Source organism: Amycolatopsis sp. NPDC031561, from assembly GCF_055580625.1.
On sequence record NZ_JBVILA010000041.1, the window covers coordinates 1 to 55,868 of the forward strand.

The following is a 55,868-nucleotide window of genomic DNA, read 5'->3' on the forward strand; positions in this document are numbered from 1 at the left end:
GACAACCCCGCCAAGAGCGTCAGTGGCTTTCCGGGCCAGACCCTGCCAGGCCCCCGTCCGTACACATCATCATCACTGTGGCTTTCGCGACACGGTCCAGGGCGAGAGGCCTGAGAACAGAAGCGCCTTGCCCACCGCGATCCGGTCGGTTGGACGAGCTCGACGCTCGTCCGGCCGACCGGGAACATCCACTCCGCATGCCCCGGCTGGTCGAGGCGAAAGGATCTGCCGTGTTCGAAGAGCTCAACGTCGTCCGGGGCTTGGAAATCCACCGGAGGGACCGATTCGATCCGGGCGCGGAACTCCTCGCCCTGATGGACCAGGGCCCCATTTCCGCCTTGGGCACCGAGGATTCCGGGGAACGCCGGACCGCGTGGCTCGCCACCGGGTACGACGAGGTCCGGCAGGTCCTCAGCTCGGACAAGTTCAGCGCACGGCTGATCTACGGCGGGACCGCGGCCGGGATCGCCTGGCCCGGTTTCCTCACCCACTACGACCCGCCGGACCACACCCGGCTGCGACGGCTGGTGACGCCTCCGTTCGCCATCCGCCGGATGCAGGGGTTCCGGCCGGAGGTCGAGCAGATCGTCGAAGACGTTCTCGACACCATCGAGGACATGGGCGGTCCCGCGGACTTCGTCCCGCAGTTCGGGTGGGCCGTGGCCACGACGGCGACCTGCGACTTCCTGGGCATCCCGCGTGACGACCAGGCGGATCTGTCGCGCACCTTGCACGCCAGCCGGACCGAGCGGACGGACAAACGGCGCAACGCGGCGGGCAACAAGTACATGACGTACATGAACAAGGCGGTGGCCCGCGTCCGCCGCAATCCTGGCGACGACCTGTTCGGTGTCGTGGTGCGCGAGCACGGCGACGAGATCACCGACGCGGAGCTGGCGGGGGTGGCCGCGTTCATCATGGGCGCGGGCGGCGACCAGGTGGCGCGTTTCCTCGCCGCGGGCGCGTTGCTGATGGCCGATTTCCCGGAGCAGTTCGACCTGCTCCGCGAAAAGCCGGACACCGTCCCGGATTGGCTCGAAGAGCTGACCCGGTACCTCACCACCGACGAGAAGCTCCACCCGCGCATCGCGAAGGAGGACGTGCTGATCGGTGACCGCCTCGTCAAGGCGGGCGACACCGTCACCTGTTCTTTGCTGGGAGCGAATCGCGGGAAGTTCCCGGCCGCGGAGGACGAGTTCGACATCACCCGGGAGAAGGCCCCGCACGTCGCGTTCGGGCACGGCATCCACCACTGCCTCGGCAGGCCGCTGGCGGAGATGGTGTTCCGGGTCGCGATTCCGGCGCTGGCCCTGCGTTTTCCCAAGCTGAGGCTCGCCGAGCCCGACCGCAAGCTCAAATTCGGGCCGCCACCGTTCGACGTGGAAGCCCTGCTGCTCGACTGGTAACGCCAGAAGCCTGAGGAGAATCATGGTAGTTCCCTTGCCGCATCAGCGGATCCGGCTTGATCCGGTGCCGGAGCTCTGCGCGTTGCAGAAGGAGGGGCCGCTCCACGAGTACGACACGGAGACGGGGCTGAACGGCCGCAAGCAATGGTTGGTCACCGGCTACGACGAGGTGCGGGAGATCCTCGCCGACGCCACCCGCTTCAGTTCGATGCGCCCGGTCGACGACGAGGCGGACCGGGCCCATCTGCCGGGGATCCTGCAGGCCTACGATCCGCCCGATCACACCCGCCTGCGCGGGACCGTGGCGGGGGCGTTCAGCGTCCGGCGGATCGAGCGGCTGCGGCCCCGCGTCGAAGAGATCCTCGAAGAGGGCTTGGACGATCTCGAAAGCATGGGTTCGCCGATCGACTTCGTCCGGTACGCGGGCTGGCCCATCCCGGCGCTCATCGCCTGCGAGTTCCTCGGCGTCCCGCGCGACGACCAGGCCGACCTGTCACGGATGATCCGTGACAGCCGGGAGAGCCGGATTCCCAAGCAGCGGGCCCAATCGAGCCTCGGCGTCGTCCACTACTGCGAAAAGCTCGCGGCCCGCGAACGCCGCGATCCCGGCGACGAACTGATCGGTTTCATCGTGCGCGAGCACGGGGACAAGGTCAGCGACGAAGAACTGTCGGGGCTCGCCGAGGCGATCCTGATCGTGGCGGTCGAGCAAATGGCCGCCCAGCTGGCGATGGCGGTGCTCCTGTTCGCGATCAACCCCGCCCAGCTGGCGCTGCTCCAGGAGCGCCCGGAGCTGGTGAACAGCGCGACCGAGGAAGTCCTTCGCTACCCGACGATCGTCGAGGCCCCCTCTCCCCGGACAGCGCTCGTCGACCTGAACATCGCCGGATACGACATCCGCGCCGGTGACGTGCTGACCTGTTCGATGCTGGCGGTCAACCGCACGCTCGGGGACAAGTTCGACATCACCCGCGAGAACTCGCCCGGGCATCTGGCCTTCGGGCACGGCATCCACCACTGTGTCGGGGCTCCGCTGGCCAGGCTCGAACTGCGGGTGGCGCTGCCGGTGCTGGCCCGCCGGTTCCCGTCGCTGCGGCTGGCGGTCCCAGAGGAGGAACTGCGGTTCGTGGCGGGCAAACCGGCCCCGTTCAACATCGAGGAGCTTCCCATTGAGTGGTGAGGACACGCGCCCGCTCCACATCCGCAGGCAGGACCTCGATCCGGCGGACGAACTGCGCGCCGCCGGACCACTGTCGAAGGTCACCGTCGGATCCGGAGCGGACGCCGAAACCATCTGGATGGCCGCGGGACATTCCGTCGTGCGGCAGGTCCTCGGCGATCACAAGCGGTTCAGCACGCGGCGCCGTTGGCACGAGCAGGACGAAATCGGCGGGGAAGGCATCTTCCGGCCGAACGAGCTGGTCGGCAACCTGATGGACTACGACCCGCCCGAGCACACCCGGATGCGGCAGAAGCTGACCCCCGGGTTCACGCTGCGCAAGATGCGGCGGATGGAGCCCTACATCGAGCAGATCGTCACCGAACGGCTCGACGCCATGGAGGACGCGGGATCTCCCGCCGACGTGATCGAGCTCGTCGCCGACGAGGTGCCGGGGGCCGTGCTGTGCGAGCTGATCGGGGTTCCCCGTGACGACCGCGCCATGTTTTTGAAGCTGTGTCACGGACATCTCGACGCCTCGCTGAGCCAGCGGAGACGGGCGGCCGCCGGCGAGGCGTTCTCCCGCTATCTGCTGGCGATGATCGCCAGGAACCGGAAGGACCCCGGCGAAGGGCTGATCGGGGCGGTCGTCGCCGCACACGGCGACGAGGCCACCGACGAGGAGCTGAGGGGCTTCTGCGTTCAGGTGATGCTGGCCGGTGACGACAACATCTCCGGCATGATCGGGCTCGGCGTGCTGGCGTTGCTGCGGCATCCCGAGCAGCTCGCCGCGCTGCGGGGCGAAGGCCAGGCGGCGGACCGCGCGGTCGACGAGCTGATCCGGTACCTGACGGTGCCGTACGCCCCGACACCCCGGACGGCCATGGAGGACGTCACCATCGGGGAGGAGGTCATCAAGGAGGGGGAGACCGTCCTCTGCTCGCTCCCGATGGCCAACCGTGATTCCGCGCTGCTGCCGGAACCGGACCGCCTCGACCTCGCGCGCGAGCCCGTCCCGCACGTGGCGTTCGGGCACGGAATCCACCATTGCCTCGGCGCTTCCCTTGCCCGTCTCGAATTGCGGACCGTGTTCACCCTTCTGTGGCAACGTTTCCCCGAGCTGAGGCTCGCGGATCCCGCGAAGGACACCATGTTCCGCCTGACCACCCCGGCCTACGGCCTCACCAGCCTGATGGTCGCTTGGTGAGGCGCCGGTCCAGTGGGTCGTGAGTGGCGTTTCGGGTTATTGAGGGGTAAGGCAAACGTGCCTTGGTCGTGGACGCGTTGCGAAAGCCACTTTCGGGACATCAGACGTCCCGAAAGTGGCTTTCGCGACACCCGGACCAACACACGGCCAAGCGATCACCCGCGAAACGTTTTGTCTTACCTCTCAAAATAAGGCCGTACGTGGGCGAGCGCGAGGTGTCGCCGAGGGTGAGGGGTGTGTGGAAATAGAGACGTTCAGCGTCCCTATTTCCACACACCCCTGGGGTCGGCTGGGTCACCGGGCTGTCGTGACCGGGCGGGTAGCGGCAGACTGTGTGGATTTCTGGTCATCCAACGCAACCCGAATCGCCACTCACGACCACGTCCATGGCGGCGCGCTGGACCTCCCGCCCGATCGCGGATGAAGATGGCGATGCGGCGCGCAGCCGGACCGCAATTCCTGGTCTATGAAGGAGCTTCCACTCGGTATGGAGCACGCAATCGACGAGGTCGCGCCGGCCGTGGAGCCGACGGCGAACTACATGATGAGAACGCACTGCGATCCGCATGCGGACATGTTCGCCCTCCGCGAGAAGGGCCCGCTGGTCCGGATTCTCGGGGACGCGTCCACGCAGCTGGGCACGGGCTACGTCTGGCAGGCCCTCGGCTACGACGTCGTCCGGAAGATCCTCGGTGATCACGAGAACTTCACGACGCGCCCCCGGCTGACCGAGGCGGAAGCGGCGAGGACGACCAACGGCGAAGACGTGCCCATGGCGCCGCAGTTCGTCGGGCAGATCTCGACCTACGACCCGCCGGAACACACCCGGCTGCGGAAGATGCTGACCCCGGAGTTCACCGTCCGGCGGATCCGGCGGCTGGAACCCGCTATCCAGGAACTCATCGACGATCGTCTCGACGAGCTGGAGGCGGAGGGGCCGGGCGCGGACGTCCAGGGATTGTTCGCCGATCCCGTCGGCGGCGGGGTTCTCTGTGAGCTGCTGGGCATTCCGCGGGACGACCGCAACGAGTTCATCCGCCGGATCAGGCGGAACGTCGACCTCAGCCGCGGATTCAAGGCGAGGGCGGCCGACAGCGCGGCGTTCAACCGGTATCTGCTCAGCCTCATCACCCGGCAGCGGCAGGATCCCGACGAAGGGTTCCTCGGCATGCTCGTGCGAGAGCACGGGGACAACGTCACGGACGAGGAGCTGAAGGGCCTCTGCACGGCGCTGCTCCTCGGCGGTGTCGAGACCGTCGCGGGGATGCTCGGTTTCGGGGTCCTCGCGCTGCTGGATCACCCCGAGCAGAAACAAATGCTGTTCGAAGGCCGCGAGGAAGCCGATCGCGTGGTCAACGAACTGCTGCGGTACCTGTCGCCCGTGCAGCAGCCGAATCCGCGGATGGCGCTGAGGGACGTCGTCGTCGGCGGACAGCTGATCAAGGCGGGGGACTACGTCCTGTGCTCCATCCTGATGGCCAACCGGGACGAGGCGCTGACCCCGAATCCCAATGTCCTCGACGCGCGGCGCCCGTCGGTTTCGGACGTCGGATTCGGGCACGGAATCCATTACTGCATCGGCGCGGCGGTGGCGAGGACGGTGCTGCGGATGGCTTATCAGTCGCTGTGGCGACGATTCCCCGACATGAGCCTGGCGGTCTCCGCCGACGACGTGAAACTCCGGAACGCCTTCATCGACTGCCCGGATCAGTTGCCGGTCACCTGGTGATGAAGAGGGGAAGCGAAATGCGTGTGTTGTTGTGGGCGTGTGGATCACGCGGGGACGTCGAGCCGCTGGTGGCGCTGGCGGCGCGGCTGCGGGAATCCGGCGCCGAGGTGCGGATGTGCGCGCCGCCGGACAGCGCGGAGCGGCTGGCCGAGATCGGGGTTCCGCTGGTGCCGGTCGCGCGCCCGGACCGGGGGATGGACGACGGCGAGGGACGCGACCCCGCGCTGGCGGCGGCCGGGATCGCCGAGCAGTTCGACCAGATGCCGTCGGTCGCCGAAGGCTGCGACGTCGTGGTGGCCACCGGCCTGCTGTCCGGTGCGGTCGCCGTGCGCTCGGTCGCGGAGAAGCTCGGGATTCCTTACCACTACGTCGCTTTGTGCCCGATCCACCTGCCGAGTCACCTCGAAGCGCCGCAGCGGGCGATGTACAACCAGGGCGCCGACGGGCTGTTCGGTGACGCGCTCAACGCCAAGCGGGCCGAGATCGGGCTGCCGCCGGCGAAGAACCTCTTCGACTACTGCTCCACCGACAAGCCTTTGCTGGCGGCGGATCCGATCCTCGCCCCGCTCGAACCACGGCACGAGGCCGTGCAGACCGGCGCGTGGATCCTGCCCGACGAACGCCCGCTTTCCGCCGAGCTGGAGGCGTTTCTCGCCGCCGGCCCGCCGCCGGTGTATGTCGGATTCGGCAGTTCGTCCGGCACCGCCGACGCGGCGAAGGTCGCCATCGAAGCGAGCCGCGCCCAGGGCCATCGGGTGATCCTTTCCCGCGGCTGGGCCGATCTCGACCTGCCCGACGCGGGCGCCGACTGTTTCGCCGTCGACGAGGTGAACCTCCAGGAGTTGTTCCGCCGGGTCGCCCTCACCATCCACCACGACGGCACGGGGACGACGCACGTGGCCACCCGCGGCGGCGCTCCCCAGATCGTGGTGCGCTCGATCGTCGGCCAGCAGTACTACTCGGACCGGATCGCCGAACTGGGGATCGGTGTCGCACTCGAGGGTCCGGCCCCGTCCTTCGAGGCCATGTCGGCCGCGCTCACCACGGCGCTGGCACCGGAAGCCCGGGAACGGGCGATCGCCGTCGCCGAAACGATCCGCGCGGACGGGACGACGGCCGCCGTCGAACTGCTGCGTGAAGCGGTCAGCCGGGAAAAGCCGTCTGTTCCCGCCTGAACCATCTCGGAACCTAACGAACGGGGAATCACGGAATGCGCGTGTTGCTGGCGACGTCCGGAAGCCGTGGGGATGTCGAACCGCTGGTGGCCCTGGCGGTGCGGCTGCGGGAATCCGGCGCCGAGGTGCGGATGTGCGCGCCGCCGGACTCCTCGGAACGGCTGGCCGAGGTCGGCGTGCCACTGGTGCCGGTCGGCCAGTCGACCCGGACCGCGATCAAGGGGGCGAAGCCGCCGTCGCCCGAGGACGGGCCGCGGCTCTCGGCCGAGGCGATCGCCGTCCAGTTCGAGCAGGTCCCGGCGGCCGCCGAGGGTTGTGATGTGGTTCTGGCGACGGGAATGCTGGCCACCGCGGTCGCCGTGCGGTCGGTCGCCGAGAAACTCGGCATCCCCTACTTCTACGGCTTCTACTGCCCGCGCTTCATTCCCTCGCCGCACTACGCGCCGCCGCCGCCGCTCGGCGAGCCGCCCGCGCCCGAGGGGACCGACAACCGGGCACTGTGGAACAGGAACAGTCAGAGCGCCCTCAAGCGATTCGGTGAGCCGCTCAACGCCCAGCGGGCCGCGATCGGCCTGCCGCCGGTCGAGGACATCTTCCGGTACGGCTTCACCGATCACCCGGTGCTGGCGGCCGACCCGGCGCTGGCCCCGTTGCAGCCGACGGATCTCGACGCCGTGCAGACCGGTGCGTGGACCCTGCCCGACCGACGCCCCCTCGCGGCCGACCTGGAGGCGTTCCTCGCCGCGGGTCCGCCGCCGGTGTACGTCGGTTTCGGCAGCATGCGCGCGCCCGAAGAGGCCGCCAAGATCGCCATCGAAGCGGTCCGCGCCCAGGGCCGCCGGGTGATTCTTTCCCGCGGCTGGGCCGATCTGGCCCTGGTCGACGACCGGGGCGACTGCTTCGCCGCGAGTGAGGGCAACCACCAGCTGTTGTTCGGCCGGGTGGCGGCCGCCGTCCACCACGGCGGTGCGGGCACGACGACCACGGCCACCCGGGCGGGCGTTCCGCAGGTCGTGGTCCCGCAGATCGCGGACCAGCCGTACTTCGCCGGCCGGGTGGCCGAACTGGGCATCGGGGCGGCGCACGACGGCCCGACCCCGACCTTCGATTCCTTGTCCGCCGCGCTCGCCACGGCGCTCGCCCCGGAGACCCGGGAGCGGGCGGCCGCCGTGGCGGGCGAGGTCCGCACCGACGGGGCCGCCGTGGCCGCGAAACTCCTGATCGACGTGGTCAACCGGGAGAAGCCGTCCGTTTCAGTGTGACCACACGGTCCGAAAACAAGGGATACGAAATGCGTGTGTTGTTGTCGACGACCGGACTCCGCGGAGACGTCGAACCGGTGGTCGCACTGGCGGTGCGGTTGCGCGAGCTCGGCGCCGAGGTGCGGGTGTGCGCGCCGCCGGACACCGAGGAGCGGCTGGCCGAGTTCGCCGTTCCGGTGGTGCCGGTCGGCCAGTCCTTGCGCGCGATGATGCGGGGGATGTCGGAGTCGCCGGAGGGACCGGAACCCCGGCGCCCGGCCGAAGAGCTCGGCGAGCAGTTCGACCAGGTCCCGGCGGCCGCCGAAGGCTGTGACGTGGTGCTGGCGACCGGCGTGCTGTCCGCCGCCATCGGGGTGCGTTCGGTGGCCGAGAAGCTGGGCATCCCGTACTTCTACGCCGCGTACTGCCCGATCTACCTGCCGTCGCCGTACTACCCGCCGCCGTTGTCGCGTGGCGACGGCCGTCCGCCCGAGGAGGCGATGGACGACAACCGGGCGCTGTGGGACTTCTACAACGAGGTCTTCGCCAAGCGGTACGCCGCCCCGCTCAACGACAGGCGGGCGGCGATCGGCCTGCCACCGGTGGGGGATCTCGTCGAGTACGGCTTCACCGAGCAGCCCTGGATGGCTGCCGACCCGACCCTGGCCCCGCCGCGGCCGGAGCTCGGCGCCGTGCAGACCGGTGCGTGGATCCTGCCCGACAAACGCCCGCTTTCCGCCGAGCTGGAAGCTTTCATCGCCGCCGGTCCGCCGCCGGTGTACGTCGGTTTCGGCAGCACGTCCGAGACCGCCGGCACCGTGAAGCTGGCCATCGAGGTGATCCGTGCCCAGGGCCACCGGGTGGTCCTTTCCCGCGGCTGGGCCGATTTGGCGCTCCCCGACGACGGGGCCGACTGCTTCGCCGTCGGCGAGGCCAACCTGCAGGCGTTGTTCGGCCGGGTGGCCGCCGTCGTCCACCACGCGGGCGGGGGCACGACGACCGTGGCCGCGCGGGCGGGCGTCCCCCAGGTCGTACTGCCCCAGATCACCGACCAGCCGTACTTCGCCGAGCAGGTGGCCGCACTGGGCATCGGGGTGGCGTTCGAGGAGTATGGACCGGCGCCGACCTTCGATTCCCTGTCGGCCGCGCTCGCCAAGGCACTGTCCCCGGAAGTCCGGGAGCGGGCGGCGGCCGTGGCGGGCTCGATCCGCACCGACGGCACGACGGTGGCCGCGGAACTCCTGCGTGACGCGGTCAGCCGGAAGAAGCCGGCTGTTTCCGTTTGACCATCGCGAATCCGACCAGGGTGAGGAAAATGTCCGATCTGGCTGCTGCACCGCACGAGAACCGGGAAATGGCGCAATGGTTCGGCCTCGACGCCGAACGGTACGACCGCGCCCGGCCCAGCTATCCCGAAGCACTGGTCGACCGGGTCGTCGGTTTGAGCCCCGGCAAGAACTTCGTGGACGTCGGCTGCGGAACCGGCCTTTCGTCGCGTCCGTTCCAGGCGGCGGGCTGCACGGTGCTCGGCGTCGAACCGGACGCGCGGATGGCGGAGGTCGCCCGCAGGCGTGGCCTCGACGTCGAGGTCGCCAAGTTCGAGGACTGGGACCCGGCGGGCCGCACCTTCGACGCGGTCACCTCGGGAACCGCCTGGCACTGGGTGGATCCGTTCGCGGGCGCGGCCAAGGTGGCGGACGTGCTGGCCCCCCACGGTCTGCTGGCGTTGTTCGACAACGGTTTCGAACTCCCGCAGGCCGTCATGACGGCGCAGGGGGAGGCGTACCGCCACGCCATGCCCGACGTGAAGTTCGAGCCACCGTCCGAAGAGGACGGTGAAGAGGAAGACGTCGAAGGATACGTCAAGCAGGTCTACGCCAAGCAGTACGTGAAGGCCGCCGAGGGCATCCTCAAGACCGGGGCGTTCAGCGAGCCGGAGGAACTGCGCTTCGCGTGGTCGCGGGTCTGCACCCGTGACGAATGGCTGGACCAGATCCCGACCCAGGGCGGTCTCAACCATCTCGCGGAGGACGCGCGCGCCCGGTTCCTGGCGTACCTCGGCTCGGCGATCGATGAGCTGGGCGGCTCCTTCACCATCAACTACGCCACCGTCGGCATCGCCGCGATCCGGCGCTGAAGTACTCCAGGGGATACGAAATGCGCGTGTTGTTTTGGTCGTACGGAGCCCGCGGCGAGGTCGAACCGCTGGTGGCACTGGCGGTGCGGTTGCGGGAAGACGGTGTCGAGGTGCGGATGTGCGCGCCGCCGGACTCCGCCGCACGCCTGGCCGAGGTCGGCGTGCCGCACGTCGCGGTCGGCAAGCCGGTGCTCGAAGGCGCGGGCGCGCTGGGCGGGCCGCCCGAGTCACCCGAGGCCGCTGTCGCGGGGATAGCCGAGCAGTTCGAGAAGATCCCCGCCGCCGCCGAGGGGTGTGACGCGGTGGTGGCGAGCGGTCTGCTGTCCGGCGCGATCGGGGTGCGGTCCGTCGCCGAGAAGCTCGGCATCCCTTACTTCTACGCCGTTCCTTCGCCGGTTCTGCTGCCGTCGCCCGAGCACCGGGCCATGTACAACCAGGGCGCCGACGGGATGTTCGGTGAAGCGCTCAACGGTCTGCGGGCCGGGATCGGCCTGCCGCCGGTGAAGAGCCTTTACGACTTCAGCTGTACCGAGCAGCCCTGGCTGATCGCGGATCCGCTCCTGGCCCCGCGGCCGCCGGGCCTCGACGCGGTCCAAACGGGCGCGTGGATCCTGTCCGACGAACGGCCTCTTTCCCGTGAGCTGGAGGCGTTCCTGGCCGCCGGCCCGCCACCGGTGTACGTGGGCTTCGGCAGCTCGCCCGCGCCCGCGGACATCGCCAAGGTGGCGGTGGAGGCGATCCGTGCCCAGGGGCGCCGGGTGGTCCTTTCCCATGGCTGGGCGGGCTTGGACCTGCCGGACGACGGGGCCGACTGCCTCGCCGTCGACGAGGTGAACCTCCAGGTGCTGTTCGGCCGGGTGGCCGCCGCCGTCCACCACGGCGGCGTGGGCACGACGCACGTGGCCGCTCGCGCGGGCGTTCCCCAGGTCGTGGTCCCGCAGATCGCGGATCATCCGCAGTTCGCCGCCAAGGTGGCCGAACTGGGCATCGGGGTGGCGCACGACGGCCCGGAACCGACCGTCGAGTCCCTGTCCGCCGCGCTCGCCACGGCACTGGCCCCGGAGACCCGGGAGCGCGCGACGGCCGTCGCCGCGACGATCGGCGCCGACGGGACGACGGTGGCCGCGGGACTCCTGCGTGACGCGGTGGGCCCCGCCTGACCAACTGTCCGTAATGGACGCTTGGTCTCCTGTCCAGTCCGCACTGTTGTAGCGTCGTGACGAGGTCATCAAAATCATGTCCATGCTTCAGAATCCCGGGGAGACCCGGCTGCTGGCGATCTCCCCCCATTTGGACGACGCGGTCCTTTCGCTCGGGGCCGGTCTCGCCCAAGCCGCGCGGGACGGCGCGAAAGTGCTCGTCCATACGGTCTTCGCCGGGACCGCGCCTCCTCCTTACTCCGCGGCGGCGGAGCGAATGCACGCCGTCTGGGGCCTTTCGCCCGAAGACGACGCGCCGCTCCATCGGCGGAACGAGGACATCGCCGCCCTCGACGGCCTGGGGGTGGCCCACCGGCACGGCCGGTTCCTCGACTCCATCTACCGGCGGCTGCCGGACGGCCGCTGGCTGACGGATCACGTGGCAGGCGGGCAAAAGCTGGCGATGAACGAGGATTCGGCCGACGGCGACGACGGTCTCGTCGCCGAGATCAAGGCCGACCTCGAGGCGGTCATCGCGGAGTTCGCTCCCACCGTGATCGTCACGTGCGCTGCCATCGTCGACCATCCTGACAACGAGGCCGCGCGAGACGCCGCTTTGTCCGCCGCGCGCGAGAAGAACATTCCGATACGGCTGTGGGAAGACCTTCCTTACTCGATGTTCAAACCGGGCGAGATCGAACTCCCGCCGGGATTCCGCCTCGGTTCTTCCGAATTCCACTCCGCGACCGAGGAGATCTGGAAACGGAAAGTCGAGGCCGCGGAGTGCTATTCTTCCCAACTGGCGATGCTCAACGGCCGCAACAAGAATCTGTTCGCCCGGCTCGACGAGCACGCCCGGAAGAACTCACCCCATGGCGGATATGGCGAAACCACCTGGCCTGTTCTCCTTGACGAAGACATCAGCTGAACCTCCCCACAATCGACGCCGTATCACGCCCGGAGGTACCGGAGTGTCCGCAACACTCACTCATCTGCCGTCGCCGCCCTCCCAGGACTCCGCGCCCGAAAGCGCGCGCAACCGCTGGGCGTTCTGGCGTTCTCCCGCCGATCAGCCGCGGTGGGCCCGTCCGGCGCTGCTGGGCATCGCGTTCGTGGCACTGGTGCTCTACGCCTGGAACCTGCCGCGCGTCGACTTCGCGCCGCTCTATTCGGACGCCGCCAAGAGCATGTCCGAGAGCTGGAAAGCGTTCTTCTACGGCGCCGTGGACCCGGGAGCGACGTATACGCTCGACAAGCTCGCCGGATCTTTCGTGCCGCAGGCCCTCTCGATCAAGATCTTCGGTTACCACGAATGGGCCGTGGCGTTGCCGCAGGTGATCGAGGGCGTGATCTCGGTACTGGTGCTGTACCGGGTCGTGCGGCGCTGGGCGGGCGTGGTGCCCGGGCTGCTCGCCGCGGGCATCTTCACCCTCACCCCGGTCCTCGCGTCCATGTTCGGGCACAGCATGCAGGACGGCCTGCTGACGATGTGCCTGGTGCTCGCCGTCGACGCCTATCAGCGCGCCGTCCTCGAAGGGCGGCTTCGGTCGCTGGTCTGGGCCGGTGTCTGGGTCGGGATCGGCTTCCAGGCCAAAATGGTGCAGGCGTGGATGATCCTGCCCGCGCTCGCGATCGGCTACCTGCTGACCGCTCCGGTCGAACTGCGCCGCCGGATGAAGCACGTGGGGATCGCCGGGGTGGTGACGCTCGCGGTGTCGCTGTCGTGGATCGCGCTCTACACCTTCACCCCGGCCAGTGCCCGGCCGACGATCAGCGGCACCACGAACAACAGCGCGTTCGCCATGGTGTTCGGCTACAACGGTCTCGGCCGCGTCGGCATCCAGATCCCCGGCGCCGAGGACCCCAACGGCCGCGGCGGCCTGCCGTCGCTCGGCCCGGGAGGTGGCCAGGAGGGTGGTCCGCAGGGTGGTCCCGGCGGCGGCCCGGAAGGCGGTCCCGGTGACGGTCCGCAGGGCCAGGAGGGCGGCCCGGAAGGCGGCCCCGGTGATCCGCAGGGCGGTCCCGAGGGCGGTCAGCCGGGCCCGGACGCCCAAGGGAACTTCGGCACGAAGCACCAGGACGAACAGAACGGGGACTTCGGTTCCAAGCACCAGGACGAACAAGACGGGAACTTCGGCCCGAAGGCCGAGGGCGGCCAGCCGCTCGGACCGGGCGGACCCGAAATGGACCAGTCCAAGATCGAAACCCGGGCGGACCCGTTGGGGGCGACCAAACTGCTCGACGGTCACCTCGGTGTCGCGATCGCCTGGCTGTTCCCGCTCGCGTTGCTGTCCCTGCTGTGCGGGCTCTGGTGGTGGCGCCGGGCCGAACGGACCGATCCGGTCCGCGGCGGGCTGGTGATGTGGGGCGTGTGGCTGGTGACGTTCGGCTTCGTGTTCAGTGCGAGCGCCGTCGCGCACACCGCGTACGTGGCCTCGCTCGCCCCCGCGATCGCCGCCCTCTCCGCGCTCGGCATCGTGACCTTCTGGCGGGCGTACCGAAGCGGTGGCAAACAGGCCTGGATCCTGCCGGTCGCGATCGCGGCGAACCTCGCCTGGGGCGCCTGGCTCTGGTCCCACTACCCCAACTTCCTGCCGTGGGCGAAATGGGGGACGCTCGCGCTCGGCGTCGCCGCCCTCGTCGTGCTGATCCTGGCGCGGCTGATCAAGTCCGCCTCCTCGGGCCTGGTCACGGCCGGACTCGTCATCGGCGTCGTGGCCATGCTGGCCGCGCCCGCCACCTACGCCGTCTCAGTCCTTGATCCCGATTACTCCGGCAGCTCCTTCGACGCCAACGCCGGACCGGCGTCCGGCTCCTTCTGAGGTGAGCCGGTTGTCGTTCTCATCGTCTGCGGAAGACTCCGCCGGCCGGAAAGGAAATCTGCAGATGCAGGAATCGCTCGACTCCACCGAGGTGCACCGTCGTTTCCAGCTGATCGCCAACGGACCCGCGCTGTTCAACGCGGTGGTGTCCGGGATCGAGTTGGACATCTTCGACTTCCTCGCCGAGAAGGACGGTGCCGACGCGGCGGAACTCGGTGCCTTCACCGGCCTGGAGCCGCACAAGCTCCGGGTGCTGATGCTCGCGCTGGCCACCACCGGCCTGATCGAGAAGCGCGGCGTCGACTTCGTGAACCACCCCGTCGCGACCGAACTGCTCGCCGCGAGCGGCCCGGAAAGCTGGCGGCACATCCTGCTCAGCTGGAAGACCATCTACTACCCCGCGTTCGCCCGGATGACCTCCGCGCTGCGCGCCGGCACCAACGAGGCCCTCGACGCCCTCGACGGCCCCGGCGACACGCTGTACGCCCGGCTCGGCAACGACCCGGAGAAGGCCAGGATCTTCTACACGGCGATGTCGGCGTTCTCGCTGCAGACGATGCCGGGGCTGCTGGAGCACATCGACGTCAAGTCGTCGCGGCACCTGCTCGACGTCGGCGGCGGTGACGGCACCACGGCGGCGGCGCTGCTCAAGGCCAACCCCGGCCTCAAGGCCACCCTGCTCGACCTGCCGAGCAGCGTGGCACTGGCCGAACAGCGCGTGCCCGCCGAGATCGTCGACAGGCTCACCCTGCACCCGGCCGATCTGCTGACCGACCCGTTCCCCACCGATACCGACCACGCCCTGTTCAGCCACGTCCTCGACACCTTCACGGCCGAGCAGTCGGTCATGCTGCTGGCCAAGGCGTACGAGGTGCTGCCGTCCGGCGCGAAGATCTCGATCTACGGCTTCGCGGCCGCGGACGACGAGATGGGCGGCCCGCTCTCCGCGCGGCTTTCCTTGTACCTCAACATTCTGGCCACCGGCCGCGGAATGGCCTGGCCGCAGGCCGAGGCCGCGTCCTGGCTGAAGTCGGTCGGCTGCGTCGACGTCCGCTCGGTCGAGCTGCCGTTCGAACACGCCTTGGTGACCGGCACCAAGCCCTGACCTCAAGTCCGTGAAGGCCTCCTTGAGGGACCCTAGGTCCCTCAAGGAGGCCTTCACGGACTTCCGCCCCCTTACGAAAAGAGCCCCTCGCCGCGAAACGGCAAGGGGCTCTCGTCATGTAAAAGCTCAGGGAAGCCGCGGAACAATCAGCGCGGCCAGCCGCGCGACGCCCTCTTCGATCAATTCCGGCGTGAGCAGGCTGATCGAAAGCCGGAGCTGGTGGAATCCGCCCTTTCCGCCGTAGAAGTGATGCATCGGGGTGAACAGAACACCGTGATCACGAGCCGCGCGTTCCAGCAATTCGTCATCGACGACGAACGGAACGGTGACGGTGACGAAGAATCCGCCCGTCGGGGTGTTCCAGCTGACTCCGGCGCATCCCCCGAGCCTGCGCTTCAATTCGCCCAGCGTGAGGTGCAGATTGCGCTGGTAAATGGAGATTTCCCGGGTGTTGGCCTTGGTCAGGCTGAAATCGTTGAGCAGGAGCTTTCCGGCGATCACGGCCTGGGCGATGGGGGAGGTGTTCACCGTGAGCATGCCCTTGAGCTTCGAAAGCTGGTCGGCGAACAGGCCGCCGCCCGTCATCCGCTGATCCGCCACCGCGTAGCCGACCCGGGCGCCGGGCATGCCGGTCTTGGCGAAGGAACCGAGGTAGACCACCGACCCCGACCGGTCGAGGGACTTCAGCGAGGGCAGCCGCTCGGATCCGAACAATCCGTACGCGTTGTCCTCCAGGAGCAGGATGCCGTGCGCTTCGGCGACGTCGAGAAGACGGTGCCGCGAGGGCAGATCCATGCTGGTGCCGGTGGGATTCGCGAAGTTGGGGGTCACGTAGCAGGCCCGGACCCGCTTGCCCTGTTCGTCGGCCCGCTTCAGCTGGAGCACGAGGTCTTCGGGGTCGATGCCGTTCTCGGTGGACCGGACCGGCCAGACGGGGGTGTCGGTGAGCAGCGCCGCGCCGGTCAGGCCGACGTAGGTGGGCGCGGGGGCGAGCAGCACGTCGCGTTCGCCCGCGCGCAGGGTGCGGAGGACGAGGAACATGGCTTCCTGGGCGCCGACGGTGACGACCACCGATTCGGGGGCGGCGTCGATGTTCTCGTCTTCGGCGAGATTCCGGGCGATGAGATCGGCGATGACGCCTTTGGTGGTGCCGTATTGGAAGAGGGTGCGGGTGACCCCGGCCTCGTCCAGTTTCCGGTCGCGCCGGAGATGGTCGCAATAAGCGTCGATGTACTGGTGGATGAGGCTGATGTCGAAGAACTCTTCGTACGGCCGGCCTGCCGCCATGGAAATGGCCACAGGGTATTCGTCGATCAGCTCGTTGAGCAGATTCATCGACGAGATGGCCGGATCGGTGAGCGATCCGTGCAGCGTTTCCACGTTCAAGTGGGTGGACAGACCGTTTGAATCCATGAATACTAGGATTTCCATCCGCCGTTGAGGTGTCAAGAACAGTCCGTGGACGCCGGATTTATTCCCGGTTTCGCCCGACTGTCCATCGCCGAATCCTCCAGACACACGATCCCTGAAGGTACGGTCGACTCCGTGCCACCGCACCTGGGGAGGACGGAACCGTTGAGGGGAAACACTTCCGGCGGCCTCACCACCGAATCGCGGCGTAGCAGCCACACTCCCGGAGGAGCATCATGCTGATGACAACCGAGAACGGGATCCGGTTGTCCTACAACGATTGTGGTGACGGTCCGCCGGTACTGCTGCTGACCGGCACCGGGGCGCCGAGTTCGGTGTGGGACCTGCATCAGGTGCCCGTGCTCCGCGCCGCCGGTTTCCGGGTGATCACCATGGACAACCGCGGGATCTCGCCGAGCGATGAAGGCCTTGACGGATTCACCATCGAAGACCTCGTCGAGGACGTCGCAGCCCTGATCGACTATCTCGACGCCATGCCGTGCCGCGTGATCGGCACGTCGATGGGTTCGTACATCGCGCAAGAACTGGCGCTCGCCCATCCGGAGCTGCTGGACTCGGTCCTGCTGATGGCCGCCTGCGGCAAGAGCAGTCTCGTGCAGAAAGTGCTCGCGGAAGGTGAAGCGAAGCTGATCGAACTGGGCGTCGAATTGCCGCCGGATTTCCTCGCCGCCACTCGCGCCCTGCACAACCTGGGCCCCGCGACGCTCGCCGACGACGACCTCGCCGGAGACTGGCTCGACCTGTTCGCCGCGTCGGGAACCTGGGGGCCTGGCGTCCGGTCGCAATTATTGCTGAGCGCGCTGCCCGATCGCCTCGACGCCTACGGCTCGATCAAGGTGCCCTGCCACGTCGTCTCGTTCGAGCGCGATCTCGTGGCGCCGCCGGAAGCCGGGCGGGAGCTGGCCGCGGCGATCCCCGGGGCGACGCAGCGCACGGTTCCCGGCTGCGGGCATTTCGGCTACCTGGAGAACCCGGAAGCGGTGAACCGCGAGCTGCTCCGGTTCCTCCGCACCGAGTCCCGCGAGACACTGGGAGAGACCGCATGACCGCCCTTTCGGCAGCCACGACGCCGGCCCTGTTCGAGGCGACCGCAGCCGTCCTGCCGGACAGGCCCGCGGTGGCGATGGACACCACCACGCTCACCTACGCCGAGCTGAACGGCGAAGCCAACCGGCTCGCCCGCCGTCTCGTCGCGCACGGGGTCGGCCCGGAGCGGCTGGTCGCGCTGGCGATGCCGAGGTCGATCGAGTTCGTCATCGCGATCCTGGCCGTGCACAAGGCAGGCGCCGCGTATGTACCGGTGGACCCGGACTATCCGGAGGAACGCAAGCGTCAGATGCTGGACGACACGGCGGCGCACTGCCTGCTGTGCCTGCCGGGCCAGGACGTGACCGGTGCGCCCGTCGTCCTGAGCGTGGCGCGGGAGCCGGGTCTGTCCGAGCCGAACCTGGACGATCAGGACCGGCTCAGCCCGCTGCGTTCCGGCCACCCCGCGTACGTCATCTACACCTCGGGTTCCACGGGACGGCCGAAGGGCGTGCTGGTCACGCACCGCGGGATCCCGAACCTGGCCGACGACTACGTGCGCCGCCAGAAGCTGGTGCCGGAGAGCAGGTTGCTGGCCTTCGCGTCGCCCAGTTTCGACGCCGCGGTCGCCGAGTTCTGGCCGATCTGGCAGGCCGGTGGCTGTCTGGTGCTGGCTTCCGCGCCGGACCTGGTTCCCGGCGAGCCGCTCGCCCGGCTGGTCCGCGACCAGGGCATCACCCATGTCACGTTGCCGCCGTCCGCGCTGGCACCGCTGGAGGAGGCGGGCGGCCTGCCCGCCGGATTGACCCTCCTGGTCGCCGGTGAGGCGTGCCCGGCCCCGGTCGCGAAACGCTGGGCCGTGGACCGCGTGATGATCAACGCCTACGGCCCGACCGAGGTCACCGTCGCGGTGACCGCGAGCGAGCCGCTGACCGGGGAGGACACCCCGCCGATCGGCAGGCCGATCACCGGTGTCCGCACCTACGTCCTGGACGAACTGCTGCGCCCCGTCCCGGACGGGGACGTGGGCGAGCTGTACACGGTGGGCCCCGGTCTCGCCCGCGGCTACCTCCGAAGACCAGCCGCGACCGCGGAGCGGTTCCTGCCGGATCCGTTCGGCGGCCCGGGCGAGCGCATGTACCGCACCGGTGACAGGGTCCGGACGCGTTCGGACGGCCAGTTCGTCTTCGTGGGCCGTGTCGACGACCAGCTGAAGGTCCGTGGCCACCGCATCGAACCCGGTGAGGTCGAGTCCGCGTTGCTCGCGGTGGACGGGGTGGCCCAGGCGGTGGTGACCGAGCACGAGAACAGGCTCGTCGCCTATGTGGTCGGCCCCGCCGGCGCCCGTGTCCCGGCCGAACATCTCTTGCCGCCGTTGCGCAAGCAGCTGCCCGGATACCTGGTGCCCGACGTGGTCGTCAGCTTGCCGAGCCTGCCGGTCTCGCCGAACGGCAAGATCGACCGCGTCGCCCTGCCCACTCCCGAAGAGGAGCACGCCGGGCGCGCGGCGGGACGGGAACCGCTCACCCCCACGGAGATCATCCTCGCCGAATTGTTCGCCGAGGTGCTCGGCGTCAGCAGCGTCGGTGTCGAGGACAGCTTCTTCGAGATCGGCGGCCACTCCCTGCTCGCGACCCGGCTGGTGAGCCGGATCCGCGAACGGCTGAAGATCCGGCTGAGGGTGCAGGCGTTCTTCGACGCGCCGACGGTGGCGCGGCTCGCCAAGGTGCTCGACGGCGCACTCACCTGACCTGGAGATCATTCATGCAGACGACGGCAGCCGTCGATCTCGGCAATCCCGATCTGTACACGACCTTGGACCGCCATGCCCGCTGGCGCGAACTCGCGCTGGAAGACGCGATGGTGTGGAGCGAGCCGGGCAGTTCGCCCACCGGTTTCTGGTCCGTGTTCTCGCATCGGGCGTGCGCCGCGGTCCTCGGGCCTTCCGCCCCGTTCACCTCCGAATACGGGATGATGATCGGGTTCGACCGCGACCATCCCGACAACTCGGGTGGCCAGATGATGGTCGTCTCCGAACAGGACCAGCACCGCAAGCTGCGCAAGCTGGTCGGGCCACTGCTCTCGAGGGCGTCCGCGCGGAAACTCGCGGAGCGGGTGCGGACCGAAGTCCGCGGCGTGCTCGACGAGGTGCTCGACGGCGAAGTGTGCGACGTGGCCGCGGCGATCGGCCCGCGTATTCCCGCCGCGGTCGTCTGCGAAATCCTCGGAGTTCCCTCGCAGGACGAGGACATGCTCATCGAACTCACCAATCACGCGTTCGGCGGTGAGGACGAATTGTTCGACGGGATGACGCCGAGGCAGGCGCATACCGAGATCCTCGTCTATTTCGACGAACTGATCACCGCACGGCGTGCGAGCCCCGGCGAAGACCTCGTCAGCACGCTCCTGACCGATGACGAACTCACGGTCGACGACGTGGTGCTCAACTGCGACAACGTGTTGATCGGCGGCAACGAGACCACCCGGCACGCGATCACCGGTGCGGTGCACGCTTTCGCCACGGTGCCGGGACTTCTGGACCAGGTGCGCGACGGGAGCGCGGACGTCGACACCGTCGTGGACGAGGTGCTGCGCTGGACCTCGCCCGCGATGCACGTGCTCCGGGTGTCGACGGCCGAGGTCACCGTCAACGGCCGCGACCTGCCCGCCGGTGCGCCGGTGGTCGCGTGGCTGCCCGCCGCGAACCGGGATCCCGCCGTGTTCGAAGACCCCGACACGTTCTTGCCCGGCCGGAAACCCAATCGGCACATCGCTTTCGGTCACGGCATGCATCACTGCCTCGGGTCCGCGCTCGCGCGGATCGAGCTGGCGGTCGTGCTGCGCGAGGTGGCCGAACGGGTGTCGCGGGTGGAGCTGGTGAAGGAACCCGCCTGGTTGCGCGCGGTCGTCGTGCAGGGATACCGGGAGCTCCCGGTGCGATTCACCGGGCGGTGAGTGTCAGTCCTATGTGGACTCCTGGCCGGGAAGTGTCAAGCGGACACCATTGATGCCGAATTGCCATGGAGCCATCCTGTAAATGAGCAGCGAATCTATTTCACGGAGGAATATCGTGACTGCCAGCATGCAGAAGTTCGAGATCGACTACGTGGAAATGTATGTGCCGAATCTCGAGGTGGCCGCGTCCGGCTGGATGGACAAGTACGGTTTCGCCGTCGCCGGCACGGACCGCTCGGAGGACCACCGGAGCGTCACGCTGCGGCAGGGCCCGATCAGACTGATCCTCACCGAGCCGACCTCGGATCGTCACCCGGCGGCGACGTACCTGCAGACCCACGGTGAAGGCGTGGCCGACATCGCGCTGCGCACTCCGGACGTGGCCGCCGCCTTCGAGGCCGCGGTGAAGGCGGGCGCGGAGGCCATCCGCGAGCCGGGCGAGCGTGCGGACGCGGTCGTCACGGCCACCGTCGGCGGGTTCGGCGACGTCGTGCACACCCTGATCCAGCGCGAAGAGGTCCCCGGCTCCCAGGAAGCCCCCCGCGGACGGGGCGGCGTGGACCTGCTCGCGATCGATCACTTCGCGGTCTGCCTGAACGCGGGCGACCTCGGCCCCACGGTGGCGTACTACGAGCGCGCCCTCGGGTTCAAGCAGATCTTCGAAGAGCACATCGTGGTCGGTGCCCAGGCGATGAACTCCACCGTCGTGCAGAGCGCGTCGGGCGAGGTCACCCTCACGCTGATCGAGCCGGACAAGACCGCCGACCCCGGCCAGATCGACGACTTCATCAAGGAGCACCACGGTTCGGGCGTCCAGCACATCGCCTTCACCAGTGCGGACGCCGTCGGCGCGGTCAAGGAGCTTTCCTCGCGGGGGGTGGAGTTCTTGAAGACCCCGGACGCCTATTACGACATGCTCGGCGAGCGGATCGAACTGGAGACGCACTCGCTGGACGATCTGCGGGAGACGAAGCTGCTCGCCGACGAGGACCACGGCGGCCAGCTGTTCCAGATCTTCACCGCCTCCACGCATCCGCGGAAGACCATCTTCTTCGAGATCATCGAGCGGCAGGGTGCCGGCACCTTCGGCAGCTCCAACATCAAGGCCCTGTACGAGGCCGTGGAACTGGAACGGACCGGGCAGAGCAAGCTCGGCCCCGCCCGGCGATGACCCACCACCTCTGCCTGGACGACCTCGAACGTGCCGCCCGCGAAGTCCTCCCCGGCGAGATCTGGGACTTCCTCGCCGGGGGCAGCGGTACCGAGGCGTCGCTGGAGGCCAACCGCGCCGCACTCGAGCGGATCTTCGTGATCCCCCGGGTGCTGCGCGAAGTGGCCGAAAGCACCACCGAGGCCGAGGTGCTCGGCCGGCGTGCCGCGCTGCCGATGGCGGTCGCGCCGGTCGCGTACCAGCGGTTGTTCCACCCCGAGGGGGAACTCGCGGCGGCACGCGCGGCGCGGGACGCCGGTGTTCCCTACACCATCTGCACCCTGAGCAGTGTTCCGCTGGAGGAGATCGCGGCCGTCGGTGGGCGGCCGTGGTTCCAGCTGTACTGGCTGCGTGACGAGAAGCGGTCGCTGGAACTCGTCCGCCGCGCGGAGGACGCCGGCTGCGAGGCGATCGTGTTCACCGTCGACGTGCCGTGGATGGGACGACGGCTGCGGGACATGCGCAACGGTTTCGCGTTACCGGATTCGGTGACAGCGGCCAACTTCGACGCAGGGGAGGCCGCGCACAGCCGCACCGGCGGGCAGTCGGCGGTGGCCGAGCACACCGCGCGCGAGTTCGCCCCGGCCACTTGGGAATCCGTGGAGGCCGTCCGTGCGCGGACGGACCTTCCCGTGCTGCTCAAAGGGATTCTCGCGGTCGAGGACGCCACTCGCGCCGTCGACGCGGGAGTCGCCGGGATCGTGGTGTCCAACCACGGAGGCCGTCAGTTGGACGGTGCCGTACCAGGACTCGAAATGCTGGGCGAGATCGCCGCGGCGGTCTCCGGGGGCTGCGAAGTGTTGCTGGACGGGGGAATCCGGAGTGGCGGGGACATCCTCAAGGCCGCGGCCCTCGGGGCGTCGTCCGTCCTGATCGGACGCCCGGTGATGTGGGGGCTGGCCGCGGCGGGGGAGAAGGGCGCGCGGCAGGTGCTCGACCTGCTCGCCGAAGAACTCCGGAACGCGCTGGGCCTGGCGGGCTGCGACTCGATGGGCGCGGCCCGCCGTCTGGGCACCAGGGCCCCCGGCTACCACCCGAGAACGGCGCGACGGTCATGACAAGGAGTCCTCTGATGCTGCCTTGCCTCATCCCGCGGAACGCGGTGCGTCCCCGTGACGACCGCGACCACGCGGACCGCGTCGCGCTGTCGGCCGCGACCACCGACGGGGTGCACATGCGGACCGAGGACGTCCGCGCCTGGATCGCCGAACGCCGTGAGGCCAACGTCTTCCACGTCGAACGCATCCCGTTCGCGGATCTGGACCAGTGGTGGTTCGAGGGCGTGACCGGCAATCTCGTGCACAGCAGCGGACGGTTCTTCACCATTGAGGGCCTGCACGTCGTCGAGCACGACGGCCCGCACGGCGACGGTCCTTACCGCGAGTGGCAGCAGCCGGTCATCAAACAGCCCGAAGTGGGCATCCTCGGCATTCTGGCCAAGGAGTTCGACGGTGTCCTGCATTTCCTGATGCAGGCCAAAATGGAGCCGGGGAACCCCAACCTTGTGCAGCTCTCGCCGACCGTGCAGGCCACTCGCAGCAACTACACCAAGGCGCACGGCGGGACGAACGTCAAACTGATCGAGTACTTCGCGCCGCCCGACCCCGAGCGGGTCATCGTCGACGTCCTCCAGGCGGAGCAAGGCTCGTGGTTCTTCCAGAAGTCCAATCGCAACATGATCGTCGAGACCGTCGACGACGTGCCGATGTGGGACGACTTCTGCTGGCTCACCCTCGGCCAGATCGCGGAGCTGATGCACGAGGACGAGACGATCAACATGAACGCCAGGAGCGTGCTGTCGTGTCTTCCTTACCACGACACGGCTTCCGGCGCGTTGTTCTCCGACGTCCAGCTCCTGTCGTGGTTCACGAACGAGCGCTCGCGCCACGACGTGCGTGCCCGCCGCATCCCGCTCACTGACGTCTGCGACTGGAAGCAGGGCGTGGAAGCGATCGAGCACGAGGACGGCCGCTACTTCAAGGTTCTCGCTGTCGCTGTGAAGGGCAGCAACCGCGAGAAGATCAGCTGGACCCAGCCGTTGCTCGAATCCGTCGGGATGGGTGTCGTCGCGTTCCTGGTGCGCGAGATCGACGGCGTGCCGCACGTGCTGGTACACGCTCGCGCCGACGGTGGTTTCCTGGACACCGTCGAGCTGGCCCCGACCGTCCAGTGCACGCCCCACAACTACGCGCATCTGCCCGCGGAGAGCAGGCCGCCGTTCCTCGACTTCGTCCTGGACGCCCCGCGGTCGCGGATCCGTTACGAGGCGATACATTCCGAAGAAGGCGGCCGGTTCCTCAACGCGAGGGCACGCTATCTCGCGATCGAGGCGGACGAAGCGGCCGAGACCCCGCCCGGCTTCGCCTGGGTCACCCCGGCCCAGCTCACCGCGCTCACCCGGCACGGGCACTACGTCAACGTCGAGGCCCGCACGCTTCTCGCCTGCCTCAACGCCGCGACAGCCCAGCCTCAAGCCCAGTCTCAAGCACCTGTCGGCGGAGCTGAGACGTACTTCGAGAAAGGGCCCTAACGCGTGAACCCGCCCCGGCCGAAGGCCCCGCTATCGCGGTGGCAGGGCGCCTTGGCCGTCAACATGAGAGGCATGACCAAGTCTCGCCCTGCCGACGTCGATCGCGGACGCGGGTTCACCGACAGACATTCAAGGAGTCGCCTGACATGAAGCTGATCACCGTCCTCGGCGCGTCGGGCTTCGTGGGCTCGGCCGTCACGCGCGCGTTGGCGCGCCAGCCGATCCGGCTGCGCGCGGTGGCGCGCAGGCGGTTCACCCCCGAGCCCGGCGAAGCCGAAACGACCGTCGTCACCGCCGATCTCACCGACCGGGCCGCGCTCGCCGACGCGGTCGCGGGATCGGACGCGGTCGTGTACCTGCTCCTGGCGGACGGTGGCTGGCGCGCGGCCGAGACCGAAGAAGCCGAACGCGTGAACCTCGGCGTGATGCGAGACCTCGTCGACGTCCTCGGCGACGCGGGTGGACCGCCCCCGCTGGTGGTGTACGGCGGTGCCGCTTCACAGGTCGGCGTGCCCCCTCGGGAGCCGCTCGACGGCAGCGAGCCCGACGAGCCGGCGACTCCGTACGACAAGCAGAAGCTCGCGGCGGAACAGGTCCTCAAGAAGGCCACGGCCGACGGAGTGGTGCGCGGGTTGAGCCTGCGCCTGCCCACCGTGTTCGGTGAGACCGCGACAGCGGGGGCGAACCTCGACCGCGGGGTCGTGTCCGCCATGGCCCGGCGAGCGCTCGAAGGCCAGGACCTCACCATCTGGGGTGACGGCACCGTGCGCCGCGACCTGGTCCACGTCGAGGACATCGCGGCGGCCTTCACCGCGGCCCTGGCGAACCCGGATTCCCTCGTGGGCGGCCACTGGCTGCTCGGCGCGGGCCGGGGCGACCAGCTGGGCGAGGTCTTCCGGCTCGTGGCGAAGGAAATGGCCGGGCAGACCGGACGGAACCCGGTGGAGGTGACGTGCGTGGAACCCCCGTCGCACGCGCCCGCGACGGATCTTCGCAGCGTCACCATCGATTCCACCCCGTTCCGGGCGATCACCGGCTGGCGCCCGGAGATCTCACTGCCCGAAGGAGTGCGTCGCACCGTCGCCGCATTGACGACATCAGTTCACGGAAAGGCTCGCTCATGACCACGCGTGTTTGGGACTACCTGGCCGAATACGAGACCGAGCGGCTCGACCTGCTGGACGCGGTCGAGACGGTCTTCAACTCGGGGCAGCTCGTGCTCGGCGCGAGCCTGCGCGGGTTCGAGTCGGAATTCGCCGCGTACCACGGGGTCGACCACTGCGCCGGTCTCGACAACGGGACGAACGCGATCAAGATCGGCCTGCAGGCGCTGGGCATCGGTCCGGGCGACGAGGTGATCACGGTGTCGAACACCGCCGCCCCGACCGTGGTCGCCATCGACGGCACGGGCGCCACCCCGGTCTTCGTCGACGTCCGCGAGGACGACTTCCTGATGGACACCGGCCAGGTCGAAGCCGCGATCACCGAGCGCACCAAGTGCCTGCTGCCCGTGCACCTGTACGGGCAGTGCGTGGACATGGCCCCGCTGAAGGAACTCGCCGCGAAGTACGGACTGTCCATTCTGGAGGATTGCGCCCAGGCGCACGGAGCCCGGCAGCACGGCAAGATCGCGGGTTCGACCGGTGACGCGGCCGCCTTCTCCTTCTACCCCACCAAGGTGCTCGGCGCGTACGGCGACGGCGGCGCGACCATCACGTCCGACGAAGCCGTGGCGCACAAACTGCGCCGGTTGCGGTACTACGGCATGGACGAGCAGTACTACACGCTGGAGACGCCTGCCCACAACAGCCGTCTGGACGAGGTGCAGGCCGAGATCCTGCGGCGCAAGCTCAGGCGCCTCGACGAGTACACGGCCGCCCGCCGGGCCGTCGCCCAGCGCTACGTCGAGGCTCTCGGTGACACCGAACTGAAGCTTCCCCAGACGGTCCCCGGCAACGAGCACGTGTACTACGTGTACGTGGTGCGGCACCCGCGGCGTGACGACATCCTCGAACGTCTCAAGGCGTACGACATCCACTTGAACATCAGCTACCCGTGGCCGGTGCACACCATGACCGGATTCGCCCACCTCGGCTACGAGAAGGGTTCGCTCCCGGTCACCGAGAAACTGGCGGGCGAGATCTTCTCGCTGCCGATGTACCCCGCGCTTTCCGCCGACCTGCAGGACAAGGTCATCCACGCGGTCCGCGAAGTGCTGTCCACCCTCTGACCACACCGAGCACAGGAGCAAGCCGTGCAAGCACGCAAACTCGCCGTCGAAGGCGCGATCGAGTTCACCCCGCGCGTCTTCCCCGACGACCGGGGCCGGTTCCTCTCGCCGTTCCAGGAAGAGGCCTTCACCGAGGCCCACGGCAGCCCGCTCTTCCGGGTGGCGCAGACGAATCACAGCGTGTCCAAACGCGGCGTGGTGCGGGGCGTCCACTACACCGTGACACCCCCGGGCGTCGCGAAGTACGTCTACTGCGCACGGGGCAAGGCGCTGGACATCGTCATCGACATCCGGGTCGGCTCGCCCACGTTCGGCAAGGTCGACTCGGTCCTGATGGACCAGGAGCACCACCGGACGATGTACTTCCCCGTCGGGGTCGGCCACGCGTTCGTGGCGCTCGAGGACGACACCGTCATGTCGTACATGCTCTCCGGAAGCTATGTGGCGGAACAGGAACTCGCGCTCTCGGCGCTGGATCCGGCGCTGAACCTGCCCATCGACGACGGCATCGACCCGATCGTGTCCGACCGGGACCGGGTCGCCCTCACCCTCGCCGAGGCGGAACAGCAAGGGCTGCTTCCGGACTACGCCACCAGCGTCGAACTCGAGCGGCAGCTGTCCGGAGTCCCGCTCACCGCCTGAGTCTCCGTTCGCCGACATCCTGCGCCGACGATCGCCATCACGGAACCCGACACCGTGATGGCGATCGCCGGCGTTTTGTCGTACCCGTGAAGGAAAGCGTAACTCGCGTGATCGGAGACGGATCTCGCGTGATTGGGCGGCGTTCACGGAGTTCGGCTTCTGATCACGTGAGATCCGGCTTCAATCACGCGAGTCACGCCCTCGATCACCCCTGGGTGCGGACACCACGCCTCCTTCGCCTTACCCCTCAAGAGAACCCGAATCGCCACTCAGGACCCACCGGCCCGCGATCGCAGGTTCGGTCCGTGAAAGCGGGCGGCCGTGTCGCGAAAGCCACTTTCGCGACGTCTGATGTCCCGAAAGTGGCTTTCGCGACATCCGGAATGGCTGACGTGGCCTTCAAAGCGGCCCGCGGAGTCATCTGGGACGACGGTGTTGCGAAAGCCTCGTTCGCAACGTTGAAGGTTGCGAAAGTGGCCCTCGCAACCCCCAGACCAAGTTCCGCCCGTGGACCGGATCAAGGGCGAAGATCATAATGATCAAGCTCTCTGAGTAACTGTCCCGTTACTGATCCGACAGGCGAACGCCGGTTCGCCGGGGGAAGGACGCCTCTTGACGACCAAGGGCCTTGACGCGCCACTGGAGCTTCCAAGTCCGCGGGAACCGGACCGGTTCGGATGGGTGAGACGACACCGGCGATGGCTGTTCGGGTTCGCCGTGTTCGCGCTGCTCGCCCAGATGGCGATCGCGATGATCACGACGGCCGTGGAGCAGTCCCCGACCATCGACGAACCGGTCTACGTCGGCACCGCCGTGGTCTACCTGGACCAGCACAGCCTGCGGTACAACCCCGAGCATCCGCCGCTGGGCAAGCTGATCATCGCCGCCGGAGTGGCTTTCACCGACCCGAAGATCGACCCGGCCTTCAACGGCCACGAGTGGGAACTCGGCAAGCACGTCGTTTACGAAGCGGGCAACGATCCGGAACAGCTGATGCTGGCCGCCCGCTTGCCGGTGATCGTGCTGACACTGTTGTTCGGGCTGGTCGTGTTCGCGTTCGCTTCCGACCTGGCCGGTCGCGCCGGCGGGTTGGTGGCGCTCACCCTGTTCACCTTCTCGCCCGACGTCATCGCGCACGGATCACTGGCCACGCTCGACGTCCCGGTGGCCGGTTTCCTGCTGACGTCGGCCTGGCTGGTGTGGCGTGCCCGGAGCCGCCCCGGCCTCTACCTCCCGCTCGCCGGACTCGCCCTCGGCGCGGCCACGGCCACGAAAGTCCTTTCCCTGGTGGCGGTTCCGGTCCTGGTGCCGCTGGCCGTGCTGTCCGTCTGGCACGCCCGCCGCGCCCGCGGCCTCGACCTGAAGAGCCCGGCCCTGCTGATCGGCCGCGGCCTGCTGGCGTCCGCCGGGATGGCGCTGATCGCGATCGCCGTCGTGTGGGTCTCCTACCTGGTCGTGGATCCGAGCCTGCACTGGGAGACACCGGAGGGAATGCAACCCCTGCACGGGATGCGGACCCTCGTCGAGTGGTTGCCTTTCCCGCAGCCGTTGAAGGACGGCATGCGGTTCCAGTTCGAACTGGAAGACCATGTGTGGCACAACTTCCTGTTCGGCAGGCATTACACGGGTTCGCTCTGGTACTACGGGCCCGCCGCGCTCCTGGTGAAGACGCCGCTGGGCGCGCTGGCGATCTGGCTGGCGGGCGCCGCCGTGATGCTGTCGGTTCGCCGGTTGCGCCCGGCGGCACCGTATGTGCTCATCCCGACGGCCGTGCTGATGGCCACGGCCATGGTCATCGTCCGCGACAACGGCGTCCGGTACCTGGCCTTCGCGCCGATGTTCCTGGCCGTCGCGGCGGCCGCGGTCGTCGCTCTCCGCAGGCGGTGGGTGAAGGTGGCCGCGACGGTACTGGTGGCCCTCGCCGCGGTCAGCTCGCTGCTGACGTTCCCTTACTACCTCCCGTATTCCAACATGGCGTTCGGCGGCCCGGCGAACACGCACCGGTACCTGCTCGACTCGAACGTCGACTGGGGCCAGGACCTGGGCCGCCTGGCGGACCGCTTGAAGGAGCGCTACCCGGGCGAGCGGACCTGGCTCGTCTACCAGGGCAGCGCACTCCCGTCCTACTACGGCATCGACGCCGCGGACCCGTTCAAGGTGCCCGTGGACCAGGTGCACGGGCTGCTCGCGGTGTCGGACTCCGCGATTCTCGGGGACTATGACGACAGTTCGGGAGGAGGCGGCAGCGGCGGTGGTCTCGGCGGAGGCGGTGAGGTCTCCGAGGTTTCCGGTGCCACCGGCCGACTTGCCACCCTGCTCGACAGCAGCACGCCGATCGACACGGTGGGCCACTCCATCACGATCTACCGGCGGCCGTAGGGCACGTCGTCAGTCCACTTGAGACGTTCCATCGGCGGTCATTCGTCCGAAATCGTTCGTCCGTAACCGGAATCCGGCTGGGAACGGGCCTTGGACGATTGACCGCCGAGTTCGGCGAAGCCTAATTTCAGGAATGTTCACTCGAGATCCGCGAAAGGTGAGATCGATGCCCGCTGCGCAGTTCAAGCAGCTGTTCCGTAGCAAGCTGAGAACATGGGGGTGGATGTACCGATGACTGCCATTGCCGAACCGGCCGAGGACCTTTCCGTTTTCACCGGGCTGACCGAGATCACCAGGTTCGCCGGGGTGGGGACCGCGGTGTCCGCGTCGTCCTACTCGCAATCCGAGCTCCTCGAAATCCTCGACGTCGAGGATCCGAAGATCCGGTCGATCTTCCTCAACAGCGCGATCGACCGGCGCTTCCTCACACTTCCGCCGGAGGGTCCCGGCGGGCAGCGAGTCTCGGAACCGCAGGGCGATCTGCTGGACAAGCACAAGAAACTCGCGGTCGACATGGGATGCCGGGCGCTCGAGGCCTGCCTGAAGTCGGCGGGAGCGACGCTTTCGGACCTGCGTCACCTGTGCTGCGTCACCTCGACCGGTTTCCTGACCCCCGGCCTCAGCGCGTTGATCATCCGTGAACTGGGGATCGACCCGCACTGCAGCCGTTCGGACATCGTGGGCATGGGCTGCAACGCGGGCCTGAACGCGCTCAACGTGGTCTCGGGCTGGTCCGCGGCACATCCCGGTGAGCTCGGCGTCGTCCTGTGCAGCGAAGCGTGTTCCGCCGCTTACGCCCTCGACGGCACCATGCGGACCGCGGTGGTCAACAGCCTCTTCGGCGACGGATCGGCGGCCCTCGCGGTCATCTCCGGCGACGGCCGGGTGCCCGGCCCGCGGGTCCTGAAGTTCGCGAGCTACATCATCACCGACGCGGTCGCGGCGATGCGCTACGACTGGGATCGCGAGCAGGACCGGTTCAGCTTCTTCCTCGACCCGCAGATTCCCTACGTGGTCGGCGCACACGCCGAGATCGTGATCGACAGGCTGCTGTCCGGTACGGGGCTGCGCCGCAGTGACATCGGCCATTGGCTGGTGCACTCCGGCGGCAAGAAGGTGGTCGACGCGGTCGTCGTCAACCTCGGCCTGAGCCGGCACGACGTCCGCCACACCACCGGAGTGCTCCGCGACTACGGAAACCTCTCCAGCGGCTCCTTCCTCTTCTCCTACGAACGGCTCGCCGACGAGGACGTCACCCGTCCCGGGGACTACGGCGTGCTCATGACCATGGGGCCTGGCTCCACGATTGAAATGGCGCTTATTCAATGGTGACGCGTAACGAAGTGAACGGCGAACTGGTGCTGCGTTTCGACGGGGCCCGGCCGCTGTCGGCCGCGGCGGTCGAGGAGATCGACGCGCTCTGCGATCGCGCCGAGGACCACCGGGGAACGGGACCGGTCACCATCCACGTCACAGGCGCCCCGCCCGCGGGCTGGGCGAACGGGCTCGCCGTCGGCCTGGTCAACAAGTGGGAACGGGTCGTGCGCCGGTTCGAACGGCTCGGCAGGCTCACGGTCGCGGTGGCGTCGGGGGAGTGCGCCGGAATGGCGCTGGACCTCCTCCTCGCCGCCGACGTCCGGATCGCCGCGCCGGGCACGCGGCTGCTGCTCACGTGGGTCGGCGGCGGTGCCTGGCCGGGGATGACCGTCTACCGGCTCACCAAGCAGGCCGGTGCGGCGGGGATCCGGCGGGCCGTGCTCCTCGGAACGCCGATCGAGACCGACCGCGCGCTCGCCCTCAACCTCGTCGACGAGGTGGCCGTGGACCCGTCGGAGACGCTGGCCGGGCTGGCCGGTGCCACGGACGGCGCGGAGACGGCGATCCGCCGTCAGCTGATCTTCGAAGCGGGTTCGACCACCTTCGAAGAGGCGCTCGGCGCCCACCTGGCCGCGGCCGACCGGGCGCTGCGACGGGAAGCCAAGTCGTGACAACGGATTCCGTGACTCTCCCGCCAGGGCTCGATCTTCGGGCCCTGGCGGGGGAGGCCCACCGGGTCGACGACGGCGTCCGGGCGCTGCGCGCGGACTTCATGGAGGCGCACGCCGAGGAGATCTACGCCGAGCTCACCGACGGCCGGACCCGGTACCTGCGCATCGACGAACTCGTCAGCGCCGCCGCCCTCGCCTATCCCGGCCTGGTGCCGACGGAAGCGCAGATGGCGGCCGAGCGCTCGCGGCCGCAGGCGGAGAAGGAAGGGCGCGAGATCGACCAGGGCATCTTCCTGCGCGGGATCCTGCGCGCGCCGAAGGCCGGCCCGCATCTGCTCGACGCCATGCTCCGGCCCACTTCCCGGGCGTTGCGGCTGCTGCCCGAATTCGCCGAAACCGGTGTCCTGCAAATGGAAGCCGTCCGGCTGGAACGCCGCGACGGCGTCGCACACCTGACCCTGTGCCGGGACGACTGTCTGAACGCCGAGGACGCGCAGCAGGTCGACGACATGGAGACCGCTGTCGACCTGGTGCTGCTCGATCCGTCCGTCCGGGTGGCACTGCTGCGGGGCGGGGTGATGAGCCACCCCCGGTACCGGGGACGCCGGGTGTTCTGCGCGGGGATCAACCTCAAGAAGCTGAGCTCAGGCGAAATCCCGCTCGTCGATTTCTTGCTGCGGCGGGAAATGGGCTACATCCAGAAGATCTTCCGCGGCCTGTACACGGACGGCTCGTGGCACTCGCGGTTGACCGACAAGCCGTGGATGGCGGCCGTCGATTCCTTCGCGATCGGCGGCGGGACCCAGCTCCTCCTGGTCTTCGACCACGTGCTGGCGGCGTCCGACGCGTACCTCAGCCTGCCCGCGGCGAAGGAGGGGATCATCCCCGGCGTCTCGAACTTCCGGCTTTCCCGGATCGCCGGGCCGCGGGTGGCCCGGCAGGTGATCCTCGGCGGCCGCCGGATCCAGGCGGCCGAGCCGGACGCCCGGTCGATCGTCGACGAGGTCGTCCCGCCGGAGCAGATGGACGCGGCGATCGAGGGCGCGCTGGCCCGTCTCGACGGAGAAGCGGTGGTGGCCAACCGGCGCATGCTGAACCTCGCCGAGGAACCGCCGGAGGACTTCCGCCGGTACATCGCCGAATTCGCGTTGCAGCAGGCATTGCGCATCTACGGCGCGGACGTGATCGGCAAGGTCGACGGCTTCGCGGTGGGCTCGCGATGAGCGAAACCCGGGTGCGGTACGAGAAAAAGGACCACGTCGCCTACGTGACGATGGACCGGCCCGACGTGCTGAACGCGATGGACCGGCGGATGCACACGGAACTCGCCGGGATCTGGGACGATGTCGAGGCCGACGACGACATCAGGGCGGTGGTCCTGACCGGCGCGGGGGACCGCGCGTTCTCCGTTGGCCAGGACCTCAAGGAACGCGCGCGGCTGACCGAGGCGGGTGTGGAGGCCTCGACGTTCGGCAGTGGCGGTCAGCCGGGTCATCCCCGGCTCACCGACCGGTTCACGTTGTCCAAACCGGTGGTCGCCAGGGTGCACGGATACGCGCTGGGCGGCGGTTTCGAGCTGATGCTCGCCTGCGACATAGTCATCGCCTCCGAGGACGCGGTGTTCGCCCTGCCGGAGGTCCGGCTCGGGCTGATCGCCGGCGCGGGCGGCGTTTTCCGGTTGCCGCGGCAGCTGCCGCAGAAGGTGGCGATGGGGTATCTGCTGACCGGTCGCCGGATGGACGCGGCGACGGCGCTTCGCCACGGACTGGTGAACGAGGTCGTCCCGGTGGCCGAACTGGATCGGTGCGTCGCCGAATGGACGGACGATCTCGTCCGTGCCGCCCCGCTTTCGGTCCGCGCCATCAAGGAAGCCGCGCTGCGGTCGCTCGACCTCCCGCTCGAGGAAGCGTTCACCGCTTCGTATCCGTGGGAAGAACGCCGCCGATGGAGTGCGGACGCGAGCGAGGGCGCCCGTGCCTTCGCCGAGAAAAGGGATCCGATCTGGACGGGCCGCTAAAGTGCGGACGGCGCGCGGAAACAGGGTTGGACAGGGCTTTTTCCATTGTTTTGAGTGACGGATGGTGGGAGATTTCGGCGTAAGAGAAATCTCCGAAAAGATTTCTTGTCACTTGTACTGCCGGGCTTTCCCAGCCTGTTTCTTCGTTCACCCGAGACCGCCGGCCGGGCCGGGAAATCCCGGCTTTCCCTGACGCCCGGTGCCGGCAGAAACCCTGGATATCTGTGATGACAACCATCGCCGCCGTCGATCTCGACAACCAGCGCATCGACCGCATGGTCCCTCTGGTCACCCCGGCCTTGCTGCACCACGAACTGCCGCTCAGCGCCACCGCTGCGGACACCGTGCGGCAAGGCCGCGAAAGCGTCGTCCGCGTCCTCGACGGGACGGACGACCGGCTGCTCGTGATCGCCGGACCCTGTTCCATCCACGATCCCGCCGCGGCACTCGAATACGCCGACCGTCTTGCCTCGGTCGCGGGCCGATTCGTCAACGATCTCCTGATCGTCATGCGCGTGTACTTCGAAAAGCCCCGTACGGTCGGCGGCTGGAAAGGACTCATCAACGACCCGCACCTCGACGGCACCGGCGATGTCAACCGCGGCCTGCGTATCGCACGGGACCTCCTTCTCGAACTCGCCGAAGGCGGCCTGCCCGCCGCGTGTGAATGGCTGGACACCACCATTCCGGCCTATCTCGCCGACACCGTCTCGTGGGGCGCGATCGGCGCCAGGACCGTGGAAAGCCAAAACCACCGGATGCTGGCCAGCGGCCTTTCCATGCCCGTCGGTTTCAAGAATCGCCGCGACGGTGATGTCACCGTCGCTGTCGACGCGATCCGCGCCGCCGAAGCACGCCACGTCGTCCCCGGCGTCGACCCCAGCGGACTGCCCGCCATCCTGCACACCGTCGGCAACCCCGACTGCCATCTCGTCCTGCGCGGCGGGAACTCCGCGCCCAACCACAATCCCGCGTCCGTCCGCGCGGCGCTCACCACCCTGCAGACCGCCGGTCTGCCGCGCCGGGTCGTGATCGACGCGAGCCATGACAACAGCCGCAAAGACCATCTGCGGCAGGCCATCGTCGCCGACCAGATCGCCGACCAGATCAGGACCGGCCAGCGCGGCATCGTCGGCGTCATGCTCGAATCCAACCTCCAGGCGGGACGGCAGGACCTCCATCCCGACCGGCCGCTCACCTACGGACAGTCCATTACGGACGCTTGCATCGACATGGCCGCCACCCAGGAAGTCCTGCAGAATCTCGCCACGGCGACCGCCGCCCGGCGACGGCAGGCCAAGACGGGCGCGAAGTGACTACCTGATCGCGCCGGCGCACCCCATCGCCGGATTCGGCGCGGCCTCGCCGCCGGTGTGCTCGAGGTGCGCCTCGCCCCAGACCCTGACCGCTTCGACCACAGGAAGAACCGTGGTCCCGTAGGGCGTGAGCCGGTAGAGGACGCGCGCCGGGACAGGCCCGGTCTCCACGCGTTCGACGAGTCCGTCGGCCTCGAGTTCGCGTAACTGCTCGGCCAGCACCTTGGGGGTGATGGGGGTGCCCCGGCGGCGGAGGCCCGCGAAATGGGACTCGCCGTGGGCGAGCCAGTACAGCAGGGTCAGCTTCCATTTGCCGCCGAACGCGGCGAACGCCGCCGCCATCGGGCAGCCGGGCAGCGGATTGGGGCGAGAGGGGTTACCCGCAGGTGCCTTCTTGTCCATGGCCGGACTCCACTCGGATAGTCGGACCATGACCGTGCCATACAGACGAATCCTGACGGTGGGCCTCGCGGCCTTCATGCTGATCGCGACGGCGGTGTCGGGCGATGCCTCGACGCCGCCCGCGTCCTCGACGAGCGCGGACGGCCAACGAGCCTTCGACTGGGAGATCGGCGTCTGGCGCTCCACGGTGCGGGTCCTCGCCGAGCCGCTGTCGGACTCCGCCGACGAGTGGCTGCACTTCGCGGGCACGAGCACCGTCCGCCCCCTGCTGGACCGGCGGGCCAACGTCCTCGAATTCGAGGTCTCGGGGGCGAACGGCCGCATCGAAGCCCTCAACCTGCGGCTGTACGAGCCGCAGGCGAAGCGGTGGAGCCTGACCTTCGTCAACATCCGCGACGGCCTGCCCACCCCGGCGGTGTACGGCGGGTTCCGTGACGGTGTGGGCGAATTCCTCGGCGAAGACCAGTACGGCGGCCGTCCGATCAAGGTCCGCTTCCGCGTCGTCCGGCCGGGTCCGGACGAGGCGAGGTTCGAGCAGGCGTTTTCGGCGGACGGCGGGACGACCTGGGAGACGAACTGGGTCGCCGTGGATCACCGCGTCCGGCGGTGAAGTGCGCTCACCTGCCGGAATCCGCCGGGTCGTCGGCCTTCTCGCGGGTTTCGATCACCTCTGTCGCGCCTCGTTTGCTGAACGCCGCCCAGAGGTTGAACCCGATGATGCCGACCCCGGCGGCGAGCCACAGCCAGAGAAAACCGTTCTCCCGCCCGATTCCGCTGAAGAGTCCGAAGAGAAGAAGCGCCGCTCCGAACACCGCGCCGAAAATCGCTGTCGGTTTCGACGGTTTCACGCTGAAAGAGGCCACTCGTTGACACTCCGATCGCATCGTTTCCCCATGCGATCGGAATGCCCACGGACCCGCGCCGTCAAACTCCGCCCGCGACGCCCTCGAGCAGGGCCAGCGCATCGCTGCGAACTCGGCTTGGTCTAGCCGTCGGCGGCGCCCGCCCAGTCCGGGAGGGGCTCGCAAGCGGCCCGCCAGGAGGACGGCAGCCCGTCGGCACCGACGTGGGCGGCGACGATGCCGCCGACGATGGCGCAGGTGGTGTCGACATCGCCACCCGCGCCCGCCGTGATCCAGATGGCCTGCTCGTAGTCGTCGAGGTTCCGTGCCGCGGCCCACAGCGCGAACGGCACCGTGTCGTGGGCGCCGGTGTAGCGGCCGTTGCCGAGTTCGTGGACGGCGATCGCGGGCGATGGCACGTGGGCCAGGCCCCGGGCCGCCCAGACACCGTGGTGCACCCGGCCCGGTGGTACCCGTCGCAGGACCTGGTCGAGGAAGTCCCTCGGCGACGGCGGCTCAGGGGCGGCGGCCAGCGCGGCGGCGACCGCGACGGCGATCGCGCCCGCCACTCCGTCCGGATGCGTGTGGGTCACCTCGGCCGACAGCGCCGCCTGGCGCGCGGCCTCGTCCGGATCGTCGGCGAACCAAGCGCCGAGCGGCGCGACGCGCATGGCGGCGCCGTTGCCCCAGGAACCCTGTCCGTCGAACAGGTCCGCGACCAGTTCGCGCCACGAGCCGCCCTCGCGGACCAGCCGCAGCATCCGGTTCATGGACGGTCCGTAGCCTCGGTCGAAGTCGTGGTGCTCCGCGAAGCTCGCGGCCAACAGGTCTTGGTCGACGTGGCCGGTCCGGGTCAGCACGGCGAAAACGGAACACGCCATTTCGGCGTCATCGGTCCATTGCCAGGGGCTTGGAGGCGGTTGCCGCCGTTCCCAAGCGTCACGATTGTCGGGGACGAAGAACTGGGAACCCAGAGCGTCGCCGAGGGCGAGTCCGTACAGGGAGTTCAGGGCGAGTGCTCGCCGGTCGATGGTCATCACGACCATCTTCGCCTTATGGGGCGCCCGATGTCGCCTCGTTTCTCAGGCGGAGTTTCTCAGGCCGACAACCGCGCCGTGATCCGGTCGAACAGCTCCGTCAGCGGTTCGCCGACATCCTTGCCGAACTCGGTCAGCCCGTAGGTGACCTGGGGCGGCGTCGTCGGTTCGACCTTCCTCCAGACAAGGTCGTCCTCGACCAGCGCGCGCAGGGTTTGGGCGAGCATCTTCTCGCTGATGCCCTTGATGCTTTCGCGCAGTTCGTAGAACCGGAGGTCGGTGTTCCGCAGGGAGATCAGCACCCAGACACCCCACCGGCTGGTCACGTGGTCGACCACGTCGCGAGCGGGGCAGTCGGTGTGAAACACCTCATACGGCCGCCCTGACCCGGTCTCCTTGAGCTGTGCGCCTTCCGCCATGTCATGAGCTTACCTGGAGGTATGTCCTTACCAAAAGTTAGCTCGGCTCCTAGCGTTCCGGCCACAGAAGACATCGGACGAGGAGCTGTTCATGATCGTGGTGACCGGGGCTACCGGAAACATCGGCAAGCCGTTGACAAAGGCGTTGGCCGAGAAGGGTCAGGAGGTGACGGCGGTGTCGCGGCACGCCGCCGCGGTGCCGGACGGCGTCCGCCACGTGGTGGCCGACCTGGCCGACCCCGCCGGGCTCGAGCCCGTGTTGTCCGGGGCGAAGGCGTTGTTCCTGCTGCTGTCCGGAGACCTGCACGCCGCCGGGGCCAGCCCGGCCGACGTCATCGGCCAAGCCGCGGCGAGCGGGGTCCGCCGGGTCGTCCTGCTTTCGTCGCTGGGCGTGGCGACCAGGCCCTTCGGCTCGACGCGGATCGCGCTGCGAGCGGTGGAGGACACGCTGCGCGAGTCCGGGATGGACTGGGCCATCCTGCGTCCGGGCGGTTTCGCCTCCAACGCCCTGTGGTGGGCCGAGTCCGTCCGTGAGCGGCAGGTGGTCGCCGCGCCGTTCGGTGACATCGGGGTGCCGGTCATCGACCCGGCCGACATCGCCGACGTCGCGGCGGCCTGCCTGCTGGACGACCGGCACACCGGCGGCGTCTACGAGCTGACCGGCCCGGAGGTGATCACACCGCGTCAGCAGGCGGAGGCCATCGCCACCGCCCTGGGCTCGCCGGTGCGGTTCCACGAGCTCACCCGCGCCGAAGCCAAGGCCGGCATGGCCGAGACCATGCCGGCGGAACTCGCCGACGACACCTTGGACATCCTCGGCTCCCCGAGCCCGGAGGAGGTGCGCGTCAGCCCCGACGTCGAGCGGGTCCTCGGCCGGGCCCCTCGCCCCTTCTCCGACTGGGCGGCTCGCGCCATCGCCGCTTTCCGCTGATCCCGATCCCGTCACCAGGCGCCCCGGAACCGATTCCCGGTTCCGGGGCGCCTGGCGTTTCGGCCAGGGCGAATGCGGATACCGACGCGGTAAGATCCTCCCGCCGACGTGGGGAACCAAAGCGCGGCCGGATGCGTCGGTGTACACGAATGTGGTCATCCGCGTTTCGGGAAACGGTGCGCACAGGTGACTGTGAGCTCATAGGCTGCGCGGTAGAGCAGCGTGGGACAGCAAGTGAGGGAGCACTCATGACTCGCCGATTCGATCCAGAGCAGATCGCCGCGCTGGCCAAGAAGGTCGGCGGGCTCAAGGACGGCTTCAGCAAAACGGGCAAGGACCTGGGCGACGGCGACCCCGGTGGCGCGTTCGGTGACCTGAGCAACGCGGCCAGCACGGGTAAGACGGTGAAGGGTTTCCACACCGGGGTGAACGCCCATCTGGCCGCCGCCGAGAAGCTCGTCGACGCCGCTTCCCAGGCATTGGCCAACGCCGCCCAGCGCATGCGTAACGACGAGGCCGCGGGTGTCCACACCCTCGGCGGCAACCGCGAGCGGTCTTGATCGGACTGAAGACGGGAACCAGGGGGATTTACCGATGACCACCGCGGAACGTGACCAGCGCGCGCTCGACGACCCGGCGCACGACCGGCCGAAGTCGCTGGACGCCATCGACAAGCACGCCCAGCAGGCGCAGAAGCTCAACGCCGGTGCCGTCAACGATCAGGCAGCGAAGGTAGGCGGAGCCGCCACCCGCGCCAACGATCTCGGAGACGATCTCAAACTCTTCCGCGACGACGTGCTGCGCGAATGGGAAGGCAAGGACGCCGACGCCGTCGCCGACCACCTCGAAAAGCTCGGCAAGGCCAGTTACAAGGTCAGTGACAAGGCCGAAGCCGCCAAGAACATTCTTCAGCGCGTGTCCGAGATCCTCGACGACACCAAGAAGAAGGTCGCCCAGCTCGCCCAGGAAGCCAACGACAAGGACGCGGACAATCGCGCCCTGATCGGCGCGGCCCGGAAGCGGAAGAACAGCTCCGAAGACGAGAACGAGATCGCCGCCGCCGCGTCGGACATCGAGCGGCTCCGGCAGCTCAACGAAAAAGACTCCAACGGCAAGAAAGACGAGATCGAGCGGGTACTGGACGCCGCCGAGAAACAGATCGACGACCTCCTCAAGCCGCTCGGCCTGGAAATCGAGAACGGTTTCCTGGAATTGGTGCCCGCCGACACCGGTCAGACCACGGCGTCGAGCGTCAAGGCCAGCCCCGTCGATTCCCGCATCAGCCCGACTCCCAGCTATGGCGGCGGGGACGGCGGCGGTGGTGGCGGAGGCGGCGGCGGTGGTGGCGTCGCCGGGGTGCAGGGTGACGGGCGGCCCGCCAAGCCGATCGACGCGCAGGGCGACAACCCGGCCAAGATCGCCGAGCAGTTCCTCGGGCGCAACGCCGGTGACCTCAAGGGCAGCGGTGAGCTTCCCGCGATGCAGTCCTGGGTGCCCAACAACGTCAACTGCGCGAACTTCGTCTCCGGCTGCCTGGAGGCTTCCGGCCTGATCGACAAGGGCCAGGCCAGTGCCTCCGTCGCGGGCCTGACGGCCAACCTCGAAGCGGACGGCTGGAAGTCGGTCCCGCTCTCCGAGGCGAAACCCGGCGACGTGGTCATCTCGAACAACGGCGGGCACGTCGTGCTGTACGCGGGCGATGGTCAGTTCATCGGCTCGAACAACGTCAACCCCGACGGTTCCCAGAAGATCAGCATGGGTGGCGGCGGCGGTCTCGTCAAAATCCTGACCCCGCCGACCTGATCCGCGCGGTGAGCTCTGCGGCCTCGTGAGTGGTAAGGACGGTTCTAACCGTCCTTACCACTCACGAGGCTTGAGCGTGCTCCAGACGTCAGGAAAGGGGCTTTCAGGACGAAAAACGTCCTGAAAGCCCCTTTCCTGACATCCGTGTGCCGAAGTCAGAACCCGAACAACGTCCGCGGCGCTTCGTGGTCGTCGGCCCAGGTCAGCCAGGCGACGTCGGTCGGGCCGATGGCGTAGTCGGACAAGCGCCAGGACCGCGCGTCGTTGTCGGCGGCCGCCTCGTCCCGCTTCTTGAGCAGGGCGACATAGACGTCGGACATGACGCCGTCGGCCCGGCGTGCCTCGTAGACGGTGCCGTCGTAATACGGACGGCCGGCTTCGGTGCCGCGCATCGTCCCTTGCAGGAACACCCAGGGCCCGACGCGGTCGAGCTGCCCCACCTCCACCCGGACACGATCGCCGAAATACTCGTCGAGTCGTGCGGTGGCGGCCTGGAGTACCGCTTCCCGGACCGGGTCACCGGGGGTCAGCGACACCGGAAAGGACCGGGCGGACGGGCTGTACATCGAGCTACCTCCCAAGAGCGGAACAGCGATCCGGCCGACTGCGGCGACCGTATCTGCTGGCTCCGGTGATGTTACAGCTTCGTCCCTGCCCAGTCCTGGCTTCGGCGACACGCGGTCACCAGCAAAGTGCCAAGGCCTGTCTCCGTTCCCGGACGGCCACCGCGACCGAGGCCGCGGCAAGCCCGCTCACGACCACCACCGCGGCCGCCAGCCGTCGGAGCCGCCACGCGGATCGGTGCGCCCGGGCCGTCTCTTCTTCGCGGGCCCGGATGCTCGCGTTGAGGAACTGGTGCTCCCGCAGGGTCAATCTCGTCCACCCGGCCAACGCGATCGCTTCATCGAGCTGGCTGCCCCGGTAGAGCGGCGCCGGGTCGCGGTCCGCGCGTTCCCACACCCCGGCGGCCTCGGTCAGCCGCCGATGCCGGTACAGGGCGCCACGGCCGGTGGACAGCCAGCTCCGCAGCCGCGGCCACTCCCGGATGAGCGCGTCGTGAGTGAGCTCCAGCCCGTCGGCACCCGCGGTCACGAGCCTGGCGTCGATCAGCCGGGCGACCACCGGCGCGGCGGCCGGGTCGAGTTCGTGCGCGGGGACGCGCCGCCGGGTGTCGTGGCCGTCGGTGCCCAGCGTGGTCAGCCGGACGAACACGTCCCGTGCCTGCTGCCGCCCGAGTTCGTCGAACTCGCCGAAAACCTCCTCGGCCGTGTCGGCCAGGGCGCGTGTTATCCCGCCGGCCGCCTGGTACGCGGCGAGAGTGAGCGTGGCGCCGTGCGGGCGTTGCCAGGTCCGGCGCATCGCCTGGGAGACCAGCGGGAGAACGCCGTGCCTGCCCGCCGTCTCGGCCATGACCGTGGCGACCAGCGCGCCTTCCAGCTGGTGCCCGGCGGCGATCGCCGGGCGCATGATCGCCGAGCGCAGCTGCTCCGCGGTCATCGGCCCGGTGTCGACCCGGTTCTCGGGCCGCAGCGCCGCGGCGAGCGCCGGATACCTGTCGCAGCGCCCGATGAAGTCCGAACGCACACCCACCACGAGCCGGGTCCGGCTGTCCGGTTCCTGGACGGCGTGCAGGAGCACCGCGACGAAGGCGTCACGCTCCTCCACGGTCCGGCAGTGGGTGAAGAGCTCTTCGAACTGATCGACCACGAGCAGGAGTTCCGCGTCCTCGTGCCGCCTCGCCAGGAGCTGACGGACACGCAGATGCAACCCCGCCGGATCCGCCGTCAGCTCCCCGTGCAGCCGGACCGCCGATCCGCCGCTCACCGCGGCCAGCTGGATCGCGCATTCCCGGAGCGGATGCGGCCCGGGAGTGAACCACAGGATCGTCCGATCCCGGCCGGATCGCCGGACCGTCGCGATCAGCCCGGCCGCCAGTAAGGACGACTTGCCGGATCCCGAAGCGCCGGAAACCGCGAGGAGTCGTCGTCCGGTGACTTGGCGCGACAATTCTTCGACAAGGCGCTCGCGGCCGAAGAAATATTTGGCCTGGTGCTCCCCGAATGCGTTGAGACCCGGATAGGGGATCGCTTCGTCGATTTCTTCGGGCTCCGCGACACGGTTCGTCGCGGCGGTCCCGTACCAGCGCTCCTCCCACTCGGCGAGGTCGCCTTCACAGGCCCGGACATAGGCCAAGGTCACCGCCAGAGTCGGCAGTTTTCGGCCACCCGCCGCGTCGGACAAGGTGCTCGCCGCGTAGTGGGCCCGCTTGCTCAATTCCCGGTACGGCGGACTTCCGGCGTTCTCACGCAACCGCCGCAGATCCCCCGCGAACTGTGACAACGAATCTTCTTCCGTAACGAACGGACGCTCGTGTCGTGGCATCAGCCACCCCCCAGGTGTCTGCTTTCCTCCATTGTCCGGAAGTTTGTCGTTCGCTGTCCACTCCCCGGCACAGAACACCCGCGGCGCACTAGACAGGGTGACAGCGGGTGCCGTGCTTTACGCGGCTCTCGCTCTCGAAAATCGGAAATGATCACTGGAGGGGAAATGAATAACGTGGGGATCCGCGGAATCGCGGTGGCGGTGGGGGCCGTCGCACTCACCGGGGGCATCCTGCTGGCAGGTGCCGGCTCGGCGTCCGCCGATACCGAGGTGAAGCATCACTCGGCGATCGGCGGGGAGGTCGGCACCAGTCACGTGGGCAGGTGGACGACCACCTACTACGACGGCGTCGCCTGGAACGCCACCGTGTTCGTCGACTACGGCCGCAGTGGCGCCTACACCAAGTGCTCGGACGGCCATCGGGTCTACGGACCGACGGTTGGACCGGGGACCTGGCTGTGGGGCGGCGATTGCTACAACCACGGCAACATCGTCGACTACGGCTCGTACGAAGGCTGACAACAGCCTGAACGGCGGCCCGTTCCCTCCTTGGGGGCGGGCCGCCGTCACCCGTCCGGGTCGATCAGAGGTCCACCACCGACAGTCCGTCCGCCACGACGACGCCGTCGTGCAGGACCGTGCGGTCCTTGCCGCGGTCCATCACCGCGCTCGTCGGGGTTTCGCCGTCCACCAGCAGCAGGTCGGCGCGGTCGCCCACGGCGACGCCGGGGCGGTCGGCGATGCCCGCCAGCCGCGGGACGTCGTGGCGCATGATCGACGCGCCGCCCATCGTCGCGACGGCCAGCGCCATTTCGATCAGGTCGTCGCGGCGGAAGCCGTGCGTGAAGGCCAGCTGCCAGGTGCGGTCGAGCAGATCGCAGTTGCCGTACGGGCTCCAGTAGTCCCGCTGGCCGTCTTCCCCCAGGCCGACGCGCACGCCCGCGGTCGTGAGGTCCGCCAGGGACAGCTGGCCGTCGACGGACGGCGCGACGGTCGCCATCGCGATGTCCAGCTCCGCGAAAGTGTCGATCAGGCGGCGGCTCACCGACTCCGAAATCGAGCCCAGCGCGTACGCGTGGGACAGGGTCACCTTGCCGCGCATGTCCAGCGCGCGGACCCGCTCGATCACCAAATCGGTCGAGAACACACCCAGATGCCCCGGCTCGTGCAGGTGGATGTCCACCTCGACGCCGTACTTCTCGGCGAGTCCGAACACGACGTCGAGATGTCCCTTGGGATCCTTGTCCAGCGAGCACGGGTCGATCCCGCCGACGACCGTGGCGCCCGAACGCAGCGAGGCCTCCAGGACGTCCACGGTGCCGGGCTCGCGCAGGATCCCGGCCTGCGGGAACGCCATCACGTCGACGTCCGCGTGCCCGGCGAACCGCTCCTTCGCGGCGAGCACGGCGTCGAGCTTTTCCAGCCGGCAGTCGACGTCCACCTGCGCGTAGGTGCGCACCCGGGTGGTGCCGTTGGCGATCATCCGCTCCAGCGTCCCGGCGACGCGCTCGGGCAGCGGCACCTCGGCGTCGCGCCAGTTCTCGCGGTCGTTCAGCATCATCGCCCAGACACCCGGCGCGCCCGTATGCGGCCGGAACGGCAGGCCGACGCGAGTCGAGTCCAGGTGGACGTGCACGTCGCTGAACGACGGGAACAGCAGTCGCCCGCGCCCCTCGACCGTGCCGGGCGACGGCGCGGCGGCGGGGTCGTGCGCCCGCACCGCGGTGATCCGGCCATCGGCCACTTCGACGTCACTGTGCTGTCCACCCCACGGGCGGACGTCACGGATCAACACGGAGAGCACCTTTCTCGACGAGGTCCCGGCGACTCACTTTGGCATACCAAAGCTGGGGGACTCGAGACAGGCGGCGCTTGGGCGCGATCCCTCAGCCACCGGTCCGCCGTTCGCCAAATGCCCTGAGGATCGAGGTCGGCGGCGTGCCACGTGGTGGCGCGGGTGGTGCCGAGGTCGCGGTACTTCCGCATGATCTCGACGTGCGCGGGGAGCCCGACGAAGCCGCGCAAACCTTTGCGGTCACGCCATACCGAGACCGACCCGAGTCGCCGTCGCAGCGGTTCGGCCCACAATCACTGGCCGATCGCGCCGGGCCGGCGATCCACCTGCTCCTGATCATGCTCACTCCTCATGGCACTTCAGCCCGAGAAGGCTGCACCCGCAGATGATACGCGCATGCTTACGATATACGCGAATGGCCGGCAGCCCGGCTGCCGGCCATTCGCTGTCCCAGGTTCAGGGGCGGTAGATCTCCTTGACCGTGCTGATCCGGTCGTCGCCGTTCACGCTGATCTGCGCGAGCACCGGGTTGCCGTCCTTCAGCTGCTGGATCAGCTGCTCCTGACCGCACGGCCGGCTGCCGAAGCCCTGGTCATCGATGGTGACCGAGTCGCTGGGGCACAGGGTGGCCGCGCTGAACACCTCGCCGCCCTTCTGCAGCGGAAGCCGGTAGGTCCTGCCGTCGACCGGCGAGTCCTGGTGCGTGACCAGCTTGAAGCGGACCATCCGCGTACCGGCGTCGTACCCGGCGAACTGCACTCGCTGGGTGGAGTTCGGGAATTTGCGGACCTGCCCCTCGGGCGCCCAGCCGGAGGGCCTGGTTTCCAGCTGCAGGGAGCTGTTGGGCACGCCACAGACCACCGCGCCTTCTTCGCCCGTAGGGCCAGCCTGACGGGCGCAGGTCCACTTCCCCTGGACGTCGAGCACTCGCTCGCCGGGGCCTTCGGCCTGCGGCAACTTCTGGTAGTACTCGGCGATCACGGTGAACGCCTCGGTGCAGCCCGGCTTGGTGCCATCGGTGGCGGCCACCGCTATCAGGTCCATCTTCGTCCGGCCGGGTGCGCCGACCGGGCCCCCGTACTTGCTGCAGTTGACGTCGCCGTTCGCCGCGGCGCCGGAACCGCCGGTGGCCGCCCCTTGGCCACCGCCGTCCGGCACTTGCTCGACGGCCGCCGTCTCCGCCGCGTTCCGCACCGGAGAACCATTTCCCGCGACACTGTTCCCACTGCACGCGGAAAGCAGCGCGGTAGCGGCGACCGCCCCGCCCACAATGGTCATTTTGATGGTCTTCTTAGCGGTGAATTCCATTTCGGTTCCCCTCTCGCAGCCTTTGTTCGAAGCTATGTCCGGAAGACGTCAGGGCCGGAATGGGGTTGCTTCGAAAGACCGTCATGGCGCAGAGGTGCCCGAAGGTTCGAGCCGCCTTGTCCCCGCGGGCAGAACCTCGGAAGACTTCGCAACCTGGTGCGCCGACAGGGTGAACCCCGCCGGCGCACCGGTGATCGTGCGGCGACGGGTTACGGAATGACGCGGTTGCGCAGGTTGAACGGGTACGGGCCTTCGCCATGGATGCTCAGCTCGGCGCGCACATCGAAGCTGTAGAACGGGTGCGAGTTGAAGTAACTGTCCAGATTCGTGCCGCCGAAGCAGATCAAATCCGCGCCACCACCCGAATTGGGGCCGTTGCACAGGCTCAGTGTCGGGTAACGGAACGAGTCCAGCGGCCGGAAACCGGCGCCGCCGGGGCCGGGAACGGGCAGGTGACCGATCAACCCGCCGGGGTCACCCGGCCAGTTCGACTCGACGGGCTGCCGCCGCCCGTCGGCGAAGAGCACGCCTTGGATGTTGCGCCCGGGCGGCTCGGTCTCGAGTACGGTGCCCGCGACGAGGGCGCCGAGGCTGAACCCGACGATGTACACCTTGGTGTCGAGGTCGCAGCCGTAGGTGACGTAGAGGTTGTAGAGCGCGGTCCTGAGGTTGGCGACACCGGCGTCGACGTCGGCGTAAAGGTTGATGTCCCCGGCGCTGTTCGGGTACGGGATGCGCACCGGGTCGGCGCCGCCCGGCGAGAAGGCGCGGTCCAGCAGTTTGAAGGCGCCTCCGTCCTGGTACCCCGGCACGACGAACATGACCGGCCCGCACGCGCCGTCAGGCCGGGCGGCCGCCTGCGCGGCCCCGGCACCGGCGATCGCGCTCGCCAGGGTGGCGATGGACAGGACGGCGGTCGCGAGTAAGCGGAATCTGGCTCTTCTCATCGGTTTCTCCCCACTGTCGAATTGCCGGCCGAACGCTAATGAGCGCCGATGAAATATCGATGAAATGCCAGGGCCCGCCTGTGCTGTGCACACGATAGGGTGAAGCACTCTTGACACGAGCAAAAATGGTGCCGGCTATGACTGAGGCCAGTATGGCCGGGCCTGTTCCGACGCGTGCACGATGGCACTTCCGTCAAGAACCGCAGGCGTGGCGCCGATTCCCCTTTTTCGCCACTCGATGACGAACTCGAAGGGGCCGGGTGGCGGAAGCGGCCAGAGCCAGAGGCGCTGATCGCCCTGGTAATACCGATCGTCGCTGCTGAATCCGCCGCCCGCGTCGACGAGCCTGGGAGCTTCCGGTCGTTCGGCGGGGTTCGCCCAGCCGTGGAAGGCGTTGCCGACCGTGGTGGCCTTCGAGCCGTCGGGAAAGCGGACTCCGAACTTCAGGTCGGCGTCGGTCGGTTCGGGAGGGAAACCCCTTGTCGAGTGCCTGTCGGTCAGACCCTTCCAGGTCGTCTCGTCCGCTGACCCCCGCCGGACGGCCACCTGCAGGGTGAAACAGCAGCCCTCGCGAAAGGCGAGGGCGTGCTGCAGTGCGACGACGGTGTCGTCCGTCCTGACCACGAACTGCTCGATGGATACGGGATGGCCCAGGATGTCGTGAGGCGGTCCGTGCCAGGCGGCTGTCTGCATCCACCCACGTTAGCCTGCGAGGATGACCGCCTGTATGAAATCAGATGGGCTTCGTCGCCGAGCTTTCTTTGAGAGATTCCAAAAAGAAACTCCAGCTCTCGGCATTGACCTTGATCGTCGGCGGATTTGCCGTGCGATCCTTGCTGTCGCGCAGCAAGATGGAATCGTTCAGCAATTTTACTTCCACGCAGCTGCCGGTAGCGCTTGAGTAGCTGCTCTTGAACCAGCCTCCTCGGGTCTTCGTCGTCGATGGAGATTTGGCGTCGTTCAATCTAGTTCCCTGGCGTAGTGGTGAATCATTTCCAGTGAGCTTTGCTCATCCAGGGCTTGCCCGAATGCGTCACTGTATGTCATTGTCAAGTCGCGGACCCGTGTCGGGTCATCGATGATGTCGTATTTTGTGACAGTTTCTTGCCAGGCGACGGTGGGCAATCTCGGGTTGTCGAAATCGATCATGTGCACGGTGGACGCGCCGAAAAGTCCGCACGCTTTCGCGGTGAACGGAATGATGCGGACTTTGATCCGTTCGGGATGGTCTTCGATCATTTTCGCGAGATGATTGAGTTGGCCATGCAAGACGGCCGGTCCGCCGATCTGCTGTCGAAGTGCGGCTTCGCTGATGATCGCAGTGACGTGAAGTGGATTTTCACTTTTGAGTCGCTGCTGCCTCTGCAGGCGGACCTCGACACTCTGGTCGACTTCCACTTGGCGAAGAACGACGGCCGGTGTCATGATCGCCCTCGCGTAATCCGCGGTCTGCAGGAGTCCGGGGATGATCAGGCTCTCGTAGTCGCGGACCCCCTGGGCGCCCAGTTCGAGACCGTACATGCGTTGAATCTCATTGCCCAGCAAGCTGGAATATCTGGTCCACCACCCCCGCTCCTTGGCCATTTGTCGCAGATCAAGCAACTCTTGTCGCTCGCTGTCGTCGAACTCGAGAAGCCCCAGAAGCCTGGTCAGGCTCTCTTCGGAGAGGATCTTGCGCTCGTTCTCGACAGCGGACCAGTAGTTGCGAGAGAAGCCCAACGCGTCGGTGATGGTCTTGACGTCGACGTTCAACTGGTCGCGGCGGTCGCGGAGCCGAAGAGCGAGCTCCCAGGCCGCGACCACCGGTGATGTCGGTGGTGGCACTTCTCCTCCCTTCGGGGTGGTCGCCCGAGATGCACGAGCCGGTTCCCGTGCATGGTTACGGTAACCACACGATACTCCGGGCACTGTATCCGGGAAGCGTAACCCACCTTATCGTTCGAAGTGACCTGGCAAGCCAGCCGCCGGTCAAGCTGTATGTCGTGGTCGCGAGGGCCCGTCAACCTCGGTCCGGCGTTTGGCTTCTCGGCGGTGCCACCGCAGTGATGCCGCACGTCAACGGGGAGGAACCAGATGTCGACTCCTGATCAGTACGGGTTCGATGGCCATCCTGAGCCGCCCATCGTGGGCGGCCACGTGCTGTCGGCGGGATCCGAAGCCGCCACGCCGGATGACGCCCCGCGGTCGCCGGTGACCCTGAGTCTCGACGTCGGCCGCCCGGTGGCTCAAGAGTCGGTCGGCCGGGCCGCGACCCACTGCACGATCGTCGCGGTCGACATCGAAGGATTCGGGCAACATCACCGCAGCAACGCGAACCGGGTGCGCATCCGCCGCGGGCTCTACGAAGCGATGCGGGCGGCATTCGAAGGCGCCGGAATTCCCTGGCATTCCTGTCATCGCGAAGACCGTGGTGACGGCATCTTGATCCTCTCTCGCGCCGAGACGCCAAAGGCTCTGTTCGTCGACTCTCTTCCCCATACCCTCGCGCTGGAACTGGCCAGGCACAACTCGACTCATCCGCACGAAGAGCAGATGCGCCTTCGGCTCGCCCTGCATGCGGGAGAGATCAACTACGATGAATACGGGGTCACGGGCTACTCGATAATCCATGCGTTCAGGATCCTCGACGCGCCCTCGCTCAGGATGGCGCTCGCGGGCAGCTCGGCGATTCTGGCCATCGTCGGATCCGAATGGTTCTTCGACGAAGTGATCCAGCACAGCGAATCCAGCCATGCGGCCTCCTATTTTCCCCTGGAGGTCAAAAGCAAGGAGACGGAGACGCGAGGGTGGATGCTTCTCGTCAGTACTTCCGCTACGTCTCACCGCTCGGGCATGGGTTCGCGAACCCCGCGTTATGGCTCCTGTTCGCGAACGGCACGACGGGGCCCGAGGCGATAGGTCTACGGGCCGCCCGCCAGGTCGTATGTCAGGTAACAGTCAGGGGCAGCCTCGACGATGACTCTCGTCGCCGTCTCTCCCCGCGGGACGACGCCGGCGGTGAAAACAACGTGCGAAGATCCGAACAGGGTGAAGACGTCATCGACCTTCACCAGTCCGCGAACGCTTTCCCCTGAGCCGGGCGTGCAGTATGACCTCGCTCGCTGTTCAGGGGTCTTTTCGTCTTCGCACAACTGCGCTCCGGCGCACGTCAGGTGGTTGCGGTAGTCCCTGCCGTTGTAGTGGACCTGGTACGGAAGGCCCCTCTCGCCCGGCAGGGCGTAGCCGAAGTGGTTCGCCACCTTGGGGATGAACATGGCACCAAGTGTGCCGACGAGGACCAGGACCGCGATCGACACCATCGTCACCCGACGGCGGGTCCAGCCTCGACCAGTCGCTGACGTTTCCCGGTTACGAATGGCTCCCCCTCAGCCTTTCAGCAGGTCCCGGACAGCCGTGAACCAGCCGACGTAGGACAGGTCGTCGTCCTCGGGATCGTAGCTGGCCCATCCTTCGATCATCCAGATCCTGTGGGCCGCGACCTCATCGAGACCGGCTGCCGGCAACGCCTCGACCTCGGACAGGAGCCGGGCCGCGCTCTCCGCGGGTTCGCAACGGACGAAATGCTCGACGACACTGAGCGGGTGTCGGCGAGAAGGTCGTAGTCCTGGTGAAAGTGGTTCCCCAGCTCCGCCACGGTTCCGCGCGTACCACTCCGGTGACCGGTGGGCCGAGGTATTCGAGCACGTACGCGGGCTGGACCCGCTGCCCGCCCTTCTCGACCCGGCATTGAGGGGGACGCGGACGTCCCCCTCAACTGTGGCACAGACATGTGGCCGCTTGCGGGGCCTCAGTCGATGAGGACGTTCTTGTAGAACAGGTTCGCGTAGCGGTTGATGTCGCCCATGCTGCTGCGTGACCCGAAGCCCATGTACAACCGGGTTTCCCCGGCCAGGCTCCGGTAGATCCCGAGGCCCTCCGGCTCGCGGAACACCAGCGAATTCCCCGCCTTGGTCAGCGCGCGGCTCTTGACCTTGCCGGTGTTCATGTCGATGCACGTGACGTAGGAGTTGATGTCGGCGGGGTTCTCGTGGCCCTCACCGTCCAATGTGTACAAATACTGGCCGTAGATGGTGTACCCCTGGAAGGTCACCTTCGTATCGGTCAGCGCGGGCTGCGGGAAGTGCGCCAGCGGCGCGCTGAAGTCACCGGCGGCGGCGGACGCGAGCGGATAGACGCTGATGTGCAGCTTGCCGCCTTCCTTGCGGCGTACCGCGATCCGCTTGTTGATCGGATCGGTGGCGCAGGTGATCGTCTCGCTGCCGGTGAGGAACTTCTTCACCGACGGCGTGCCACCGTTGACGAACTTGAACCTGGCCAGCGCCGTCCCGCGACCGGCGCCGGTGGGTCCGTCCGAGTCGCATTCCATCCAGATGTAGGAGTCGGTGCCCACCGGTTCGACGCCGATCGACACGCCGTGCCCGGCGTTGTTGAGATGCATCGAGCCCAGGATCTCACCGGAGAAGTTGACCTGGGTGACGCACAGGTCGTCCCCGGTCCCGCCGTTGCGGGCGTTCACGATGAAGATGCGGACGTTCTGGTTGTCGAAGGCGAAGCCCTGCATCACGTGGTGCGACTCGTGCAGGAGCTTGCTGCGGAACTCGTCGTAGGACGGTTCGGTGAGGTTGAAACGCTTGGACGACGGCAGCGCGGTGATCGCGGCCGAAGCCGGTCCGGCGAACGTCGCGCCGGTGCCGAGCAGTGCCGTCGTCGCGGCGAGACCACCGCCGGCGCGCAGCAGTGAACGTCGGGAGAGCCTGGATCGGACGAGGTCCGGGGGCGCCTGCTCGGGCATGAGTGCTCGCCTTCATCGGGTTTCGCGGTCCGACCGAAAATTCTTCAAGCTCGTACAAGATTCGTACAAACATCACCGGCGGTGTGGTGCGTTCGACCGACAGCACGCGGACCCGCCTGCGGATATCTTTTGGCTGACCACTCAGCATCCGAAGGAGCACCATGACGACCACCCGGCGTGTTCTCGCCGTTCTGGCCACCGCAGGTCTGGTCATCTCGGTCCTCGGCGCAGGTACCGCCTCCGCCGCGACCAAGGGCAAGATCTACATCTCCAACAACTGCGGCAGGGCGGCCTCCACCACGATCCACCGCACCGACGGCTCGATGATCGCGGGCACCGGCGCCGCCCCGGCCGGCAGCTACTTCGGCTATCCGGTCAACCCCGGCACCTATCAGGTTCGCGTGCCCGCCGGTAACCGGGACGTGAAGATCCTCGACCTCGGCGGCAAGGCGCACTCGGTCATCGTCAAGGCCTGCTGAGGTCCACACAGGACCGACGAGGTCACCAGCCGAACAGCCAAGGCCGCCATCCGGGAAAGTTCCGGATGGCGGCCTTCTACGCGGGCGGTTCCGGGGGCGCGGCTTGGAAGACCGTCCGAACTTTGTCCAAGAAGATCGACGGAGGCTCAGGGCCGCTGTCGAAGATGGTGGCAGGCCTGGAGCGCTACGCCGTCAAGCTGCATGAGTCCGTCCGCGACAAGCTGCCGAACGCGGTCGGGGAGATCCTGAACCTGAAGGCGCGTTTCGACAACGGCGACGCCAAGTTCGACGGTGCCATCGCGGTCGTCGACGAGCGGCTGTACCGGATGGAGCCCTTCGCGATCCGGCCGGAGGGCACGCCGAACCTCGTCGACGGGGCGACCATCCGCCTCGAAGGCGGCACGCTGCGGATCGAGAACGGTCTGGCGAAACTCGACGGCGCCAAGCTGAAGGTCGAGCCGCCGAAACACTGTCCAGTCACCGTCGCGGCCAGGGCGGCCGCGTCCGCGGGTTGCGGGAAAGATGATGGGCCGAAGACCAATCCGGACAACTCTTACGAGCACGACATCGACCTCGGGTACCAGGGCGGCACGCCGCTCGGCTCGCTGAAGGTCAGGCTGTCACCGGCGGAGAACGCTTGGGCCGACAAGAAGATGAACGAGGCCAAGAACCGTGAACCGGCGATCACGCCGAAGGTTGATGAGGTGGCGAAGAAGATCCCGACGGGGGAGCGGGTCGGGCAGGGGTACGAGCTGAAGGACAAGGGCAAGGCCCCCTACCCGTCGTTCAAGCGCAAGCTGTTCGACGAGATGAACCCGAGGCCGGGGAAACCTGGAGAGCCGGCGCCGCCGAAGCGATCACCGGACGAGGTCGCGGACAAGATGAACGACTTGGTCCGGTACACGATCAACTTCCCGAAGGGCACTTACTCCCTCGGAGTCCAGAACGCGCTGGTCGAGTTCGCCAAGTACTTCGACGAGGTCAAGGTCAAGAACTTCTGGGTGAAGAAGGAAGCGGGCGAGGGCAACTACCCCGGCATCAACGTCACGTACAAGACGAAGGACGGGCAGCTCTTCGAGGTTCAGTTCCACACTCCGGAGAGCTTCCACGCCAAGGGCGACGTCGAACACTGGGGTTACGAGAAGAAGCGAGCGCTCGAAGCGGTCGATTTCAGTCAGTACCCCCCGCATGAGCGGGAGGCCGTGCGAAGCAAGATCCAGGACGAGATCGATGAGTTGAAGGATCAGTCCGCGCTCATTTTCGGCGAGGTGGAAACACCGGTTGGTGCGATCAACATCTCGCCCACGAAGCAGTAGCAGCAGCCACAATGGAGGCGCCCCCGGCGATCGCGGCCGGGGGCGCACTCTCTTTCGCGGAACGAGGACCTGATGGAGCGCCAGTACCTGTACTACGCGATCGTGACCGAGGCGTTCCCCCGCGTGGACGAGCCCGCACTGGTCTGCCGTCGTTGGGTCGACGCGCAGGGTCTCGTGTACGAGGAAGCGTTCACCGACGAGTTCAAATGGGAACCCGAGGAAGTGCTGAGCAACATCGAAGCCGGTCGGTGGACCGGTGAGATCCACCCGATCACCGAAGAGGCAGGCCGCCGGTTCGAGGCGATCCAGTACGCCCGGGTCCACAGGTTCGACCCCGCCGACGGGAAGTACGAGTACTTCAAGCTCATCGAGCTCGGCAAGACGGTGCTGGCGATCCGAACGTGGATCAGTCCTCAGGGGCACGATTTGGAGGAGACGCACACGGCCTCGGGATGGCTGCGCAGTCACGTCCGCAGCAAGCTCGAACGTGACAGCATGGGCGGCGATCTCATCCCGATCACGCAGGAGGAAGCCGAGAGCCTGTGACTTCCCGCCGACGCAAGATCCAGGACCGGTAGGGACGGGCTCAAGCCGTGCCGCAGAGGCGCCGCGATCTCCGCACGGCCGTGGGCCTCGGGTGAAGCACTGCTCCTCGAGCTGGAACAGGTAGTCCTCGCAGCCATTCGTCACCGGCCTTCCGCTCACCCCGACCGGCAAGATCGGCAACCGCGACCTGCGCGAGCCGTCCTGGCGAACAGGAACCGCGCCGTCAGCTGACCCGAACGAGCGACTACGTTCGTTCGGCCTGAAGACGCTGGTCGTAGCTCTGCTGGCAGTTCTGGATCTCGTCCGCGTGGGCGGTCGTCCAGTCGTACAGGTGACCGAAGGGTTCGCGCAGGGATTCGCCGAGCGGGGTAAGGGAGTACTCGACTCCGACCGGTGAGGTCGGCAGCACGCGCCGTTCGATCATCCCGTTGCGTTCCAGGCGGCGCAGGGTCTGGGTCAGGACCCGCTGGGTCACGCCTTCGAGGCGGCGCTTGATGTCGTTGAACCGGCGGGGCCTGTCGAGGACGGTCATCACCATCATCGACCACTTGTCGGCGATCTGGTCGAGGATCGGGCGACTGGGGCAATCGGCCCGGTAGACGACGTCCGTGTCCGTGCCGGGAGCGTCCATATCGGTATCCTCCACGATCCTTACGATGCCGAAAGTGCGTTATTGACGCCGGTCTCCCGCCGCTACAGCCTAGGTATACATCAGGAACTTAGCTGCCTGACAGGTACCGATCGGAGATTCTTTCGTGCATCACGACGCCTACGCGACCCTGCGAGTGAGCCATGAGGCCGGCATCGCCCGTGTCACCCTCGACAACCCACCCGTCAACGTCCTGGACGTCGCCCTCATGGCCGACCTGCGGAGGCTGTTGACCGGGCTGCGGGACGACGACTCGGTCCGGGTGATCGTGTTCGACAGCGCCGATCCGGACTTCTTCATCGCCCACGTCGACATGTCGCTCGTCGACGCGCCGGACGCCTTCGACGAACTCGCGGCCGAAGCACCCGACGGTGTCAACGTCTTCCAGGCCCTCGGGGAGTTGCTCCGGCACCAGCCCCAGGTGACGATCGTCAAGCTCGCCGGCCAGGCCCGTGGCGGCGGGGCGGAGTTCGTCACGGCGGCGGACATGACCTTCGCGGCGATCGGTCGCGCCGGGATCGGCCAGGTCGAGGCCCTCATGGGCATCGTCCCCGGGGGTGGCGGCACCCAGTACCTCGCCGATCGGATCGGCCGCAACCGCGCTCTGGAGGTGGTGCTCGGCGCCGACCTGTACGACGCGCAGACCGCCGAACGCTACGGCTGGATCAACCGGGCCGTACCCGCCGACGAACTCGACGACTTCGTCGACCGCCTCGCCCGCAACATCGCCGCACTGCCCGAGGGCGTGGTCGCCGCGGCCAAACGCGCCATCGTTCCCGCCGACCTGGGCGAGGGCCTCCTGCGTGAGCACGACGCTTGGGCGGGCCAGTTCGTCCGGCCCGCGGCCGAACAGTTGATCCGAGGCGGACTGGCCAACGGCGCTCAGACCCGCGACGGTGAACGTGATCTGGAGAGCCTGCTCCGCAAGCTGGCCGGCTGATCCACGGCAAGTGCCGGGACTCAACCCGGGCTTTGCCGGCTCCGGTAGGCCGCGACGCTGGCCCGGTGCGCGCAGTTCCGCGTGCAGTACTGCTTCGAGCCGTTGCGCGACAGGTCGACGAAAGTGGCTCGACAGTTCATCCCGGCACAGGCGCCGAGACGAGTCGGACCGAGTGTGGCGATCACGGAGGCCAGCGCGCTGAGCGTGGTCGCGGCCAAGCGCGCCGAGCAGCGGTCGGTGTCGGAGGTGACCTCGGTCCACCAGCGGTCCTGATCGTGGCGCAGCACGGGCGTGGCGCGGCTGTCACGGAGACCGTCATTGATCAGGGCCGCGGCCGCCGCCGCGTCGGTGCTCGCTCGTTCGAGGACGGCGCGCACCGTCTCGCGCACCGCGCGGACCTCGGCCAGGTCGGTACGGGTGAGACGCCGCGGGCCGG

Annotated in this window: 54 protein-coding genes (1 of these 54 running past the window's edge); 37 read left to right on the forward strand and 17 right to left on the reverse strand. The window is 68.0% G+C overall.

What is annotated here, in order from left to right:
• Positions 1 to 230 precede the first annotated feature (230 nt).
• From ACZ5IK_RS42650 to ACZ5IK_RS42705, 12 genes are all read left to right on the forward strand, one after another.
• Complete coding sequence (locus ACZ5IK_RS42650; RefSeq protein WP_465492928.1) at positions 231 to 1,406, forward strand: cytochrome P450; 1,176 nt, start codon at positions 231 to 233, stop codon at positions 1,404 to 1,406.
• A gap of 22 nt (positions 1,407 to 1,428) precedes the next feature.
• Positions 1,429 to 2,586, forward strand: coding sequence for a cytochrome P450 (locus tag ACZ5IK_RS42655; protein ID WP_465492929.1), 1,158 nt, complete (start codon positions 1,429 to 1,431; stop codon positions 2,584 to 2,586).
• On the forward strand, positions 2,576 to 3,772 hold the full coding sequence (locus ACZ5IK_RS42660) for a cytochrome P450 (protein WP_465492930.1): 1,197 nt from the start codon (positions 2,576 to 2,578) through the stop codon (positions 3,770 to 3,772). The genes ACZ5IK_RS42655 and ACZ5IK_RS42660 overlap by 11 nt, the downstream gene beginning before the upstream one ends.
• 487 nt (positions 3,773 to 4,259) lie before the next feature.
• A complete protein-coding gene (locus tag ACZ5IK_RS42665) occupies positions 4,260 to 5,501 on the forward strand; it encodes a cytochrome P450 (protein WP_465492931.1) in 1,242 nt (413 codons plus the stop codon).
• Between the two features lie 17 nt (positions 5,502 to 5,518).
• Complete coding sequence (locus ACZ5IK_RS42670) at positions 5,519 to 6,676, forward strand: glycosyltransferase (RefSeq protein ID WP_465492932.1); 1,158 nt, start codon at positions 5,519 to 5,521, stop codon at positions 6,674 to 6,676.
• Between the two features lie 35 nt (positions 6,677 to 6,711).
• A complete protein-coding gene (locus ACZ5IK_RS42675; protein ID WP_465492933.1) occupies positions 6,712 to 7,938 on the forward strand; it encodes a glycosyltransferase in 1,227 nt (408 codons plus the stop codon).
• 29 nt (positions 7,939 to 7,967) lie between these two features.
• A complete protein-coding gene (locus tag ACZ5IK_RS42680; protein WP_465492934.1) occupies positions 7,968 to 9,203 on the forward strand; it encodes a glycosyltransferase in 1,236 nt (411 codons plus the stop codon).
• A gap of 68 nt (positions 9,204 to 9,271) precedes the next feature.
• Positions 9,272 to 10,054, forward strand: a complete 783-nt coding sequence (locus ACZ5IK_RS42685; protein WP_465492982.1) for a class I SAM-dependent methyltransferase — start codon at positions 9,272 to 9,274, stop codon at positions 10,052 to 10,054.
• 20 nt (positions 10,055 to 10,074) lie between these two features.
• Positions 10,075 to 11,214, forward strand: coding sequence for a glycosyltransferase (locus tag ACZ5IK_RS42690; protein WP_465492935.1), 1,140 nt, complete (start codon positions 10,075 to 10,077; stop codon positions 11,212 to 11,214).
• An 82-nt stretch (positions 11,215 to 11,296) separates the two neighbouring features.
• Positions 11,297 to 12,121: a PIG-L deacetylase family protein gene (locus tag ACZ5IK_RS42695; protein WP_465492936.1), complete on the forward strand. Its 825-nt coding sequence runs from the start codon at positions 11,297 to 11,299 to the stop codon at positions 12,119 to 12,121.
• Positions 12,122 to 12,164: 43 nt separating this feature from the next.
• Positions 12,165 to 14,015 carry an ArnT family glycosyltransferase gene (locus tag ACZ5IK_RS42700; RefSeq protein ID WP_465492937.1) on the forward strand — a complete coding sequence of 617 codons (1,851 nt, stop codon included), beginning with the start codon at positions 12,165 to 12,167 and terminating at the stop codon, positions 14,013 to 14,015.
• 64 nt (positions 14,016 to 14,079) lie between these two features.
• Complete coding sequence (locus tag ACZ5IK_RS42705) at positions 14,080 to 15,120, forward strand: methyltransferase (protein ID WP_465492938.1); 1,041 nt, start codon at positions 14,080 to 14,082, stop codon at positions 15,118 to 15,120.
• Between the two features lie 126 nt (positions 15,121 to 15,246).
• Here ACZ5IK_RS42705 and ACZ5IK_RS42710 read toward each other — a convergent pair whose 3' ends face one another.
• Complete coding sequence (locus ACZ5IK_RS42710) at positions 15,247 to 16,533, reverse strand: aminotransferase-like domain-containing protein (RefSeq protein ID WP_465492983.1); 1,287 nt, start codon at positions 16,531 to 16,533, stop codon at positions 15,247 to 15,249.
• A gap of 233 nt (positions 16,534 to 16,766) precedes the next feature.
• Between ACZ5IK_RS42710 and ACZ5IK_RS42715 the strand changes: the two genes are divergently transcribed.
• The 15 genes from ACZ5IK_RS42715 to ACZ5IK_RS42785 all read left to right on the forward strand — a co-directional run bounded on the left by ACZ5IK_RS42715 (position 16,767) and on the right by ACZ5IK_RS42785 (position 34,844).
• Entirely contained in the window at positions 16,767 to 17,597 is an 831-nt protein-coding gene (locus ACZ5IK_RS42715; protein WP_465492939.1) for an alpha/beta fold hydrolase, read from the forward strand.
• Positions 17,594 to 19,327, forward strand: coding sequence for an amino acid adenylation domain-containing protein (locus ACZ5IK_RS42720; RefSeq protein WP_465492940.1), 1,734 nt, complete (start codon positions 17,594 to 17,596; stop codon positions 19,325 to 19,327). Before ACZ5IK_RS42715 ends, ACZ5IK_RS42720 begins: the two co-directional genes overlap by 4 nt.
• Before the next feature lie 14 nt (positions 19,328 to 19,341).
• A complete protein-coding gene (locus tag ACZ5IK_RS42725) occupies positions 19,342 to 20,532 on the forward strand; it encodes a cytochrome P450 (protein ID WP_465492941.1) in 1,191 nt (396 codons plus the stop codon).
• Positions 20,533 to 20,659: 127 nt separating this feature from the next.
• Complete coding sequence (gene hppD / locus ACZ5IK_RS42730) at positions 20,660 to 21,703, forward strand: 4-hydroxyphenylpyruvate dioxygenase (protein ID WP_465492984.1); 1,044 nt, start codon at positions 20,660 to 20,662, stop codon at positions 21,701 to 21,703.
• Positions 21,700 to 22,800 (forward strand): alpha-hydroxy acid oxidase, encoded by a 1,101-nt coding sequence (locus tag ACZ5IK_RS42735; RefSeq protein ID WP_465492942.1) that lies wholly within the window; start codon positions 21,700 to 21,702, stop codon positions 22,798 to 22,800. Before hppD ends, ACZ5IK_RS42735 begins: the two co-directional genes overlap by 4 nt.
• 14 nt (positions 22,801 to 22,814) lie before the next feature.
• Positions 22,815 to 24,272: an NDP-hexose 2,3-dehydratase family protein gene (locus tag ACZ5IK_RS42740; RefSeq protein ID WP_465492943.1), complete on the forward strand. Its 1,458-nt coding sequence runs from the start codon at positions 22,815 to 22,817 to the stop codon at positions 24,270 to 24,272.
• A gap of 146 nt (positions 24,273 to 24,418) precedes the next feature.
• Positions 24,419 to 25,396, forward strand: a complete 978-nt coding sequence (locus ACZ5IK_RS42745; protein WP_465492944.1) for an NAD-dependent epimerase/dehydratase family protein — start codon at positions 24,419 to 24,421, stop codon at positions 25,394 to 25,396.
• Positions 25,393 to 26,502: a DegT/DnrJ/EryC1/StrS family aminotransferase gene (locus ACZ5IK_RS42750; protein WP_465492945.1), complete on the forward strand. Its 1,110-nt coding sequence runs from the start codon at positions 25,393 to 25,395 to the stop codon at positions 26,500 to 26,502. The genes ACZ5IK_RS42745 and ACZ5IK_RS42750 overlap by 4 nt, the downstream gene beginning before the upstream one ends.
• 24 nt (positions 26,503 to 26,526) lie before the next feature.
• Positions 26,527 to 27,144 (forward strand): dTDP-4-dehydrorhamnose 3,5-epimerase family protein, encoded by a 618-nt coding sequence (locus ACZ5IK_RS42755; RefSeq protein WP_465492946.1) that lies wholly within the window; start codon positions 26,527 to 26,529, stop codon positions 27,142 to 27,144.
• A 681-nt stretch (positions 27,145 to 27,825) separates the two neighbouring features.
• Positions 27,826 to 29,523 carry an ArnT family glycosyltransferase gene (locus tag ACZ5IK_RS42760; protein ID WP_465492947.1) on the forward strand — a complete coding sequence of 566 codons (1,698 nt, stop codon included), beginning with the start codon at positions 27,826 to 27,828 and terminating at the stop codon, positions 29,521 to 29,523.
• Positions 29,524 to 29,754: 231 nt separating this feature from the next.
• Complete coding sequence (dpgA, locus tag ACZ5IK_RS42765; RefSeq protein ID WP_101612857.1) at positions 29,755 to 30,855, forward strand: 3,5-dihydroxyphenylacetyl-CoA synthase DpgA; 1,101 nt, start codon at positions 29,755 to 29,757, stop codon at positions 30,853 to 30,855.
• Positions 30,849 to 31,511 carry an enoyl-CoA-hydratase DpgB gene (gene dpgB, locus ACZ5IK_RS42770; protein WP_465492948.1) on the forward strand — a complete coding sequence of 221 codons (663 nt, stop codon included), beginning with the start codon at positions 30,849 to 30,851 and terminating at the stop codon, positions 31,509 to 31,511. The genes dpgA and dpgB overlap by 7 nt, the downstream gene beginning before the upstream one ends.
• Positions 31,508 to 32,734: a (3,5-dihydroxyphenyl)acetyl-CoA 1,2-dioxygenase DpgC gene (dpgC, locus tag ACZ5IK_RS42775; protein WP_465492949.1), complete on the forward strand. Its 1,227-nt coding sequence runs from the start codon at positions 31,508 to 31,510 to the stop codon at positions 32,732 to 32,734. The genes dpgB and dpgC overlap by 4 nt, the downstream gene beginning before the upstream one ends.
• The gene (gene dpgD, locus ACZ5IK_RS42780) at positions 32,731 to 33,528 is read left to right on the forward strand and encodes an enoyl-CoA-hydratase DpgD (RefSeq protein WP_465492950.1); all 798 of its coding nucleotides are present in this window, start codon (positions 32,731 to 32,733) and stop codon (positions 33,526 to 33,528) included. The genes dpgC and dpgD overlap by 4 nt, the downstream gene beginning before the upstream one ends.
• A gap of 227 nt (positions 33,529 to 33,755) precedes the next feature.
• Positions 33,756 to 34,844, forward strand: coding sequence for a 3-deoxy-7-phosphoheptulonate synthase (locus ACZ5IK_RS42785; RefSeq protein WP_465492951.1), 1,089 nt, complete (start codon positions 33,756 to 33,758; stop codon positions 34,842 to 34,844).
• Here the strand turns inward: ACZ5IK_RS42785 and ACZ5IK_RS42790 are convergent, their stop codons facing one another.
• The gene (locus ACZ5IK_RS42790) at positions 34,845 to 35,246 is read right to left on the reverse strand and encodes a winged helix-turn-helix transcriptional regulator (RefSeq protein WP_465492952.1); all 402 of its coding nucleotides are present in this window, start codon (positions 35,244 to 35,246) and stop codon (positions 34,845 to 34,847) included.
• A gap of 28 nt (positions 35,247 to 35,274) precedes the next feature.
• Here ACZ5IK_RS42790 and ACZ5IK_RS42795 point away from each other — a divergent pair, with 28 nt between their 5' ends.
• Positions 35,275 to 35,856, forward strand: coding sequence for a hypothetical protein (locus ACZ5IK_RS42795; protein WP_465492953.1), 582 nt, complete (start codon positions 35,275 to 35,277; stop codon positions 35,854 to 35,856).
• Between the two features lie 7 nt (positions 35,857 to 35,863).
• On the opposite strand, the gene ACZ5IK_RS42800 is transcribed toward ACZ5IK_RS42795, so the two are convergent.
• From ACZ5IK_RS42800 to ACZ5IK_RS42810, 3 genes are all read right to left on the reverse strand, one after another.
• Entirely contained in the window at positions 35,864 to 36,109 is a 246-nt protein-coding gene (locus tag ACZ5IK_RS42800) for a hypothetical protein (RefSeq protein ID WP_465492954.1), read from the reverse strand.
• Between the two features lie 122 nt (positions 36,110 to 36,231).
• Positions 36,232 to 37,125, reverse strand: a complete 894-nt coding sequence (locus tag ACZ5IK_RS42805) for an ADP-ribosylglycohydrolase family protein (RefSeq protein WP_465492955.1) — start codon at positions 37,123 to 37,125, stop codon at positions 36,232 to 36,234.
• 59 nt (positions 37,126 to 37,184) lie between these two features.
• Entirely contained in the window at positions 37,185 to 37,544 is a 360-nt protein-coding gene (locus ACZ5IK_RS42810) for a winged helix-turn-helix transcriptional regulator (protein WP_465492956.1), read from the reverse strand.
• Between the two features lie 91 nt (positions 37,545 to 37,635).
• On the opposite strand from ACZ5IK_RS42810, the gene ACZ5IK_RS42815 reads away from it, so the two are divergent.
• From ACZ5IK_RS42815 to ACZ5IK_RS42825, 3 genes are all read left to right on the forward strand, one after another.
• Entirely contained in the window at positions 37,636 to 38,475 is an 840-nt protein-coding gene (locus ACZ5IK_RS42815; RefSeq protein ID WP_465492957.1) for an SDR family oxidoreductase, read from the forward strand.
• Between the two features lie 248 nt (positions 38,476 to 38,723).
• Complete coding sequence (locus tag ACZ5IK_RS42820; protein WP_465492958.1) at positions 38,724 to 39,035, forward strand: hypothetical protein; 312 nt, start codon at positions 38,724 to 38,726, stop codon at positions 39,033 to 39,035.
• Positions 39,036 to 39,069: 34 nt separating this feature from the next.
• Positions 39,070 to 40,278 (forward strand): NlpC/P60 family protein, encoded by a 1,209-nt coding sequence (locus tag ACZ5IK_RS42825; protein WP_465492959.1) that lies wholly within the window; start codon positions 39,070 to 39,072, stop codon positions 40,276 to 40,278.
• Between the two features lie 155 nt (positions 40,279 to 40,433).
• On the opposite strand, the gene ACZ5IK_RS42830 is transcribed toward ACZ5IK_RS42825, so the two are convergent.
• Together ACZ5IK_RS42830 and ACZ5IK_RS42835 are read right to left on the reverse strand one after the other, a co-directional pair.
• Complete coding sequence (locus ACZ5IK_RS42830) at positions 40,434 to 40,844, reverse strand: hypothetical protein (protein WP_465492960.1); 411 nt, start codon at positions 40,842 to 40,844, stop codon at positions 40,434 to 40,436.
• A 115-nt stretch (positions 40,845 to 40,959) separates the two neighbouring features.
• On the reverse strand, positions 40,960 to 42,618 hold the full coding sequence (locus ACZ5IK_RS42835) for an nSTAND1 domain-containing NTPase (RefSeq protein ID WP_465492961.1): 1,659 nt from the start codon (positions 42,616 to 42,618) through the stop codon (positions 40,960 to 40,962).
• 207 nt (positions 42,619 to 42,825) lie between these two features.
• On the opposite strand from ACZ5IK_RS42835, the gene ACZ5IK_RS42840 reads away from it, so the two are divergent.
• Positions 42,826 to 43,179: a hypothetical protein gene (locus ACZ5IK_RS42840; protein ID WP_465492962.1), complete on the forward strand. Its 354-nt coding sequence runs from the start codon at positions 42,826 to 42,828 to the stop codon at positions 43,177 to 43,179.
• A 64-nt stretch (positions 43,180 to 43,243) separates the two neighbouring features.
• Here the strand turns inward: ACZ5IK_RS42840 and ACZ5IK_RS42845 are convergent, their stop codons facing one another.
• The 6 genes from ACZ5IK_RS42845 to ACZ5IK_RS42870 all read right to left on the reverse strand — a co-directional run bounded on the left by ACZ5IK_RS42845 (position 43,244) and on the right by ACZ5IK_RS42870 (position 48,534).
• Positions 43,244 to 44,455 (reverse strand): amidohydrolase family protein, encoded by a 1,212-nt coding sequence (locus ACZ5IK_RS42845; protein WP_465492963.1) that lies wholly within the window; start codon positions 44,453 to 44,455, stop codon positions 43,244 to 43,246.
• A gap of 456 nt (positions 44,456 to 44,911) precedes the next feature.
• Positions 44,912 to 45,763 carry a hypothetical protein gene (locus ACZ5IK_RS42850; protein WP_465492964.1) on the reverse strand — a complete coding sequence of 284 codons (852 nt, stop codon included), beginning with the start codon at positions 45,761 to 45,763 and terminating at the stop codon, positions 44,912 to 44,914.
• 209 nt (positions 45,764 to 45,972) lie between these two features.
• The gene (locus ACZ5IK_RS42855) at positions 45,973 to 46,710 is read right to left on the reverse strand and encodes a lipase family protein (RefSeq protein WP_465492965.1); all 738 of its coding nucleotides are present in this window, start codon (positions 46,708 to 46,710) and stop codon (positions 45,973 to 45,975) included.
• A gap of 135 nt (positions 46,711 to 46,845) precedes the next feature.
• A complete protein-coding gene (locus tag ACZ5IK_RS42860; protein WP_465492966.1) occupies positions 46,846 to 47,403 on the reverse strand; it encodes a hypothetical protein in 558 nt (185 codons plus the stop codon).
• 40 nt (positions 47,404 to 47,443) lie between these two features.
• Entirely contained in the window at positions 47,444 to 47,674 is a 231-nt protein-coding gene (locus ACZ5IK_RS42865) for a DUF397 domain-containing protein (RefSeq protein WP_465492967.1), read from the reverse strand.
• Positions 47,671 to 48,534: a helix-turn-helix domain-containing protein gene (locus tag ACZ5IK_RS42870; RefSeq protein ID WP_465492968.1), complete on the reverse strand. Its 864-nt coding sequence runs from the start codon at positions 48,532 to 48,534 to the stop codon at positions 47,671 to 47,673. Before ACZ5IK_RS42870 ends, ACZ5IK_RS42865 begins: the two co-directional genes overlap by 4 nt.
• Positions 48,535 to 48,783: 249 nt before the next feature.
• On the opposite strand from ACZ5IK_RS42870, the gene ACZ5IK_RS42875 reads away from it, so the two are divergent.
• Complete coding sequence (locus ACZ5IK_RS42875; protein WP_465492969.1) at positions 48,784 to 49,608, forward strand: hypothetical protein; 825 nt, start codon at positions 48,784 to 48,786, stop codon at positions 49,606 to 49,608.
• Between the two features lie 2 nt (positions 49,609 to 49,610).
• On the opposite strand, the gene ACZ5IK_RS42880 is transcribed toward ACZ5IK_RS42875, so the two are convergent.
• Positions 49,611 to 49,964: a hypothetical protein gene (locus tag ACZ5IK_RS42880; RefSeq protein ID WP_465492970.1), complete on the reverse strand. Its 354-nt coding sequence runs from the start codon at positions 49,962 to 49,964 to the stop codon at positions 49,611 to 49,613.
• Positions 49,965 to 50,497: 533 nt separating this feature from the next.
• The gene (locus ACZ5IK_RS42885; RefSeq protein ID WP_465492971.1) at positions 50,498 to 51,502 is read right to left on the reverse strand and encodes a phage baseplate protein; all 1,005 of its coding nucleotides are present in this window, start codon (positions 51,500 to 51,502) and stop codon (positions 50,498 to 50,500) included.
• Between the two features lie 161 nt (positions 51,503 to 51,663).
• Between ACZ5IK_RS42885 and ACZ5IK_RS42890 the strand changes: the two genes are divergently transcribed.
• From ACZ5IK_RS42890 to ACZ5IK_RS42900, 3 genes are all read left to right on the forward strand, one after another.
• The gene (locus ACZ5IK_RS42890; protein WP_465492972.1) at positions 51,664 to 51,981 is read left to right on the forward strand and encodes a hypothetical protein; all 318 of its coding nucleotides are present in this window, start codon (positions 51,664 to 51,666) and stop codon (positions 51,979 to 51,981) included.
• A 65-nt stretch (positions 51,982 to 52,046) separates the two neighbouring features.
• Positions 52,047 to 53,297 (forward strand): hypothetical protein, encoded by a 1,251-nt coding sequence (locus ACZ5IK_RS42895; RefSeq protein ID WP_465492973.1) that lies wholly within the window; start codon positions 52,047 to 52,049, stop codon positions 53,295 to 53,297.
• A gap of 72 nt (positions 53,298 to 53,369) precedes the next feature.
• Positions 53,370 to 53,843 carry a hypothetical protein gene (locus ACZ5IK_RS42900; protein WP_465492974.1) on the forward strand — a complete coding sequence of 158 codons (474 nt, stop codon included), beginning with the start codon at positions 53,370 to 53,372 and terminating at the stop codon, positions 53,841 to 53,843.
• 244 nt (positions 53,844 to 54,087) lie between these two features.
• Here ACZ5IK_RS42900 and ACZ5IK_RS42905 read toward each other — a convergent pair whose 3' ends face one another.
• Complete coding sequence (locus ACZ5IK_RS42905) at positions 54,088 to 54,474, reverse strand: winged helix-turn-helix transcriptional regulator (protein ID WP_465492985.1); 387 nt, start codon at positions 54,472 to 54,474, stop codon at positions 54,088 to 54,090.
• 124 nt (positions 54,475 to 54,598) lie between these two features.
• Here ACZ5IK_RS42905 and ACZ5IK_RS42910 point away from each other — a divergent pair, with 124 nt between their 5' ends.
• The gene (locus tag ACZ5IK_RS42910; RefSeq protein ID WP_465492975.1) at positions 54,599 to 55,432 is read left to right on the forward strand and encodes an enoyl-CoA hydratase/isomerase family protein; all 834 of its coding nucleotides are present in this window, start codon (positions 54,599 to 54,601) and stop codon (positions 55,430 to 55,432) included.
• A gap of 20 nt (positions 55,433 to 55,452) precedes the next feature.
• Here the strand turns inward: ACZ5IK_RS42910 and ACZ5IK_RS42915 are convergent, their stop codons facing one another.
• Positions 55,453 to 55,868 carry the 3' portion of a CGNR zinc finger domain-containing protein gene (locus ACZ5IK_RS42915; protein WP_465492976.1) on the reverse strand. The gene runs 151 nt beyond the window's last position, so 416 of the gene's 567 nt are visible here — the last part of the coding sequence; the start codon falls outside the window, past its right edge; it ends in the stop codon at positions 55,453 to 55,455.

Excerpts from the sequence above, each read along its gene's own strand:
- ACZ5IK_RS42655 (WP_465492929.1), top strand. The coding sequence starts at position 1,429 with ATGGTAGTTCCCTTGCCGCATCAGCGGATCCGGCTTGATCCGGTGCCG.
- ACZ5IK_RS42665 (WP_465492931.1), top strand. The coding sequence starts at position 4,260 with ATGGAGCACGCAATCGACGAGGTCGCGCCGGCCGTGGAGCCGACGGCG.
- ACZ5IK_RS42670 (WP_465492932.1), top strand. The coding sequence starts at position 5,519 with ATGCGTGTGTTGTTGTGGGCGTGTGGATCACGCGGGGACGTCGAGCCG.
- ACZ5IK_RS42675 (WP_465492933.1), top strand. The coding sequence starts at position 6,712 with ATGCGCGTGTTGCTGGCGACGTCCGGAAGCCGTGGGGATGTCGAACCG.
- ACZ5IK_RS42680 (WP_465492934.1), top strand. The coding sequence starts at position 7,968 with ATGCGTGTGTTGTTGTCGACGACCGGACTCCGCGGAGACGTCGAACCG.
- ACZ5IK_RS42685 (WP_465492982.1), top strand. The coding sequence starts at position 9,272 with ATGGCGCAATGGTTCGGCCTCGACGCCGAACGGTACGACCGCGCCCGG.
- ACZ5IK_RS42690 (WP_465492935.1), top strand. The coding sequence starts at position 10,075 with ATGCGCGTGTTGTTTTGGTCGTACGGAGCCCGCGGCGAGGTCGAACCG.
- ACZ5IK_RS42695 (WP_465492936.1), top strand. The coding sequence starts at position 11,297 with ATGCTTCAGAATCCCGGGGAGACCCGGCTGCTGGCGATCTCCCCCCAT.
- ACZ5IK_RS42705 (WP_465492938.1), top strand. The coding sequence starts at position 14,080 with ATGCAGGAATCGCTCGACTCCACCGAGGTGCACCGTCGTTTCCAGCTG.
- ACZ5IK_RS42710 (WP_465492983.1), bottom strand. The coding sequence starts at position 16,533 with ATGGATTCAAACGGTCTGTCCACCCACTTGAACGTGGAAACGCTGCAC.
- ACZ5IK_RS42715 (WP_465492939.1), top strand. The coding sequence starts at position 16,767 with ATGCTGATGACAACCGAGAACGGGATCCGGTTGTCCTACAACGATTGT.
- ACZ5IK_RS42720 (WP_465492940.1), top strand. The coding sequence starts at position 17,594 with ATGACCGCCCTTTCGGCAGCCACGACGCCGGCCCTGTTCGAGGCGACC.
- ACZ5IK_RS42725 (WP_465492941.1), top strand. The coding sequence starts at position 19,342 with ATGCAGACGACGGCAGCCGTCGATCTCGGCAATCCCGATCTGTACACG.
- hppD (WP_465492984.1), top strand. The coding sequence starts at position 20,660 with ATGCAGAAGTTCGAGATCGACTACGTGGAAATGTATGTGCCGAATCTC.
- ACZ5IK_RS42735 (WP_465492942.1), top strand. The coding sequence starts at position 21,700 with ATGACCCACCACCTCTGCCTGGACGACCTCGAACGTGCCGCCCGCGAA.
- ACZ5IK_RS42740 (WP_465492943.1), top strand. The coding sequence starts at position 22,815 with ATGCTGCCTTGCCTCATCCCGCGGAACGCGGTGCGTCCCCGTGACGAC.
- ACZ5IK_RS42745 (WP_465492944.1), top strand. The coding sequence starts at position 24,419 with ATGAAGCTGATCACCGTCCTCGGCGCGTCGGGCTTCGTGGGCTCGGCC.
- ACZ5IK_RS42750 (WP_465492945.1), top strand. The coding sequence starts at position 25,393 with ATGACCACGCGTGTTTGGGACTACCTGGCCGAATACGAGACCGAGCGG.
- dpgA (WP_101612857.1), top strand. The coding sequence starts at position 29,755 with ATGACTGCCATTGCCGAACCGGCCGAGGACCTTTCCGTTTTCACCGGG.
- dpgB (WP_465492948.1), top strand. The coding sequence starts at position 30,849 with ATGGTGACGCGTAACGAAGTGAACGGCGAACTGGTGCTGCGTTTCGAC.
- dpgD (WP_465492950.1), top strand. The coding sequence starts at position 32,731 with ATGAGCGAAACCCGGGTGCGGTACGAGAAAAAGGACCACGTCGCCTAC.
- ACZ5IK_RS42785 (WP_465492951.1), top strand. The coding sequence starts at position 33,756 with ATGACAACCATCGCCGCCGTCGATCTCGACAACCAGCGCATCGACCGC.
- ACZ5IK_RS42790 (WP_465492952.1), bottom strand. The coding sequence starts at position 35,246 with ATGGACAAGAAGGCACCTGCGGGTAACCCCTCTCGCCCCAATCCGCTG.
- ACZ5IK_RS42795 (WP_465492953.1), top strand. The coding sequence starts at position 35,275 with ATGACCGTGCCATACAGACGAATCCTGACGGTGGGCCTCGCGGCCTTC.
- ACZ5IK_RS42805 (WP_465492955.1), bottom strand. The coding sequence starts at position 37,125 with ATGACCATCGACCGGCGAGCACTCGCCCTGAACTCCCTGTACGGACTC.
- ACZ5IK_RS42810 (WP_465492956.1), bottom strand. The coding sequence starts at position 37,544 with ATGGCGGAAGGCGCACAGCTCAAGGAGACCGGGTCAGGGCGGCCGTAT.
- ACZ5IK_RS42815 (WP_465492957.1), top strand. The coding sequence starts at position 37,636 with ATGATCGTGGTGACCGGGGCTACCGGAAACATCGGCAAGCCGTTGACA.
- ACZ5IK_RS42820 (WP_465492958.1), top strand. The coding sequence starts at position 38,724 with ATGACTCGCCGATTCGATCCAGAGCAGATCGCCGCGCTGGCCAAGAAG.
- ACZ5IK_RS42825 (WP_465492959.1), top strand. The coding sequence starts at position 39,070 with ATGACCACCGCGGAACGTGACCAGCGCGCGCTCGACGACCCGGCGCAC.
- ACZ5IK_RS42830 (WP_465492960.1), bottom strand. The coding sequence starts at position 40,844 with ATGTACAGCCCGTCCGCCCGGTCCTTTCCGGTGTCGCTGACCCCCGGT.
- ACZ5IK_RS42840 (WP_465492962.1), top strand. The coding sequence starts at position 42,826 with ATGAATAACGTGGGGATCCGCGGAATCGCGGTGGCGGTGGGGGCCGTC.
- ACZ5IK_RS42850 (WP_465492964.1), bottom strand. The coding sequence starts at position 45,763 with ATGGAATTCACCGCTAAGAAGACCATCAAAATGACCATTGTGGGCGGG.
- ACZ5IK_RS42855 (WP_465492965.1), bottom strand. The coding sequence starts at position 46,710 with ATGAGAAGAGCCAGATTCCGCTTACTCGCGACCGCCGTCCTGTCCATC.
- ACZ5IK_RS42860 (WP_465492966.1), bottom strand. The coding sequence starts at position 47,403 with ATGCAGACAGCCGCCTGGCACGGACCGCCTCACGACATCCTGGGCCAT.
- ACZ5IK_RS42875 (WP_465492969.1), top strand. The coding sequence starts at position 48,784 with ATGTCGACTCCTGATCAGTACGGGTTCGATGGCCATCCTGAGCCGCCC.
- ACZ5IK_RS42880 (WP_465492970.1), bottom strand. The coding sequence starts at position 49,964 with ATGTTCATCCCCAAGGTGGCGAACCACTTCGGCTACGCCCTGCCGGGC.
- ACZ5IK_RS42885 (WP_465492971.1), bottom strand. The coding sequence starts at position 51,502 with ATGCCCGAGCAGGCGCCCCCGGACCTCGTCCGATCCAGGCTCTCCCGA.
- ACZ5IK_RS42890 (WP_465492972.1), top strand. The coding sequence starts at position 51,664 with ATGACGACCACCCGGCGTGTTCTCGCCGTTCTGGCCACCGCAGGTCTG.
- ACZ5IK_RS42895 (WP_465492973.1), top strand. The coding sequence starts at position 52,047 with ATGGCGGCCTTCTACGCGGGCGGTTCCGGGGGCGCGGCTTGGAAGACC.
- ACZ5IK_RS42900 (WP_465492974.1), top strand. The coding sequence starts at position 53,370 with ATGGAGCGCCAGTACCTGTACTACGCGATCGTGACCGAGGCGTTCCCC.
- ACZ5IK_RS42905 (WP_465492985.1), bottom strand. The coding sequence starts at position 54,474 with ATGGACGCTCCCGGCACGGACACGGACGTCGTCTACCGGGCCGATTGC.